The 41067-nt window shown below is 62.8% G+C and carries 37 protein-coding genes; 9 read left to right on the forward strand and 28 right to left on the reverse strand.

Going from position 1 to position 41067, the window contains the following annotated elements; all coding sequences use genetic code 11:
• Positions 1-51: 51 nt before the first annotated feature.
• Entirely contained in the window at positions 52-1395 is a 1344-nt protein-coding gene (fliI, locus tag Q1V51_RS05040) for a flagellar protein export ATPase FliI (protein WP_366522709.1), read from the reverse strand.
• Between the two features lie 319 nt (positions 1396-1714).
• Here fliI and Q1V51_RS05045 point away from each other — a divergent pair, with 319 nt between their 5' ends.
• On the forward strand, positions 1715-3154 hold the full coding sequence (locus Q1V51_RS05045; RefSeq protein WP_300553714.1) for a hypothetical protein: 1440 nt from the start codon (positions 1715-1717) through the stop codon (positions 3152-3154).
• A gap of 358 nt (positions 3155-3512) precedes the next feature.
• Positions 3513-4208, forward strand: a complete 696-nt coding sequence (gene ctrA / locus Q1V51_RS05050) for a response regulator transcription factor CtrA (protein WP_300553716.1) — start codon at positions 3513-3515, stop codon at positions 4206-4208.
• A gap of 183 nt (positions 4209-4391) precedes the next feature.
• Here the strand turns inward: ctrA and Q1V51_RS05055 are convergent, their stop codons facing one another.
• From Q1V51_RS05055 to chpT, 6 genes are all read right to left on the reverse strand, one after another.
• Positions 4392-5237 carry a protein-glutamate O-methyltransferase CheR gene (locus Q1V51_RS05055; RefSeq protein WP_300553718.1) on the reverse strand — a complete coding sequence of 282 codons (846 nt, stop codon included), beginning with the start codon at positions 5235-5237 and terminating at the stop codon, positions 4392-4394.
• Between the two features lies 1 nt (position 5238).
• Positions 5239-6414 (reverse strand): chemotaxis response regulator protein-glutamate methylesterase, encoded by a 1176-nt coding sequence (locus tag Q1V51_RS05060; protein ID WP_300553721.1) that lies wholly within the window; start codon positions 6412-6414, stop codon positions 5239-5241.
• A gap of 10 nt (positions 6415-6424) precedes the next feature.
• The gene (locus Q1V51_RS05065; protein WP_300553723.1) at positions 6425-6799 is read right to left on the reverse strand and encodes a response regulator; all 375 of its coding nucleotides are present in this window, start codon (positions 6797-6799) and stop codon (positions 6425-6427) included.
• 13 nt (positions 6800-6812) lie between these two features.
• Positions 6813-7286, reverse strand: coding sequence for a chemotaxis protein CheW (locus tag Q1V51_RS05070; protein ID WP_300553726.1), 474 nt, complete (start codon positions 7284-7286; stop codon positions 6813-6815).
• Positions 7283-10063: a chemotaxis protein CheA gene (locus Q1V51_RS05075; protein ID WP_300553728.1), complete on the reverse strand. Its 2781-nt coding sequence runs from the start codon at positions 10061-10063 to the stop codon at positions 7283-7285. The genes Q1V51_RS05070 and Q1V51_RS05075 overlap by 4 nt, the downstream gene beginning before the upstream one ends.
• Positions 10064-10201: 138 nt before the next feature.
• Positions 10202-10873 (reverse strand): histidine phosphotransferase ChpT, encoded by a 672-nt coding sequence (gene chpT / locus Q1V51_RS05080; protein ID WP_300553730.1) that lies wholly within the window; start codon positions 10871-10873, stop codon positions 10202-10204.
• 255 nt (positions 10874-11128) lie between these two features.
• On the opposite strand from chpT, the gene Q1V51_RS05085 reads away from it, so the two are divergent.
• A complete protein-coding gene (locus Q1V51_RS05085) occupies positions 11129-12658 on the forward strand; it encodes a peptidoglycan DD-metalloendopeptidase family protein (RefSeq protein WP_300553733.1) in 1530 nt (509 codons plus the stop codon).
• Between the two features lie 300 nt (positions 12659-12958).
• Entirely contained in the window at positions 12959-13393 is a 435-nt protein-coding gene (locus Q1V51_RS05090; RefSeq protein WP_300553736.1) for a glyoxalase superfamily protein, read from the forward strand.
• Positions 13394-13447: 54 nt separating this feature from the next.
• On the opposite strand, the gene clpB is transcribed toward Q1V51_RS05090, so the two are convergent.
• From clpB to Q1V51_RS05130, 8 genes are all read right to left on the reverse strand, one after another.
• A complete protein-coding gene (clpB, locus tag Q1V51_RS05095; protein WP_300553739.1) occupies positions 13448-16054 on the reverse strand; it encodes an ATP-dependent chaperone ClpB in 2607 nt (868 codons plus the stop codon).
• A gap of 213 nt (positions 16055-16267) precedes the next feature.
• Entirely contained in the window at positions 16268-16873 is a 606-nt protein-coding gene (locus tag Q1V51_RS05100; RefSeq protein ID WP_300553741.1) for a DUF4167 domain-containing protein, read from the reverse strand.
• Positions 16874-17097: 224 nt separating this feature from the next.
• On the reverse strand, positions 17098-18042 hold the full coding sequence (prmC, locus tag Q1V51_RS05105) for a peptide chain release factor N(5)-glutamine methyltransferase (protein WP_300553743.1): 945 nt from the start codon (positions 18040-18042) through the stop codon (positions 17098-17100).
• Between the two features lie 32 nt (positions 18043-18074).
• Complete coding sequence (gene prfA, locus Q1V51_RS05110; protein WP_300553746.1) at positions 18075-19145, reverse strand: peptide chain release factor 1; 1071 nt, start codon at positions 19143-19145, stop codon at positions 18075-18077.
• Positions 19146-19193: 48 nt separating this feature from the next.
• Positions 19194-19607: an MAPEG family protein gene (locus Q1V51_RS05115; RefSeq protein ID WP_300553749.1), complete on the reverse strand. Its 414-nt coding sequence runs from the start codon at positions 19605-19607 to the stop codon at positions 19194-19196.
• 94 nt (positions 19608-19701) lie between these two features.
• Complete coding sequence (locus Q1V51_RS05120; RefSeq protein WP_300553751.1) at positions 19702-20283, reverse strand: TIGR00730 family Rossman fold protein; 582 nt, start codon at positions 20281-20283, stop codon at positions 19702-19704.
• A gap of 11 nt (positions 20284-20294) precedes the next feature.
• The gene (locus Q1V51_RS05125) at positions 20295-21398 is read right to left on the reverse strand and encodes a beta-eliminating lyase-related protein (RefSeq protein ID WP_300553754.1); all 1104 of its coding nucleotides are present in this window, start codon (positions 21396-21398) and stop codon (positions 20295-20297) included.
• A complete protein-coding gene (locus Q1V51_RS05130) occupies positions 21395-21733 on the reverse strand; it encodes an ArsC/Spx/MgsR family protein (protein WP_300553757.1) in 339 nt (112 codons plus the stop codon). Before Q1V51_RS05130 ends, Q1V51_RS05125 begins: the two co-directional genes overlap by 4 nt.
• Positions 21734-21954: 221 nt before the next feature.
• On the opposite strand from Q1V51_RS05130, the gene Q1V51_RS05135 reads away from it, so the two are divergent.
• Genes Q1V51_RS05135 through Q1V51_RS05145 form a run of 3 tightly spaced genes read left to right on the forward strand, consistent with a single transcriptional unit; the run spans position 21955 to position 24623 of the window.
• Positions 21955-22869 carry a DUF459 domain-containing protein gene (locus Q1V51_RS05135; protein WP_300553762.1) on the forward strand — a complete coding sequence of 305 codons (915 nt, stop codon included), beginning with the start codon at positions 21955-21957 and terminating at the stop codon, positions 22867-22869.
• Between the two features lie 7 nt (positions 22870-22876).
• Positions 22877-24271: an MBOAT family protein gene (locus Q1V51_RS05140; RefSeq protein ID WP_300553765.1), complete on the forward strand. Its 1395-nt coding sequence runs from the start codon at positions 22877-22879 to the stop codon at positions 24269-24271.
• 10 nt (positions 24272-24281) lie between these two features.
• Positions 24282-24623 (forward strand): hypothetical protein, encoded by a 342-nt coding sequence (locus tag Q1V51_RS05145; RefSeq protein ID WP_300553767.1) that lies wholly within the window; start codon positions 24282-24284, stop codon positions 24621-24623.
• 59 nt (positions 24624-24682) lie between these two features.
• Here Q1V51_RS05145 and Q1V51_RS05150 read toward each other — a convergent pair whose 3' ends face one another.
• From Q1V51_RS05150 to Q1V51_RS05175, 6 genes are all read right to left on the reverse strand, one after another.
• Complete coding sequence (locus tag Q1V51_RS05150; protein ID WP_300553769.1) at positions 24683-28267, reverse strand: M1 family aminopeptidase; 3585 nt, start codon at positions 28265-28267, stop codon at positions 24683-24685.
• A 30-nt stretch (positions 28268-28297) separates the two neighbouring features.
• Positions 28298-29179 carry an ABC transporter ATP-binding protein gene (locus tag Q1V51_RS05155; protein ID WP_300553772.1) on the reverse strand — a complete coding sequence of 294 codons (882 nt, stop codon included), beginning with the start codon at positions 29177-29179 and terminating at the stop codon, positions 28298-28300.
• Positions 29180-29523: 344 nt separating this feature from the next.
• Positions 29524-30669 carry a flavodoxin-dependent (E)-4-hydroxy-3-methylbut-2-enyl-diphosphate synthase gene (ispG, locus tag Q1V51_RS05160; protein WP_300553775.1) on the reverse strand — a complete coding sequence of 382 codons (1146 nt, stop codon included), beginning with the start codon at positions 30667-30669 and terminating at the stop codon, positions 29524-29526.
• Positions 30670-30737: 68 nt separating this feature from the next.
• Complete coding sequence (locus tag Q1V51_RS05165) at positions 30738-31577, reverse strand: helix-turn-helix domain-containing protein (RefSeq protein WP_300553778.1); 840 nt, start codon at positions 31575-31577, stop codon at positions 30738-30740.
• Between the two features lie 90 nt (positions 31578-31667).
• Complete coding sequence (ptsP, locus tag Q1V51_RS05170) at positions 31668-33911, reverse strand: phosphoenolpyruvate--protein phosphotransferase (protein WP_300553781.1); 2244 nt, start codon at positions 33909-33911, stop codon at positions 31668-31670.
• Between the two features lie 56 nt (positions 33912-33967).
• The gene (locus tag Q1V51_RS05175) at positions 33968-35185 is read right to left on the reverse strand and encodes an aspartate kinase (RefSeq protein ID WP_366522708.1); all 1218 of its coding nucleotides are present in this window, start codon (positions 35183-35185) and stop codon (positions 33968-33970) included.
• A gap of 215 nt (positions 35186-35400) precedes the next feature.
• Between Q1V51_RS05175 and ubiG the strand changes: the two genes are divergently transcribed.
• Complete coding sequence (gene ubiG, locus Q1V51_RS05180; protein WP_300553785.1) at positions 35401-36162, forward strand: bifunctional 2-polyprenyl-6-hydroxyphenol methylase/3-demethylubiquinol 3-O-methyltransferase UbiG; 762 nt, start codon at positions 35401-35403, stop codon at positions 36160-36162.
• Here the strand turns inward: ubiG and Q1V51_RS05185 are convergent.
• The 4 genes from Q1V51_RS05185 to Q1V51_RS05200 are packed head-to-tail and all read right to left on the reverse strand — an operon-like array spanning position 36159 to position 38448.
• Positions 36159-36581, reverse strand: coding sequence for a DUF1178 family protein (locus Q1V51_RS05185; RefSeq protein ID WP_300553788.1), 423 nt, complete (start codon positions 36579-36581; stop codon positions 36159-36161). The genes ubiG and Q1V51_RS05185 overlap by 4 nt on opposite strands.
• Positions 36578-37429, reverse strand: a complete 852-nt coding sequence (locus Q1V51_RS05190; RefSeq protein ID WP_300553790.1) for a carbon-nitrogen hydrolase family protein — start codon at positions 37427-37429, stop codon at positions 36578-36580. Before Q1V51_RS05190 ends, Q1V51_RS05185 begins: the two co-directional genes overlap by 4 nt.
• Positions 37426-37683 carry a glutaredoxin 3 gene (grxC, locus tag Q1V51_RS05195; RefSeq protein ID WP_300553792.1) on the reverse strand — a complete coding sequence of 86 codons (258 nt, stop codon included), beginning with the start codon at positions 37681-37683 and terminating at the stop codon, positions 37426-37428. Before grxC ends, Q1V51_RS05190 begins: the two co-directional genes overlap by 4 nt.
• A gap of 18 nt (positions 37684-37701) precedes the next feature.
• Positions 37702-38448, reverse strand: a complete 747-nt coding sequence (locus Q1V51_RS05200) for a ComF family protein (RefSeq protein WP_300553794.1) — start codon at positions 38446-38448, stop codon at positions 37702-37704.
• Between the two features lie 82 nt (positions 38449-38530).
• Here Q1V51_RS05200 and Q1V51_RS05205 point away from each other — a divergent pair, with 82 nt between their 5' ends.
• Positions 38531-39409, forward strand: coding sequence for a methyltransferase domain-containing protein (locus Q1V51_RS05205; protein WP_300553797.1), 879 nt, complete (start codon positions 38531-38533; stop codon positions 39407-39409).
• Positions 39410-39412: 3 nt separating this feature from the next.
• Here the strand turns inward: Q1V51_RS05205 and Q1V51_RS05210 are convergent, their stop codons facing one another.
• From Q1V51_RS05210 to Q1V51_RS05220, 3 genes are read right to left on the reverse strand one after another with little or no spacing between them, the layout of a single operon-like run.
• On the reverse strand, positions 39413-39574 hold the full coding sequence (locus tag Q1V51_RS05210) for a Flp family type IVb pilin (RefSeq protein WP_300553800.1): 162 nt from the start codon (positions 39572-39574) through the stop codon (positions 39413-39415).
• Positions 39571-39987 carry an 8-oxo-dGTP diphosphatase MutT gene (gene mutT, locus Q1V51_RS05215; RefSeq protein WP_300553802.1) on the reverse strand — a complete coding sequence of 139 codons (417 nt, stop codon included), beginning with the start codon at positions 39985-39987 and terminating at the stop codon, positions 39571-39573. The genes Q1V51_RS05210 and mutT overlap by 4 nt, the downstream gene beginning before the upstream one ends.
• 50 nt (positions 39988-40037) lie before the next feature.
• A complete protein-coding gene (locus Q1V51_RS05220) occupies positions 40038-40937 on the reverse strand; it encodes a peptidylprolyl isomerase (protein WP_300553805.1) in 900 nt (299 codons plus the stop codon).
• Between the last annotated feature and the right edge of the window lie 130 nt (positions 40938-41067).

Here is a 41067-nt window from a genome sequence, read left to right on the forward strand (position 1 = left end):
GTTCTTCCACCTTGAACCGGGCCAGCCGGATCAAAGGTTCGTGCGAGCGTGTCATGACGCTACTCCTTCACCACCACCAAGTATCCCGGCCAGACTTGCGAATGTCGACGGAATGTCCGCCGCATCGTCTTTTGACTGGCCAAGGAACGCCTCCAACGGATCGTTGAGGGCGATTGCCCGGTCTACCGCCGGGTTCGATCCCTGGGTGTATGCCCCCAGCCGGATCAATTCCTCCATATCGGCATAAGCCGACAAAACCTTCCTCGCCTCTGCCACCAGTGGCCGCTCATCAGGTTCGAACACCTCCGGCGCCGTCCGGCTGACGGACTTCAAAACATCGATCGCCGGGTATCGTCCGCGTTCTGCAATCGCCCGGCTCATCACCACGTGACCGTCGAGAATACCGCGTACGGCGTCCGCGATCGGCTCGTTATGATCATCACCATCCACCAAAACAGTGAAAAGTCCGGTAATGGAGCCCTGTTTTCCGCCGTCCATGCGCTCAGGACCGGGCCCGGCGCGCTCAAGTAGCCGTGGCAATTCAGCAAATACGGACGGCGTATATCCGCGCGTGGTCGGCGGTTCGCCGGCCGCGAGGCCGATTTCGCGCTGAGCGAGGGCGAAACGAGTGACGGAATCCATCAGGCAGAGAACATCCATACCCTGATCGCGGAAATACTCTGACACCGACAGGGTCAGGTGCGCGGCCTGACGACGGGCCAGGGCCGGCGCATCGGACGTCTCGGTAATCACTACCGAACGCGCGCGGCCTTCCGGACCGAGAACATCCTCGACGAACTCGCGCGCCTCCCGGCCCCGCTCGCCGATCAGGCCGATGACGATGACATCGGCTTCACAGGCGCGCGCCAGCATCGACATCAAAACGGATTTACCAACACCGGAGCCGGCGAAAATACCCAAACGCTGGCCCCGCCGCATCGGCACGAAGGCATTGAGGACCCGCACGCCCATATCGAGGCGCGTACCCAAGCGTGCCCGGCCATGAGCACTCGGCGGATCGCCTTTCAGAGGATAGGGGTGAGCCCCATCCATCAGCGGCGGCCCGCTGTCGAGCGGCCGGCCGAAACCGTCCAGTACACGCCCAAGCCAGCTTCTGGAGGGGCGCACCCGCGCCGGTTCCGGCTGCAGCTTGACCTTGGCGCCCGGCCGGACGCCCTCGAGCGGCCCAAAGGGCATCATCAGCGCGGTTTCGCCGCGAAAGCCGACAATCTCGCATTCGGCCGGACCGCGGGGTGTATCGATCACGGCATGTGCGCCCAGCGACAACCCCGCCTTGGGGCCCTCGGCCTCGACCAGGAGACCATTGAGCGCTGTTACCCGGCCTTCCAGCACGCGGGCATCAGCACGTTCAATGCGATCGATGAGGGTTTGCATCATTGCCGTCAGGCACTCCTGGGAGGATCTTGGCGCGGTGCCCGGACCCGATTCTCAAACACTTTAGCGCAACGCGGTTGCTGGCGCGTAAACACCCGGCAATTGTTGCAGGGTGAAGTTTTTAAGACGCGAGCGGTTCACAAGAGCGATATCGACGCTATGTTCGGCTGCGAGCTGGAGGGGCGTTCAATCGCGCATGAAAGTTCATGCCCGCCGATTGAACCTGGCCGGGTCTGATCCGCCACATCCTCCCCAATGTATCACTCCGCGGTGCGCCCGACGACGCTGCACCGCTACAAAAGCTGACGGGAGACAGCCTATGCCGCCCGCCAAGTCCCGCACTCTCATTGCAGGTTCCAGGCCGAAGAAGAAAGCTGTCAGCCGGCAGCACAAAAGCAATCTTTACGGTCAGATCCGGGAAACAAAATTCCGCCGCTACATCCAGCATGACCTGGCGCAATACCAGGCTTATCTCGATGATGGAGGCGCTGCGATCTATTCCGCCGACGAGCTCAACGCGCTCGCCGATGCGGGTATCTCCGATCGTCTTCCGCCGCGCGCGACCGGCTATTATCTCGATCTCGCCAAGCGTTCTGAGGCCGTGCGCAATCTGATCAAGGCGCGTCCGGAAGAAACCGATGACCTGTCCGGCGAGAGCGATCCGTCCAACCAGCTCTCCTACAGCCCGATCCCGGGCCTCCTGCACAAATATGAGCTGGTCCTGCTTTACGTGGTGCGGACCTGTTCGGCCTGGTGCCGCTATTGCTACCGCTCCGACTTCCTGACCGGGAAAACGGAGAAGGACACCGCCTCGATCCATGAGATCGTCGACTACATCACCGGTCACAACAAAAAAGTCGAAACCGGCCTGACCTCACGACCGAAAATCCGCGAAGCGCTGCTGTCCGGCGGCGACCCGATGGTGCTGTCGAACCGCAATCTGTTCGATTATCTCAACGGTCTGGCCGAAGCCGGTCTTGACGTTATCCGCATCGGCACCAAGGAACTTGCCTTCTTCCCCGAACGCTTCGACGAAAACTTCTTCGCCATGCTGGACCTGTTCCACGAACTGCATCCGCAGGTCCTAGTCTCCTTCATGGTCCATTTCACCCATCCCGATGAAGTGCTGCTGCTGGATGAGGATGGCGGCTATTTCCATGACGAGCACGGCCGTCCGATGCGCAATCCGAAGGTGGCCAGGGCGGTCAGCCAGCTGCGCGCACGCTCTTTCGTCAATCTGGAGAACCAGACCCCGATCATCGACAGCGTCAATGACAGTGTCGAGGACCTGCGCCTGCTCCAGCGCGAGATGAAGCGCATCGGGATCAATAACCACTATTTCTTCCAGTGCCGCGAGATCGAAGGCCATCGCGCCTTTGCTGTTCCGGTCGAGGAAGCCTTTGCCCTGCACAGGGAGAGCCAGCACGCGCTCTCCGGCATCGAGCGCTCGCGCTTTGCCCTCTCAACCGAGGCCGGCAAGATGGAAGTCGTGGGGATGACGGATCCGCAACCGCAATTGCGCGGCCTCGCCGGACCGCTCGGCGAAGCCCTGGCGGACGGGCTGATCATATTCCGCCTGCACCGCACTCCCTACCAGGACCGGCAGGGCGATCTTGTCATTGCCCGGCGCAATCGGAACGCCTTGTGGATCAGCGGCTATGAAGACCGCATCCTGTTTGATGGCCGCAAGCAGGCCGCCAATGAGCAAATCGCTCCGCTTCTGGCCCTGATCGAACCCGAATTGGTGGCCGCCGAGTAACCATCAGCCTGTGGAAAACCGGCTATCAACGGCTCGCAACAGTTCCGTTCCGGGCCGTTTTGCTATGGAAACTGCACTTTTCCGGGGCTGATCCGACATACTTTATGCGCTTTATAATCTATAAGCGCGTCCCGATTTATCCCGAATGATCAATGACCTCCGGGCTAAACCCTGAATGGTTAACGCGGATTTCGAATCGGATGGTGTCAAGAAGGTCGGTCGGCCCTGCGATTCCGGCAGATGGTCAAGGCGCAGTTAACTTTCGTTAAGGGTTTCCGCATAGCGTCCGAATAAGGTTAATTCAGAACTGAGGCCGGGCGCAGCGAGTCGTCTGGTGATTTAAACCGGAGGCGAACCAATGCGGGTTCTTCTTATTGAAGATGATCGGGCCACGGCCCAGTCCATCGAGCTGATGCTGAAATCAGAAGGTTTCAACATCTACACCACGGACCTGGGTGAAGAAGGCGTCGATCTCGGCAAGCTGTACGATTACGATATCATCCTGCTCGACCTGAACCTGCCCGACATGCCGGGCTTCGACGTGCTCAAGACGCTGCGCGTTTCCAAGGTCGACACGCCGATCCTGATCCTCACGGGTAATGCGGACATCGACAACAAGGTGCGCGGCCTGGGCTGTGGCGCCGACGATTACATGACCAAGCCCTTCCACAAGGACGAGATGATCGCGCGCATCCACGCCATCGTTCGCCGCTCCAAGGGCCATTCCCAGTCTGTCATCCGCACCGGCGCCATCGCGGTCAATCTCGACGCCAAGACGGTCGAGGTCGAGAACCAGCGCGTGCACCTGACCGGCAAGGAATACCAGATGCTCGAGCTGCTCTCCCTGCGCAAGGGGACGACGCTCACCAAGGAAATGTTCCTCAACCACCTCTATGGTGGCATGGACGAGCCGGAACTGAAGATCATCGACGTCTTCATCTGTAAGCTCCGCAAGAAACTGGCCGCGGCCACCGATGGCGAACACCACATCGAGACGGTCTGGGGCCGTGGCTATGTGCTGCGCGACCCGGTAGAGGAAAAAGCCGCCTCCTAGAAACCGGCCTCATTTTCTGAAGAAAAGCCCGGGCTTCACGGCCCGGGCTTTTTCTTGTGCCTGATCACCTTCTTGTGGGTGACCACCGGTGAAACGGGCAAACGTGATCCGGCAGTGATAGATCGCCAAAGAAAAGCCCGCTGGCGAACCAGCGGGCCTTATCCTGTTGCGTTCGGGGCCGGCCTAGGCAGCGGCGCTGCGCTTGCCTGCAGCGCCGTCTGTGCGTCCGTAGAGACCACGACGGCCCTCAACCGGCTCAAAGTCCTTGGACAGACCGACAACCGTCTCAGCGGCGCCCATGATCAGATAGCCGTCACTCGGAGTCTGCTTGGCGAGGCGCGCAAGAACCTGCTTCTTTGTCTCGGCATCGAAATAGATCAGCACATTGCGACAGAAGACGACATCGAACGTGCCCATGGCATTGAAGCTTTCAAGCAGGTTCTGCTTCTGGAAAGTCACCATCTGGCGAATATTCGGCTTGATGCGCCACTGATCCCCGGTCTGCTCGAAATGGCGGACCAGGCGCTGAATGGCGAGACCGCGCTGAACCTCGAACTGCGAGTAAATCCCGGCCCTGGCCTTTTCCAATACCCGTGGCGCCATGTCGGTTGCCACAATCTCGACCTTGAGATTGCCCAGGCGAGCGCGCTCTTCATCGAGTAGCATGGCAAGGGAATACGGCTCCTGACCCGAGGAACATGCGGCACACCAGATACGGATCGAGCCATTGAGACCGCGGGCACGGGCCAGATTCGGCAGGATGTCCTGCTTGAACAGGTCGAACGGCGTGTTGTCGCGGAAGAAGAAGGTTTCGTGCGTTGCCAGGGCTTCCGTAATGCCCCAAAGCAGACGCTCGGAGCGATCGCGACGTACGGCGGCGATCAAAGCCTCGATGGAGGGATAACCTTCGGCCCGGGCAAGCGGAGCCAGACGGCTTTCCAGCAAATAGCCCTTGTCGGCCGACAGGACGAGGCCGGAGCGTTTGAACGCTTCCGCGGCGACGAAGGTAATGTCGTCTTGTTTGATCATTTTACATCCCACCTTTCATCCGCTGGGCGACAGCAGAGCCAATTTCCGCCAGCGGCAGTATTTCGTCAGCCAGGCCGGCCTCGGCGACTGCACCGGGCATTCCCCAGACAACACTTGTTTTTTCATCCTGGACGATCACGGTACCGCCCATATTGCGGAGGGTACGCGCGCCATCGCGCCCGTCATGCCCCATGCCCGTCAGGACAACGCCAAGCGCTGCGCCATTCGTGGCCTCGGCCACCGACTGAAACAGCGGATCGACGGCGGGACGGCAGAAATTGATCGGTGGCGACTGATCAAGCACAGCATAGAAACCGCCGGCATCCTTGCGCACCGTCATATGAAAATCGCCAGGGGCGATATACAGGGTGCCCGGAGCCAGACGCTCCTTGTCGGTCGCTTCCTTGCACTGAATCTTGCCCGCCTTGGTCAGGTGCTCACCCAGGATCTTGGTGAACAGCGCCGGCATGTGCTGCGCCAGCACCAGCGGCACACGCGCATCGCCAGGGATTTTCTCGATCACATCGCGCAGGGCCTGCGGACCACCCGTGGACGAGCCAATGGCAATAATCTCGGGCTTGCCCCGCATCCGGGCGACTGGGCCGCGCCCCGCCGGCGCTTGCGTCAGGGGACGACGCACAGCCGGTGCAGCCGGGGCGGCGGGCGTGGAGCTCGGACGCAGAGTGCGGGCCACTGGCGGAGCCGGCCGGATGTCCCGTGAAGACGGGACAGGCGGGATCGGCCGCGGCGCGAGCGCCTTGAGCTTGCCCAGAAGCGACTGACGAAATTCCTCGGCACCGGCCAGACGGCCAGCCTGCGGTTTCGGCGTGTAATCCGCTGCCCCCATCGACAGCGCACGGATGGTCACTTCACCGCCGCGACGCGTCAACGTGGAGGCCATAACGATCTTACAGCCCGGCACCGCCTTGAGCAGTAATGGCAAGGCCGCGAGACCGTCCATTTTCGGCATCTCGACATCGAGCACGATCAAATCGGGCTTGAGTTCCGTGGCCTTCGCCAGGCCCTGCTCGCCATCGACGGCAGAGCCCACAAGGGCAAGATCTTTGTCTTCCTCGACCCAGCGCGTCATGAGTCCGCGCGCTACGGCACTGTCATCAATGACAAGGACCCGGGCTATGGATTGGCTGGCCGCAGATGAAGAGGCGAGTCCTGACATGGTCGCCCCCTTACGAAGCCCGCAACAGACCTGTCTGTTGGAATTTCGATTCGATAATGTCGCCGTCGAACGGCTTCATCACATATTCGTCCGCACCGGCGCGGAGCGCTTCGGTGATGTGGGACATGTCATTCTCGGTCGTGCAAAACACAACGACCGGCCGATCGCCATTTTCCTCGCGCCGCAGCGCCTTGACGAAATCGAGCCCGTTCATGACCGGCATATTCCAGTCCAGCAGGACCGCGTCGGGCATCTGCTTGCGGCAGGCTTCCAGGGCCTCGGCCCCGTCTGCCGCCTCGACACAGCCGAATTCGAGCTCTTCGATAATCTTCCGCGCGACTTTTCGGATGACGCGGGAATCGTCAACAACCAAACAGGTTTTCATCCACTCAACTCCCCTAGGCCGCTTCGTGTCCTGCCGTGCTACCGATCACGGCGGAGACGTCCAGAACGGCCAATAGTTCCTTCTCCAGTCGGTGCACGCCGGTCACCATGGAACGCCAGTTGGCGTCGACATGTGCAGGAACCGGTTCCAGTTCTGCACGCGGGCGGCGAAGCACTTCACCGACACTGTCCACGATTAATCCAAAGATTTCGCTACCACGCTCGACACCAAGTGCCATTCCCGTCTCATCGGCAGAACGCTGCGGCAGTCCAAGGCGCGTCCGGGCGTCGATTGCGGTGACGATACGGCCGCGCAGGTTGAGAAGACCGGCCACTTCTGACGGAGAGCGCGGTACGGAGGTCACCGATTGCGGCGTGAAGACTTCACGGATCGCATTGACCGGGGCGCCGAACAACTGGTCGCCGATACGCACGGAGACGTATTCGTTGATTTCTTCGGTACCGAGCTCGGAACTATCGTTGCTCATGCCGCTTTCTCCTCTTGAGAAACTTCGTCGAGTGTTGCGATCAGGGCGCTGCGGTCAGACCGCGGCAATACGGCGGTGAGACCCTCAGCCTGCGTGTCTTCCGGCCAGTCGGTCACAGCAATGGTCGGCAGATCCGGCCAGTAGCCCTGGCTGCGAATACGGTCGAGCGCAGCCGGGTCACCAACCAGCGCATCAAATTGCTCTTCGGCTTCGGCGATACGCTGCACTTCGTGCACGCCGCCAGCCGGAGTGACGTCATAACCGGCTGCAGCCAGCAGAGGCGCGATCATGCGGCGGGTAAAGGCGTCGGCATCGACCAGCAGCAGGCGACGGCGGCGCTGCGACGTGCGGCGCTGGACATCACCGGCGCGCGATTGATCGAGATACCATGCGATATCAACGACATCGGTCGCCCTGCCCTTGATGATGGCGGAACCGATGACGCCCTGGCGATCGGAACCCATCTGCAGATCGACGCGCTCTTCGACCACATCGACAATCTCGTCGACCGCGAGGCCGATGGAGGTGTGGTTCTCCGAGAACACCAGGATCGGCTGACGTTGGCCTTCGGTGCACTGAACCTGTGCGCCCATCGGCACGATCGGCATGAGGCGGCCGCGATACTGAACCACATCGCGGTCGTTGGTACGCTCGATGGTCGCCGGGTCGAATTCTTCCAGGCGAGTAACCAGCGAGAGCGGAACCGCCTTGGGTTCCTCGCCGCCAGCGCGAACCAGAAGCAGGCGTTGGGTTTCTTGCACTTCGCTCACCGTCGCGGCTGCAGCCTCGGTGGTGGCTTCATCATCCATGGTGGAGATGATCTCACCGGCCAGGCCGTTCGGATCCAGGATCATGATCACCGAGCCATCGCCGAGGATGGTGGCGCCGGAATAGGCCTGCACGCCGCGCAGGCTTTCCGAGAGCGGCTTGACCACGATTTCCTCGGTGTCGAGGACATTGTCGACCACCAGGCCGACATTGCGGCCGCCGGCGTCGAGAACGACGACAAAGGCTGCGGTTTCCTCGGTATTGAGGCGATCGCCGACGCCGAGCACTTCGTGCAGGTCGACAATCGGCATGAGACGGTCACGCAGGCGCATGACACGGGCCTCGTTGAGGGTCTCAACGGAATGCTCGGACCCGGCACCGACGCGGACCAGCTCGCGAACCGCCAACTGCGGAATGGCGAAACGCTGATCCTGGCAACCGATGATCAGGGCCGACACGATGGCCAAAGTGAGCGGGATCTTGATCGAGAAATGCGTGCCGCGACCGGCCGTCGAGGACACGTCGACGACACCGCCGATCTGCTCGATATTGGTGCGCACCACATCCATGCCGACACCGCGGCCGGACAGGTTGGTGACTTTCGCTGCCGTCGAGAAGCCCGGAGCGAAGATGAAACGGTGGATCTGCTGCTCGGTCATGCGCGCGACTTCGTCGGACGTCGTCAAACCCTTTTCGATCGCCTTGTCGGCAATCCGCTTGGTGTCGAGTCCCTTACCGTCATCGGCAATCGAGATGATGATGTGACCGCCTTCATGATAGGCGGAGAGCTTGATCGTGCCCTTCTCCGGCTTGCCCGCCTTGACGCGGTCTTCCGGCATTTCCAGGCCGTGGTCGGCGGAGTTGCGCACCATGTGGGTGAGCGGATCCTTGATGAGCTCGAGGACCTGACGGTCAAGCTCGGTCTCATTGCCGTCCATCAAGAGTTCGATCTTCTTGCCGACCTCATTGGACACGTCACGGACGATCCGCGGCAGCTTGCGCCACGCATCACCGATCGGCTGCATCCGAGTCTTCATGACGCCGTCCTGCAGCTCGCCGGTCACAGCGGACAGGCGTTGCAGCGGACCCTTGATCTCGTCGTCTTCAATACCGCGAACGGTCTGCATCAACTGGTTACGGGTCAGCACCAGCTCGGAAACCGTGGTCATCAGCGCTTCAAGCACGTCGACGCCGACGCGAACCGTCTGCTGCACGCGCGGACCACCCTCACTGCCGGCAGTGGCATAATTGCCGGACAGCTCGGCCACAGCGGTCTGCAGCGCTTCCTCAGCGCTCATGTCTTCAGTGATAATGCTCGGTGGCGCCATGCCCGGGTCCGGCTCGGCGGACGCGAAGGCCGCTTCCAGCTCGGCGGTGGACACCTCGCCGGGACGGATCTCGCGGCCCAGCTCCGGATCGAAATCCCCGACGCCAAGCGGGGATGTCGCTTCCGGTTCCGGCGCGACCTCGGCTGCGGCCGGCTCGATGCCTTCCACTTCAGTATTCTGGAATGCGGCTTCCAGGTCTGCCAGAGACACCTCACCTGGGCGCAGCTCGCGGCCCAGATCAGCGTCAAAACCTTCAGGAACTTCCGGTTCAGCCGGCGCTTCCGGCTCGGTCGGTTCCTGGGCGACACCCATCGCGGCGTCTTCCAGGCGCTTGATCAGCGTCTTGTCGTCGCCTGCAGGCTCGACACCGGTATTTTCCAGCGCGGCGAGCAACACCTTGATCTGGTCGATCGACTCAAGAACCAGCGTCACCATCGGCGGTGTGACTTTCAGCTCACCGTCGCGGAACTTGCCCAGCAGGGTTTCACCCGCATGAGCGACCGCTTCCAGGCGCGGCAGGCCGAGGAAGCCACACGTGCCTTTTACGGTGTGCAGAAGGCGGAAGATGTTGTCGAGAATGGCCCGATCATCCGGATTATTCTCAAACCGCACCAGTTCGGAGTCGATGACGTCCAGGCTTTCCGCAGTCTCGGTCAGAAACTCGCTGATAAGATCGTCCATGGCAGGTCCCGTCATTATGGCGTGTGCACCCATTGGTGCTTAATCGGCCACGAACCTGACATGCGCTTGGTTAACGGACTGTTGGCTCAACGAAACCAAACACTCCGCTTTCAGTTATCAGATATGAAAGGGCTTGGATTAGCCAATCATACCGGCCGGAGCCTCGACCAGAGCCGCAAATTCAACGCGCTCCTCATCGACCCGGCCACTGACCCGGCCACCCGCTGTACGGGCGATCAGACCGGTATAAAACGGCTGGATAGACCGACCATCCAGACCATTTTCGGGAATGCCGCCGTCGAGGGCGACACCGGCCGCTTCTTCCAGACGCGCGCGCGGACCTTCAGAGACCACGCGGATGCGGGAATTGCCGCCATTATCGGTCGCCTCAATGGTCACCGTGCCACCGCGCGGCGCCGCATCAACGCCCATGATGGCGAGGTTGAGAAGCAGGCGTGCGGAGGTCTTCTCCAGCCCGGCCGCCTCGACCTTCCACACGATCTGCGGCTTGACCGCCGAGAACATCGCCTCGGTCAGGCGCTGCAATTCGCGCGTATCCAGCATGGCCGGCGCCGAACCGCCCGCACCAAAGGCGAGACGGGAAAACTCCAGCTTGGCCTGGGCCTGCCGTGCACTTTCGCGCACCAGCTCCATGGCGTCGTCATGCATGTCCGAGGAATCTTGATCATCGAGCACACTCAGCGCCGCACCGAGCGCGGACACCGGGCTGACGAGATCGTGGCACAGGCGCGCGCAAAGCAGAGCGGCGAGTTGGTCGGAGGCCAGTTCGGCGGGAAGTTCAGCTGTCATGGCGCTAGCGATACACGATTCTTGAACGCGAGAGCGCGTTTTGACACCTGCATAGGAAATTCCGGCGTGGAAAGGACTTGGCAACCGGATCAGCACAGGACATGATTCGGGACGGGTCGGGGGGCCGTCTTGCACCGTAACGCGCTGGCAATGCGAAACGGTGCGGTACTTGCTAGAGCCAGAGTGTCTGCTTTATGCGAGTGATTGCCGAAACAGACGTGTCCGAACGAGACTGACCGGAGTATCGACCAAGCGATGTCAGGATTTGATGTTACCCGAGCGGACAAGCACCGCGCCCGTGGCCTTGTCGCCTTTGCCAGCCTGAGCCTGTCAACGGCCCTGCTTTTTGCGCTCCTGTCGACCCAGAACAGTTCCAGTGAAGCCGCCAGCCTCGAGGTAGCCGAGCCCATCGTCGCGACCGCCGCACTGGGCGCGACCGGTGCTGCCGATATGGCCGAGACGGCGATCGAGACCACGCTGACCAGCACGTCACCGTCGGAACCGGAATTGGAGCGCTCCACCGCCCCGGCCGCCAGCACGCTGTTCAACCAGCATTTTGTCTATGCGCCCGTGACCGATATGTCGCGCCTCGATGCGGCCGCTTTCCGCGATTGCTCCAGCTGTGCCAGCATCGTCCAGGTGGAAGCCCGCGTGCCCCGCGGCGGAACGCTGGCCGGCGTACTGGACGATGCCGGCGTCGGCAATGTCGAGGCGGCCCGCGCCATCTCCGCCCTGGGCAATGTCTTCAACCTGCGGCAGCTGCGCGCCGGTCAACGCATTAATCTCTATCTTGAGACCCGCTCCGATGAGAGCCGCGAGGTCGCCCTGAACGGTCTCTCCTTCCGCCCCGATGTCGACCGTGCCATTACCGTCGCCCGCACCTTCGGCGACGGTTTCCGCGCCCGCGAGACGATTGCCGAGTTCGACGTCGAAATGGCCCGGGCCTCCGGTACGATTTCGACCTCTCTCTATGTCGACGCGCTCGACGCCGGCGCCACCGACCGCGTGGTGGTCGAGCTGGCCGGTGTCCTCGCCTATGCCATCGACTTCCAGCGTTCCATCCGTGAAGGCGATGAGTTCGATATCCTGTTCGAACGCCATATTGATGAAGACGGCAATACCGCCCGCACGGGCGACATTCTCTATGCCCGCTATGCCGGCCGCGGCGAGCCCAAGGAATTCTTCCGCTATGAAACGGAAGACGGGATTATCGGCTATTATTCCGGCGATGGCGCCAGCGCTCAGCGTCTTCTGATGCTGACCCCGATCAATGGCGCGCGCCTGTCCTCCCATTTCGGCCGCCGCCGCCACCCGATCCTGGGCTATACCCGCAATCATAACGGCACCGATTTCGCCGCCCCGACCGGCACACCGATCTTCGCCGCTGGTAATGGTGTGGTCCTGCGCGCCAACCGGTTCGGAAGTTTCGGCAATTATATCCGCCTGCGTCACCCCAATGGCTATGAGACGGCCTATGCCCACCTCAACGGCTTTGCCCGCGGCATCCGCTCGGGCACGCGTGTGACCCAGGGCCAGGTGATCGGCTATGTCGGCACCACCGGCCGCTCCACCGGCCCGCACCTGCATTATGAAGTCCACCATAATGGCAGCCCGGTGAACCCGATGACGCTGGACCTCCCGACCGGCCGCCAGCTCAATGCGGACGAGATCCCGCTGTTTGAAGCCGAACGCGACCGCATCCTGGCAATCCGTGACGGCGCCGTCGACGCCCGCTCCGGCGAAGCCCCGGTCATGGCGGACGCCTCAAACGGCGGCGCGCAATAGTCACCCGCGACATCTCACACAAAACCGGGCTCCCCCGCGGGCGGGGGAGCTGGGCTTGAGCCCACCAGGGGCTCAAGGTCTGAGGGGGGAAGCGCAACACAAAGCGCCCCATTGATCTTTCACGCCCCGATCCCTAAATAGACGCCCGGCCCCGGACTGCCTGCCGCTCGCACACCGAATAGGTGATGGTGAAAGCCCGGTGATACATCCTTCTCTCATCGCGACAGCGACATGCGGAGATGATGGCAAGGCGAGCCCCGTCACGAAGACCTGCATGCCCTGTAACGCATGAGGAAGACGATGTCTGAAACCCTATCCCTGCCTGATCGCGCCACGGCGAAAGCCCTGGCCAAACGCCTGCGCCAATCCCTGGTCGCGGAAGGCAATTTCGTCAGCCATGGCGAGGCGCTCGAGCTGACCGCGAAACAGTTCGGCTATCGCGACTGGAACACGCTCAGCGCCAAGCTGGACAATCCCGCCCCGCGCCCGCTCAATGTCGGCGCCCGCATCACCGGCCGATATCTCGGCCACGCCTTCACCGGCACATTGCTCGGCCTTCAGATGATGAAGGGTGAACGCCGCCAGGTCGTGATCGAGTTCGACCAGCCGATCGATGTGGTCGCCTCGGAACACTTCTCCTCCCACCGGCGCCGGGTTTCCGGCGTCTTGGAACGCAATGGCGCCAGCTGGGACAAGACCAGTGATGGCCAGCCCGTACTGGAGCTGGATTTGTAAGAGAAAGGGGCCGGTTTTCACCGGCCCCTTTTTGCTGCGCCTTGAAAGACGGGTTTAATTCACCACCACGCTCTCAGGCCGTTTCTCGCCCACGGCCATGCCATTGATGACCAGCACGCCGGCCTCGGCTGTGACGCGAATTTCGTCGCCATCCTTGATCGAGCCTTCCAGCAGCAGGCGGGCCAGCGGGTCCTGGACCTCCTTCTGGATCACGCGCTTCAGGGGGCGCGCACCATAGGCCGGGTCGAAGCCCTTGGTGGCGAGCCAGTCGCGGGCGGCCTGGTCGAGATCGATCGTCATGCGGCGACCTTCCAGCAGGCCGGCGAGGCGACCGAGCTGAATGTCGACGATGGCGCCCATATGCTCCGGCTTGAGCTTGGAGAAGAGGATGGTCTCGTCGATCCGGTTGAGGAATTCCGGACGGAAGTGACCGCGTACCACCGCCATCACCCCGTCGCGGGCCTCATTCACATCATCGACCAATTGCAGATGCTCGGATCCGAGATTTGAGGTCATGATGATGATCGTATTGCGGAAATCGACCGTGCGCCCCTGCCCATCCGTAAGACGGCCATCATCGAGCACTTGCAGGAGCACGTTGAAGACGTCGGCATGGGCTTTCTCGACCTCGTCGAGCAGCACGACCTGGTAGGGCCGGCGGCGCACCGCTTCGGTCAGCGCCCCGCCCTCCTCATAACCGACATAGCCCGGAGGCGCGCCGATCATGCGGGCAACGGAGTGTTTCTCCATATATTCCGACATATCCAGCCGGCTCACCGCCGTCTCGTCGTCGAACAGGAATTCCGCCAGCGCCTTGGTCAGCTCGGTCTTGCCGACACCGGTGGGCCCCAGGAAGAGGAAGGAGCCGATCGGGCGGTTGGGGTCTTTCAGACCGGCACGGGCCCGGCGAACCGCATCGGAAACGGCGACCAGAGCCTCGCTCTGCCCGACCACACGGCCACGCAGCGCGTCTTCCATGCGCAGGAGTTTTTCGCGTTCGCCCTCGAGCATTTTATCAACCGGAACCCCGGTCCAGCGCGAGACGACATGGGCGATCTGCTCATCGTCGACGACTTCCTGCACCATGGAGTCGGCGTCACCCTGGCTCTCGGCCTCGACGAGCTTGCGCTCCAGCTCCGGCAATTGGCCGTATTTCAGCTCGGAGGCCCGGGCGAGATCGCCGCGGCGTTCCGCGTCGAGCAATTCCTGACGCACCCGGTCGAGGCTTTCCTTGATCGTTGTGGCGGAGGCCAGCTTGTCCTTCTCGGCCCGCCAGGCGGCGGTCAGTTCGGCCGAACGGCTTTCCAGCTCCGCGATTTCCTTGCTGAGATTGTCCAGCCGCTCCTTCGAGGCGTCGTCGCTTTCCTTCTTCAACGCTTCCGCCTCGATCTTGAGCTGGATGGCGCGACGATCGATCTCGTCGAGCTCTTCCGGCTTGCTGTCGACCTGCATGCGCAGGCGCGAAGCAGCCTCGTCCATCAAATCGATGGCCTTGTCCGGCAGGAAACGATCGGTGATGTAGCGATTGGAAAGGTTGGCCGCCGAAACAATGGCGCTGTCGGCAATGCGCACGCCGTGGTGCACCTCATACTTTTCCTTCAGCCCGCGCAGGATGGAGACCGTGTCCTCAATGGTCGGTTCTTCCACCATGACCGGCTGAAAGCGGCGCGCCAGGGCGGCGTCTTTCTCGACATGCTTGCGATACTCGTCCAGCGTCGTGGCGCCCACACAGTGCAGCTCGCCACGCGCCAGGGCGGGTTTGAGCAAGTTGGAGGCATCCATGGCGCCATCGGTCTTGCCGGCGCCGACGAGGGTATGCATCTCGTCAATGAAGAGGACGATCTCGCCATTGGCGCTTTCCACCTCGCCGAGCACGGCCTTGAGGCGTTCCTCGAATTCACCGCGATATTTCGCACCGGCGATCAGCGCGCCCATATCGAGGGCGAGCAGGCGCTTGTCCTTGAGGCTTTCGGGGACATCACCATTGACGATGCGCAGGGCCAGGCCTTCGGCAATAGCGGTCTTGCCGACTCCCGGCTCACCGATCAGGACCGGGTTATTCTTGGTCCGGCGCGAGAGCACCTGGATGGCGCGGCGGATTTCCTCGTCGCGGCCGATGACCGGGTCGAGCTTGCCTTCGCGCGCAACCTCGGTGAGGTCGCGGGCATATTTCTTCAGCGCTTCATAGCTGTCTTCCGCCGATTGGCTGTCCGCGGTCCGGCCGGCGCGCAGATCATTGACGGCGGAGTTGAGCGCCTGCGGCGTTACGCCGGAGGCCTTGAGCGCGTCAAACGCCTTGTTGTCGGGGGTCAGGCTCAACGCCTGCAGCATGCGTTCCGCCGAGACGAATTGATCGCCGGCTTTCTTGGCGGCTTCTTCGGCGGCCTGGAATACGCGCGCGGTAGCGGGGGCGAGGTAGAGCTTGCCCTCACCACCCTCGACCTTTGGCAGGGCGGCGAGCGCCTGGTCGACAGCATCGCTGACCTGGCGGATACGCCCGCCCGCGGCCTGGATCAGATTGCTGGACAGGCCCGTCTCATCGTCGAGCAGGGCACGCAGTAGGTGTTCCGGGGCAAATTGCTGATGGCTCGACTTCAGCGCCAGCCCCTGGGCCGCCTGCACAATGGTGCGAGCACGGTCGGTATAGGTCTCAAAATCCATATCGATCTCCCATTAATGGCGAGACTTGAGCGACTGGCCGCCTTGAACAAGCACGGTGCGCCGCCTTCATGAGCCATGTAGGTGTGGCGAAGAGGCCACACAAGAGGTCGAGGAAAGCAAATTCCGCGACAATTTCGCACCATGCCTTGCAGGCATGAAAAAACCCGCATGGTGGCTACCACGCGGGTCTTTCAAATTACCTGCCAAACGGGCTCAGGCCGCTTCGCTTTCCGAATCGGAGCCTTCCGAAGGCGCATCATCACCACTCTCGGCAGATGCTTCAGCGGTACCCTCATCGCTGGACTGGCGCGTACGACGCGGGCGGCGTGTACGGCGACGCGGAGCGCCGTCTTCGCCATCACCGGCCTCGGCGTCGGTGGTTTCACCATCGGAAGAGGCTTCGCCCTCCGGTGTCACCACACCGAGCGGATCGGCGTTTTCCTCGGATGCATTATCGGCTTGCGGCGCGTCACCGCCACGGCGGCGGTTACGGCCACGGCCGCGGCCACGGTCTTCGCGCTGCGGCTGATCATTATCGCCATCCTCGCCCAGGGCTTCGGTATTCTCACCGCCGTCTTCGGCATCGAGATCACGCTTGGGCTGGTTGGCCTGGACGATGCGGTAATAATGCTCGGCGTGCTGATACAGGTTTTCTGCCCGCACCCGGTCCCCCGATGACGTCGCATCGCGCGCCAGGGTCAGGTATTTTTCGTAGATCTGAGAGGCATTGCCACGGATTTTCACCTCCGGGCCATTGCTTTCGTAAGAACGGTTTGCGGGATTACCCGGTTTGCGACCTCGACCGCGCTGACGCTTCATCTCGTCTTCCCTGTGTCCAGCCTGTGTCCAGCTTTCCCGGCTCGCGGACAATCTCCCGCGGCCTCGCTGCCAATGTGCAGATACTCATCTTTGCGCCCTGCGCACTGGAGGTGTGAATTGGCCGGATCAATCAGGTGGCCTATCCGGCCGCGCTCATCCCCAGAGTAGCGCGATCCACCTGATAGGCGGAACCTAGACCGAGACCCCCGGCTTTCCAAGTCCTTTTAGCCGTTTGTGCCCGCCACTGCGCCATAAACGACACGGTCATGCCCGGCCAGATCCCGTTTCACGCCGACATCGTCCAAACCCGCCTGTTCGAAGAGGGCCGTCACATCGGCGCCCTGGTCAAAGCCGATCTCCACCGCCACCAGTCCACAAGGCCGGACCACCCGGACCGCGTCGATCAAGAGGCTGCGGTAATCGCGCAAACCATCCTCACCGCCATCGAGCGCCTGGCGGGGCTCGAAGCGGCGCACTTCCGGCTCCAGACCGCGCCAGACATCGGTGCGGATATAGGGCGGGTTGGAGACCAGGATGTCGACGCTGTTTGCGGCCAGCGAAGCGCCCCAGCTGCCCTCGACAAAGCGGGCCCGGTCATCAAGCCCGCAGCGCCGAGCATTCTGCCGGGCGATCTCGAGCGCGGCCGGGCTGAGATCAACGCCAATCCCGGACCAGTCGCTCCGCTCGCTGAGCAAGGACAACAGTATCGCCCCCGAACCCGTGCCGAGATCGACCAGATCGGCCACCCCGGGCGCACACTTTTCCAACACCAACTCCACCAGAGTCTCGGTGTCGGCCCGCGGGGTCAGCACATCTTCGGTGACGAGGAGATCCAGCGTCCAGAAGGGCTGGCTGCCCAGTATTTGCGACACGGGGCGGCGTTCAAGACGCTGCCAGGCCAGGTCGGCAAGCCCGCTCATCTGCTGCCAGGAAAACAGCGCCGGATCGGCGACGGCATCAGCATAGCTGGACGGAGCCAGCACATGCGCCAGCAGAAAGCGCGCATCGCTCTCCGCCTCACCAATCCCTGCCACGCTCAGTCGCTGGATCAGATCCGCACGGATCTGCGGCAGGGACAGGGAGGCCCAGGCATCCCGTAAGGGCTTGGACGCACTGGCCTCAAACACCGTGCGGGCATCACTGACCATTTTGTCGAACGGGTCGGACATGGGGGCGGTATAGCGGAGCCGAGCGCCGCGCCCTAGCCCTCTTCCAGCGCCGCCAGGCGGGAGGCCTGGTCCTCGGCGATCAGGGCCTGGACCACCTCGTCGAGCTCGTCACCGGCAACGATGGCTTCCAGCTTGTAGAGGGTCAGATTGATGCGGTGATCGGAGACCCGGCCCTGGGGATAGTTATAGGTGCGGATACGCTCGGAACGGTCACCGGACCCGATCTGGCCCTTGCGTTCCGCTGCACGTTCAGCCGCCGCCGCTTCACGCTTCATGTCATAGAGCTTGGCGGCCAGCAATTCCTGCGCCTTGGCGCGGTTCTGGTGCTGGGACTTCTCAGCGCAGACGACCATGATCCCGGTCGGGATATGGGTCATGCGCACAGCCGATTCGGTCTTGTTGACGTGCTGGCCACCAGCGCCGGAGGCGCGCATCGTGTCGACGCGGACATCAGACATGTCCAGCCCGGCCTCGATCGCATCGGGCTTGGGCATGATGGCGACGGTGGCAGCGGAGGTATGGATGCGCCCCTGGCTTTCCGTCGCCGGAACGCGCTGCACCCGATGCACGCCACTTTCAAACTTCATGCGCCCGAACACGCCATTACCGGAGACCGAGGCGATGACTTCCTTATAGCCGCCATGCTCGCCTTCAGAGGCGCTGTCGAGCTCCCAGCTCCAGCCCTGCAGCTGGGCGTAGCGCTGGTACATCCGGTAGAGATCGCCCGCAAACAGGGCCGCCTCGTCGCCGCCCGTGCCGGCGCGGATCTCGATCAGGGCGTCAGCGCTGTCATCCTTGTCCTTGGGCAGGAGGAGGAGCGACATCTCGTGCTCAAGCTCGGGCAGACGCTCCTTGAGGGCGTAGAATTCGTCCTTGGCCATCTCGGCCATTTCCGCGTCATCGGAATTCATCATCTCCTCAAGGTCGAGGAGTTCCTGGCGCGCCGCCTTGAGCTCGGACGCCTTGTCGGCGACCGGCTTGAGCTCGGCGTGCTCCTTGGAGAGTTTGACAATCTCGTCCGCCTCGGCGGCAGCGCCGAGACGGGCTTCGACCTGGTCGAAACGGTCGATGACTTGTTCGAGGCGGGCTTCAGGTGCGTGCATATGCCTGACCTATCACCCGCCGCGAACCTTGAAAACGTCTGAGCGCTGCTAGCCCAGCGCCAGCGCCGATTTCACCGCCAGCGCGATCAATACGATCGAGGACAGGGCGAAAACGCCGAAGCGGGCCGGGATGAAGTTCCACAGGGCCTGGATCAGGCTGTGGATGATGCGCAGGGCGACATAACCCCAGGCCAGCTGGATGGCGAGACCATCGGCCTGACCGGCGAGGTGAATATAGAAGACCAGGGCGTAGAAGATCACCGGCTGTTCGTGCAGGTGATTGTAATTGTCGGCGATGCGCGTGACCTCGCGCGGCAGCACATCCATTTCCGACTTGGACTTCATCTTGGCGGCATTGATGCCCGCCTTCTGCATTGCCGGAATACGCGTCGCGTACATCCAAACATACATGATCATGGTCCAGATGATCAGCGCCAGAACCGGCGTCAAAATCGACGACATAGCGTCCTCCCCTTCTAATCGGCAGGAAAGCTAGGATGTTTCGGGGAGTTATGGCGAGGCTTTTCTATCCGCCCCGCCCGGTCGGCCAGGCCGATCAGGTCTGCTGGGTCTTGAGACGGACATCGGCCTCCGGCGCCTCATAGCGCTCGAATGCGCTCAGCAAGCCTTCCGCGGTGTCGGCAACCTGCAGCGCATTGTGATGGGAGCGTTGCAGGAAACCCTGCTCGGTCATTTCCTTGAGGAAGGCGACGAGGTGGGCGTAATAGCCGTCGACATCGAGCAGGCCGACCGGCTTTTCGTGCTGGCCGAGCTGGGCCCAGGTCCAGATCTCGAACAATTCCTCCATCGTGCCGATACCGCCCGGCAGGGCGATAAAGGCGTCGGAGAGCTTTTCCATCATGGCCTTGCGGGCGTGCATGGACTGGACAACGTGCAGATCGCTGAGCCCCATATGGGCAACTTCTTTGACGGCCATGAATTGCGGGATGACACCGATCACCTTGCCGCCGGCCGCGAGCGCCGCGTCGGCGACCTCACCCATCAGGCCGACCCGGCCGCCGCCATAGACCAGCGTCATGTCGCGCTCGGCCAGGAGCCGGCCGACATGGCGTGCCGCGTCAACAAAAGCCGGATTCTGGCCCGGATTGGATCCACAATAAACGCAGACAGATTTCACGTCGCTCTCCTTCAATCAGCCGGTTGGGAGTTAGCCCGGGCAATCGCATCCGCCAGGCTGCGGACTGCCGCAACAATCCTGTCCAGTTCCGCCGAGGCCACACGTTCCCCCACCGTAATCTCGAGCACGACCGGCCGCCCGCCCTCAAGGTCCCAGACGTTGTTGGCGAGCCAGACACCGTGCTCGCGTGCGACCGTATCGCGCGCGGCCATCGCCACCTTGTGTGTGCAGTCGAGACGCAGGTTGAGCAAATTGGTATGGGCCGGGCTGGGCTCGACGCTCAGGCCCTCAATCCCGGACAAGGCCTCGGCCAGCTCACTGGCCCGGGCAACAAAGCCGGGCATTTGCTCCAGGCGCTTGTCGATCAGGCGCAGAGCGTCCGGCAGTGCCGGCCAGGGTGCGACCAGCGCCCCGCCCATGCGCACACGCCAGATCCGGGCCTGGCGGATGAAGTCTTCCGACCCGGCTAGGACCGCTCCGATCGGGGCGCCGATATCCTTGTAGAGCGAGACATAAACCGAGGCGAAACCGCTGACGATCTCGGCATAGGACCGGTCTTCATAGAAGGGCCGGCAGGACCAGAGCCGCGCGCCATCCATATGCAGGGTCAGATCGAGCTCTGCAGCGCGATCCTTGAGCGCCTGCAGTGTCGCCCAATCCGGCAAGGCGCCGCCATCATGGCGCTGCGGCAGCTCGACAAACGCACACGCCGCGCCCGGCACAAGATCTTCGGCCCTAACCGGCTCGCCCCAGCGGCCGATGATTTCCGGATCGAGGGCATGCAAATGCTGGTGGGCGTTTTCCTCGTGCAATTCCAGGTGCGAGCTGGGGTGCAGCAGCACCCGGCGCGACCCCGATTTCTCGGCATGGATCCGGGCCGCTGCGCATTGCGCCATCACCCCGGTGGGAAACCAGGCCGCAGCCGGCATGCCGGTCAGTGCGGCGATCTTGCCCTCAAGACGCAGCGCCGCGGGGCCGTTGAGCGAGGGGTCCGCATCCAGCCCTTCCGCCTCCATATAATCGGCAACGGCCCGCAGGCGCTGCGACGGCGTATCAGGCTGATGATAGGGATAAGCCAGGTCGATCGTGCAGCTGCGGCGCAGGTCTGAACTCATGCGCTGACGGCCTCTAGCACCTTGTCCGACCAGCCGACATGGACCTCGCCTCCGGTGTCGATCACCGGACGTTTCACCAGGGTCGGGTTCTCCGCCAGCAGGCCGGCCGGATCGGTTTCAGCCCGCCCGCGCTGCGCGTCATCCAGAGAGCGCCAGGTCGTCGACCGGGTATTGATGAGCGCCTTGGAACCGGTCTTGTCGAGCCAGACCGGCACCACGCTAGCGAGATCGGCCTCGGCGCGGATATCGACGAAATCAAACGCCACCCCGGCGGCGTCGAGCGCCTTCATCGCCTTCTTGCAGCTATCGCAGTTTTTCAGCCCGAAGAGTTTCATCGCCCCTGCCCGTTTTTCCTGTGTCAGTTGGCTTGCAGAGATAGCGGGACTGGCCCGGTCGATGCAAGCGTGAGGCGCGTCAAAGAAGACACACGGCCAGCCTGGCAGAACCCTTGCCAAGCCAGCCGTATTGCAGGGCTGTTGATGATCGCTTTTACTCATCGGGTCTGGCAGACGCAGAAGACTGCGAGGTCTGGGGATTGAGGCTGGGGGAAGCCGATATGTGGGGTAGTGCGCACCGTTTAGCCGGCCTGGTGCCGGCGATCGCCGCCTGTGTGGCCGCAATGCTTCTGGGCAGTGCCGCATTGGCACAGGAAACGCCTTCAGAGCCGCGCCGGATCGGCGTATTTGGCGATTCTCTGGCCGACGGGCTCTGGATCGGGCTGCAACGCGGCTTGCGCCGGGATGCCCGCGCCGGCGAGATCGAACAGCTCAGCGAGGTCGCCACCGGGCTCGCCAATTACGTTTATCGCGACATTTCCGAAAAGACTCGCAGACAGCTGCAGCAAGGTCGCTATGACGTCGCCGTGGTGATGTTCGGATCGAATGATATCCAGGGCATTCGCACCGACCGCGGCGTTTTTCGCTTCCGCTCGGCGGGCTGGGAAGAGGTTTATCGCGAACGTGTCCGCGACGTGATCACCCAGCTGCAGGCGCATGGAGCCGAGGTCTACTGGACCGGGCTGCCGGTCATGCGTTCGACCGGCTATGACGCCAATACCGTCTATCTAAACGCCATTTTCCGCGAGGAAGCCGAGGCGCTGGGTGCGATCTTCGTCTCGACCCGGGAAGCCTCCTCGGACGAAAACGGCGAATATGCCGCCTACCTGCCCAACTCCCGCGGCGCCCCGCGCCTGATGCGCGATGATGACGGCATCCATTTCACCATGAATGGCTATGCCCGCATCGCAGCTCCGGTGGTCGAGGCGATCCAAGCCGGTTGGGATAATCCGCGCCCGCGGCCTGCACCGGTCATGGCCGAAGCCGTCATCGAGGCCGCCGAACCGGAACCGCAAGGCCTGCCGGCTGGCTGGCTCGACCTCTCGATCAATGGCCAGGCTTATGTCTGCCAGCCCGTGGGCCTCGACGGCCAGCCGCTTGGCGCGTCAGCGGCCTCCGGCGCGGCGGGGAATTGACCCGACCATGCTTTTCCCGACGCTGACCTTCGGTATTTTCTTTGTTCTGGTGCTCAGCTTTGCCTGGGCGCTGGACCGGGAAAACGGTCAGCGCAAGCTCCTGCTTCTGGCGGCGAGCTATATCTTCTACGGCTGGTGGGACTGGCGCTTCTGCGCCCTGTTGGCTTTCAGCTCGATCGCCAACTGGGCCTTCGGGCGCATCATCGGCGCCATGCCGGCCAGTCCGCTGCGGGCGCTGGTCATCGTGTTGGCGATTGCCGTCAATCTCGGCATTCTAGGCTTCTTCAAATACTATGGCTTCTTCATCGAGAATGTAGGCGAAGCCCTGGCCATGATCGGCTGGGAGCGCGACCTCTTCCTGATGCAGATCATCCTGCCCGTCGGAATCTCATTCTACACCTTCCAGGGCATCTCCTACATCATCGATATCAAGCGCGGCGAGGCCGACCATCGCGCCAGCCTGCTTGATGCCATGCTCTACATCTCCTTCTTCCCGCAACTGGTCGCCGGGCCGATCGTGCGGGCCAAGGACTTCCTGCCCCAGCTGACCCGGGCGCCGACGATTTCCCGAGCCGCGGTGTCTCTGGGCGTCCTTCTGATCCTCTGGGGGCTGTTCAAGAAGAGTGTCATCGCCAGCGAGATTGCCACCGGCATTGTCGACCCGGTCTTCTTCGCGCCGGGAGAGTATGGCGGCATTGACCGGCTGTTCGCTGTCTACGGCTATGCGGTACAGATCTACTGCGACTTCTCCGCTTATAGCGACATTGCCATCGGCTGTGCGGCGCTCCTGGGCTACCGCTTCAATCGCAATTTCGACCAGCCCTACCGAGCCCGATCCTTCCAGGATTTCTGGCGCCGCTGGCATATCTCGCTGTCGACCTGGCTGCGCGATTATCTCTACAAGCCGCTTGGCGGCAGCCGCGGCGGCGCTTTGGCGACCAACCGCAATCTGATGATCACCATGCTGCTCGGCGGGCTATGGCATGGGGCGGCCTGGACTTTCCTTGTCTGGGGTCTGATCCATGGCCTTGCCCTCGCCACTGAGCGCGCCCTCGGGCTGGCCAGGTCCGGACGCAGCGTGATCAGCCTGGTCATCACCTTCCATGTGGTTTGCCTGGCCTGGATCCTGTTCCGCTCGCCCGATTTCGCTACGGCCTGGACCTATCTCACAGCGACGGACACGCTGGGCGATCCGGTTCAGGTACTGACGCCCTTCCTCGCCGGGATGATCGTCCTCGGCCTGGGCTTGCACGCCTTGCCGCCGCGCGGGATTGAAAGCCTGGCCGGCGCGATGAGCCGGTTACGCTCGCCCGCGATCGCAGGCATGGGCGTGTTCGCCTTTATCCTGATCGATGCGCTGCGCCCGGCCGGCGTCGCGCCCTTTATCTATTTCCAATTTTAGGAGGCCGGTTATGCAGGACGATCCCCATCGCGACCGCCTCTATGAGGCCCCGGATGATGCCCGCGAACACCAGCGTAGCCGGCTCTGGCTGTCCAATGGCGTGGCGCTGTCGCTCTTGTTGGTGGCCGTGTTCAATCCGGTCTCGCTGGAGCGCTGGGCCGCCGCCAACCCGCCCAACTGGGCAGTGGAGACCGTACGCCTGACCGTCGGCGTGTGGAGCGAGCGCATGGGCCTCGCGAGGCTGGATGAACCACGCCTGTGGCTGGAGCAGCGGTGGAGTGACCTGAAGGCGCTGGACTGGGACGATGTCGAACCTGAGGAAGACGATCCACCCTCGACAGAGAGACAATAGAAAAAGGGAGCGGACCAAGGCCCGCTCCCGTCTTCGTTCAAGCCTTGCGAAGGGCGACCCTACTGGATCGTCACCCGCGAGAGATTGTCGTCGGAATTGCGGTCGACCAGCTTGTTATACGGGTCGATACCGACATATTCCGGCTCCTCGTCAACGGTGAACTCGAAACGCATCGTGGTCTCGTTAATCTGATGCTTGTCCATGTAGAGCACATGATCGGAGCCCTCGATCGCACCGTCCAGGTCGCGACTGAAGACGCCGATATCGATCAGATAGTCGATCTCTTCCTCGGTCTGCTGCCCCTCGCCATCGGCGGAGAACTTGCGCGCCTCGACATCGATCACGACATCCCAGCGACCGTCTTCGCGCTCGGACGCCGTGGCCTCGGTGACCTGCAGGTCAAACAGCACGATCCGCTCGAAGAAGTCGTGGATCATGGTTTCCCATTCCGGCCCTGCCTCCTCGCGCAACAGGCGCAGGAAGTCGAGCGTGGTGGCATAGGGCTCGGAGGAGAAGGCGCGCTCATCAATCAGGCGCCGCATGACGCGATTGACGGTCTCCTCGCCGAGATAGTCCTGCAACGCATACATGATCACCGAACCCTTGCGGTAGTGGATGTATTGCTGGTTTTCGACGCGATAAAGCGGCTGTTCCTCAATGGCTTCGGAACCGCGACCGCCGAGATAGCTGTCGAGTTCGTATTTGAGGAAGCGGCGCATGGCGTCCTCGCCATACTCCTCACGCATCACCATCAGGGCGGAGTATTGCGCGAAGGTCTCGATCAGCATGGTCGAGCCCTGCACATTGGCCCCCATCACCTGGTGCGCCCACCACTGGTGTGCGGCTTCGTGCGCGGTGACGTAATAGACATAATCGATATCGTCCGGATCACGCAAATCCCCAATAAAACCGATGCCCTCGGAATACGGGATCGTATTCGGGAAGGCCTGGGCAAAGGTCTGGTAGGCCGGGAATTCGAGGATGCGGAACTGGCGGTACTGGTAGGGGCTCAGATTGTCCGAGAAATAGGCCAGCGAATCCGCCGAGGCCTCCAGCATGCGCTCCACATTCCAGTGATGAGGCTCGTGATAGAAGACCTGGAGATTGACCCCGTCCACTTCACGTTCCGCCACGGTGTAGTCCGCCGACATCCACGAGTAGAAGTTCAGGATCGGGCGATCCATCACATACTCGAAATAGCGGCGGCCATCCTCTTCCCACTGGCGCTCGAGATAGCCCGGTGCAATCGCGATCTGATCGCTGCTGGTCGAGACGATTGAGCGGAAGGTGACGTAGTCGGATTGCGTGATCGGATTTTCGTAATGCCGGTGTTCGTCTTCCAGCGGGAAGGCCCGATCAACCGGCTCTAGCCCTTCCTGGCGCCGCTGCGAACGGTCGGTCAGGCGCCGGTTGGTATCAATCCCCATAGACGGCATGGACTGGAAGTTGTTGAAGAAGGTGCCGTTGTAATTGACCGTCACCACATTGCCGGAATTGCGGAAACCCGGATTGGCATTCTCGACCGAGAAGGCGAAATCAAGGCTCTCGCCCGGCGCAAGCGGCTGATCGAGCTCGAAGCTGTAGAGCAGGAAGCGCTCGTCCTCGCTCGCCAGCGTCGCGCCGGTGAGGTCCTGGGACAGGACCGTCGTGCCCTGGCCATAGGAGATCCAGACCGTCTCGATGGCGACATCGGTCTTGTTCTGGACCGTATACCGGCCCGTAGCCGTATAGCGGCGCTCATCGGGATAGATGTCGACCTCATAGGCGGTATCGGTGACGGTCGGCTGCGGCTCATCAACAAGATGCCAATAAGTCCGCTCATACTCCGCTGCGAGCGCACGCTGGTCGGGACCGGAGATATACTCGTTGCGGATATTGGTGTTGAGGAAGATCCAGCTTCCCGTCGCACCCGCACCGACCAGGGCCACGAGGGCCAGGCTGGCGGTTGCCGGGGTGAGGCCGACGAAGATACGGCGCAAACGCGACGTGATCGGTGTCAGCGCTCCGCGCGACCAGAGCTGATAGGCGAGGACCATCAGCAAGAGCGCCCAGAAAGACCAGTAGAGCGAGAACCAGACCGAGATACCGAGGAAATGGCCATATCCGTTCATGTCGGAATAAGGCGCACCCGGCGAGGAGCCATAAAGGTAGAGATTATGGTCCAGTCCCATCTGGCCGGCGACGAGGGAGAAGACGAAGAAGACCAGCATGGCGGCAATACCGAGCCAGCGGTTATTCATCAACACCTGCAGGAAGATCGCCAGAGCCGCGACCAGGGTCGTCGGGATGACCAGCTCCATCATGCCGCGGATGAAATACTGGTCGAACTCGAACACCGTATACCCCATAGCCAGCTGCGACAGCACAGCCGAGACGATAGCCACCAGGGACAGGGCGACGATGATCGCGATCATGGCGACGAATTTCGCCGTCACGAAGACCCAGCTCGGGGTCGGCGTGGCATCGGTGATCTCATGGAAGCCAAAGCGGCGCTCGCGCCAGATCAGCTCCGAGGCGTAGTAAATCACGATCACGATCGGGAAGATGGCATAGGCCCCGCCGATGATATTCATCATCACCCGCGTCACCGGATAATTGTCCGTCCCGTAAATCCCGTTACCGAGGAAGAACCCCGGAACCGTGTTGAACAAGGCCAGGGCGAGGAGGATGAAGAAGGCCAGGTTGAGCACCACGCCCTTCACCTCGAACCCGACACGCGCGAGGAATTGCTGGCGCGAGGTCGCGCCGGAGAAGCTCGGCTGCATGCGCGGCAGAGCCAAATCGGAGATCGCGCTCTTCGGGCCGCTGACCGCGGCCTGGGCCTTCTTCTTGCTCTTGCCGGACGAGCCGGTACGGAAGCGGAAGGTCAGCAGGTTGAGCGCCAGCAAGGCGAGACCGATACCGATCCAGAGGAAGCGGTTGGCCATATACAGGCCTTCAAACGGAATGACCTGGCTATTGTATTCAAACGTCGTCCAATAGCGCGTGACCTCGCCAATCGTGTTGAGCCCGAACGGGTCGATCAGCGCAAGGGTCTCGCGAAGCTCCGGCTCCGAACTGGCGATCAGGCTGCCCACCACATACAAGATCAGCAGCAAGACGAAGCCGATCATCACACCGGTCATGGAGCGGGTGAAATTGGCGACGGTGAAGAGCACCGACCCCACCACCCACATATTCACCAGGCCGAGCGTGGCGTAGAGATAGAGATACCAGCCCAGATTGGTTGGTCCGATCAATTCCTGATCGAGCCAGGGCATGAAGGAGCCAATGAGGAAGGCCAGCGGCACCGAGGCAAAGCACAGAACAGTGGCAATGAAGCCGCCGGTGAAACGACCCAGCAGGAATTCCCGTTCCTTGATCGGCCGCGAGAAGAATAATTCCTGGGTCTTGAAACTCTTGTCTCGGATCACCCCCGACGCGAGGAAGACCGCAGGCATGAAGCCGCCAATCAGGCTGAACAGCGCGATATTGATCATCAGCTGCAGCGGCGAATTGATATTGGCGGAGCTATTGCCCCCGACCGAGACGTTCTCAATGGCAACGCCTAGGAAGGTGAAGAGGAAGAAAATCGCAAAAACGGCAATGAATGTGGGTGAGGCTAGCTGGTAGCGAAGCTCGAACCCGGCGATCTTGGAAAACATGGGATCTGCCTTTCCTTTGGGGTTCGAGGGTTACGCCGCAGCGCGATAGCCGGCACGGATGGTGGCGAAGTAAACGTCTTCGAGATCCGGCGCCGTGGCTTCAAAACCGTCGCCCGGATCACCGTCCGCCAGGACATGGATACGGACCCGGCCCATGGTCAGGCGCTCGGAGATGATCTGATAGCGATCGCGCAGACCGGCGAGCTCGGACTTGTCGATGATCTTGCCCCAGACCTGGCCGTTGAGGCTGTCGATGAGGTCTTGCGGCGCGCCCTTGTTGACGATCTGACCCTTGTCCAGGATCGCCATGTTGGGGCACAGGTCCGACACATCTTCAACAATGTGGGTCGACAGGATCACCACAACATTCTCGCCGATCTCGGACAGGAGATTGTGGAAACGATTGCGCTCTTCCGGGTCGAGGCCAGCGGTCGGCTCATCGACGATGATCAGCTGCGGGTCACCCAGCAGGGCCTGGGCGATGCCGAAGCGCTGACGCATGCCGCCGGAATAGCTGGCAACGGCTTTCTTGGCGTGCTGGGCGAGATTGGTCTGTTCCAGCAAGGTCTCGACCACCTGTTTGCGCTCCTTGGCGTCGGACAAGCCCTTGAGAACCGCCAGGTGATCCAGCATGGCACGGGCAGACATGCGCGGATAGACGCCGAAATCCTGCGGCAGATAACCCAGCGTGGACCGCAGGGCCTGAGGATCTTTGAGAATATCGATATCGCCGAAGGTCAGCGTGCCCTGGTCGGGCGCCTGCAGCGTGGCGATGGTGCGCATCAGCGAGGACTTGCCCGCCCCGTTGGGCCCCAACAATCCGAACATCCCCTTCGGGATGGACAGGCTGACGCCGTCGAGCGCGCGCACCTGATTGCCGTAGGTCTTTGTCAGTCCGGAAAGTTCTAGCATGTGTCAATCGCAGCGCTTTGCCGCCGCGTCCCCGCAAATGTGTACCCGCCCCAATTCTCCTATGAAAATGGGACGGCTCGCAAATGAGCTTTTGTTCACGCAAGATTATAGGGGGAATAGCCTCCCGGTCGTCCCGGCTTGCGCCGGGGACGTGTATCCGCCTATTCCATGACCCTGGAAAGCATCAGGTCGAACTATTATTCTTACCCGCCTTGAGCGAAAAAAACGGCTTCTTCTTCGTCGCCAATGATTTGAATCGAGAGGCGATGCGCGCGCGGGAAACACCGGCAGAAGCCCCGACTTGCGGGGGCGGCCTGGTGCCGACAGCGGGCGAGGGCTCGAGCCTACTCAGCCGCGTCGACAGCCTCGCGCTCGGCCTTGAGCTCTTCCGCCCGCGCCTCGACCATGCCCACAATGTGCTCGACCATCTCCTCATTGGAGACATTGTGGTCGGGACGGCCGGAGACATACATCTTGCCGCGACCGGCACCTCCGCCGGTGAAGCCGAGATCGGTCATCAGGGCTTCTCCCGGGCCGTTGACGACGCAGCCGATGATCGACAGCGAGATCGGCTCGGAGATGTGTGCCAGGCGGTTTTCCAGCGTTTCCACCGTGCGGATGACGTCAAAGCCCTGCCGCGCACAGGACGGGCAGGCGATGATATTGACGCCGCGCGTGCGCAGGCCAAGAGATTTGAGGATGTCGAAGCCAACGCGGACTTCCTCTTCCGGCTCGGCCGAGAGTGAGACGCGTATCGTGTCGCCGATACCCGCCCACAGGAGCGAGCCGATACCGATGGACGATTTCACCGTGCCGATGCGCTGACCGCCGGCCTCGGTGACGCCGAGATGCAGGGGCGCTTCGGTCGCTTCGGAGAGCTGCTGGTAGGCTGCAACCGTGAGGAAGGCGTCGGAGGCTTTGACCGAAATCTTGTAATTGGTGAAGTCGAGCTCTTCGAGGATGCGGGCATGCTCCAGCGCGCTCTCGACCATGGCTTCCGGGCAGGGCTCGCCGTATTTTTCGAGGAGATGACGTTCCAGCGAACCGGCATTGACGCCGATGCGGATGGCGCAGCCATGATCGCGTGCGGCCTGGACGACCTCCTTCACCCGGTCCATCGAGCCGATATTGCCCGGGTTGATACGCAGGCAGGCAGCGCCCGCAACAGCGGCCTCGATCCCGCGCTGATAGTGGAAATGGATATCCGCGATCAGCGGTACCGAGGTTTCCTTGACGATGGTCTTGAAGGCGGCGGTGGAGTCTTCATCCGGACAGGACACCCGCACCAGATCGGCTCCGGCCTCTTCGCAGCGCTTGATCTGGTCGATCGTCGCCTTGGCATCCGCGGTCGGCGTATTGGTCATGGTCTGAACCGTGATAGGGGCATCGCCACCGACCGCAACGCCACCGACATTGATCGTGCGCGACTTGCGGCGCTCGATCATGCGCCAGGGGCGCACCGAACGGGGATCTTTGGACAGGTCAGACATCAGACGCTCCGGCTTGTTACGGCAGGATATAGCGTCTCTTGGGAAAGCTTGCGAGCCGGTGGGGCGATTTATTGCGGCTCGTCTGCAGTCTCGGCCTGAGCTAGTACAGCCAGGTCTTCAACCGCGATACCAGCCTCACCCAGGCTACGCAGCGGCTGACCGCTCTGCTCGACCTGGATCGCTCCGGCATTCTCCGCCGACACCGTCAGGCCCGGCTCGGATAGGGTGTAGGTCTCCCCCGCCATCAGCTCTCGCTCGAAGAGCACACGGCCAGAGGCATCGCGCACTTCCAGCCAGGTCGGAGAAATCGCCCGCAGGACTGCGGTTTCGCGGGTGGCGCCGAGCGGCAGATCATTCCAGATCTGATCAACGCCGGGCAGCGGACTGTCGACACGGAAATCGGCGCGCGCCCATTCCGGGGCTGCATCCGGCGGCGATGGCAGATTGCTCAGCCCGGGCGAACGGCTGGACTGATCAGCATACCACATGGCTACCGCCGCCACGCTGGCAAGGATCATCACAGCGCCGAAGACACCGCGCGGCAGCTTGATTTCCTTGCGAATCTTGGCAGCTGCACTGGGCTGGGCCCGGCCGGTCTCGGTGTCAACCTCGCGCTTGAACTGTTCAACAATGGCACCGCCATCGAGGCCGAGGGCCGAGGCGTAGGTGCGCAGATAACCGATAGCATAGGCCCGGGCCGGAAGGCCGCGCGGGTCCATGGTTTCAAGGGCTTCGAGATAATCACGCCGGATCCGGGTGCGTTCGGCCGCAGCATCGAGGGTCAGTCCGGCGCGGGCCCGGGCTTCGCGGAGTTTCTCACCCGCGCTCAGGGACAGCACATCCGCTGCGTCTTCTGAAAAGACTGCATCCACCGGCACAAAACCTGCGCTCGTTACGTGACTCGACATAAACACCTATCGCTCTTTGATTTCGGAGCGATCTCACCCTTAAAATACGCGATTGAGGGCAAGTTTCCCACACCGCTTAGCCTTATAAGATCAAATCTTAACCGTGTTATCAACAGCCTCCTTGGGCAATCCGGCGCTTTCGCCCGCCGCCGTTAAGGCTGGCCGCAGCGAATTGACCGGATCGTTCAGGTGACTAGCAAGCCAGGTGCCAAGCTTGCCGGCATCAAGGCCGGACACGATTTTTTTCAAGGGACCGATATTGGCGGCGGCCATGGACAGGCTGTCATAGCCCAAGGCAATGAGGACGGCCGCTTCCAGCGGCTTGGCCGCGATCTCGCCGCAGACCGAAACTGGCACATTCCTGGTCGCGCAGGCCTCGCGGATCTGCTTGAACAGTCCCAAAGCGGGAGGGCTGAGCACGTCATAGCGCTCCGCGACCCGAGCATTCTGGCGATCAGCGGCAAAGAAATACTGCATCAGATCATTGGCGCCGACGGCCACGAAATCGAGCGTGTCGAGCACCTCGCCAATGGCCCAGGCCATGGCCGGCGTCTCCAGCATCATGCCGACCTTGACCTCGACCGGCATGTCATGGCCGCGGCGCTTGGCATGGCGCAGCTCGCGATCGAGCATGTCGCGCGCGGCGCGCATCTCCCACGGCGCGGCGATCATCGGGAACATGACATGCAGCGGCTGGCCCGCAGAGGCCTGGATCAGGGCGCGCAACTGGTAGCGCAGCAGTCCGGGCCGGTCGAGCCCCATGCGGATGGCGCGCCAGCCCAGAGCCGGATTGGGTTCAACGGTCGACGGTGCAAAGGGCGCGACCTTGTCGCCACCCAGGTCGAGGGTGCGGAAGACCACCGGCTTGCCACCGGCCGCCTCGAGCACGGATTTGTACACCGTCGCCTGGGCATCGAGCCGCGGCAGGGTGTCTGCGACCATGAACTGGAACTCGGTCCGGAACAGGCCGACCCCGTCCGCCCCGGTTTCCTCCAGCTGGGTCATCTCGATCAAAAGGCCGGCATTCATCGACAGACGGATGCGCTTGCCATCCCGGGTCACGGACGGGCCGCGCAGCTCGGCATAGGCCAGCTTGCGGTCCGACAGCGCCTGCATGCGTTCTTTGTAGGTTTCGACCACATCTACGGTCGGGCGGATGTGCAGGAGACCAAACTCGCCATCGATGATCAGCGCATCGCCGTCCTCGGTCTTGTCGAGGGCGCCTTCAATACCGCCGACCAGGGGAATACCCAGCGCCTTGGCGACAATAGCGGCATGCGAGGACGCCGCCCCCTCTTCCAGCGCGATCCCCTTGAGCTTGGTCCGGTCCAGCTCCAGCAGTTCGGCCGGGCCGATATTGCGCGCGATGATGATGGCATCGTCGGGCAGGTGCGCGATGATCTCGCTCTGGGCGTCGTCGAGGTGACGCAGCAGCCGGTTGGCCAGGTCTTCCAGATCGTGAAGACGCTCACGGAAGAGCTGGTCATTGGACCGCATCAACCGGGCGCGGTTTTCATTCCGGACCCGCTCGACCGCAGCCTCGGCGGTCACACCCAGTTGCACCGCCTCGCGCAGTCGGTTCATCCAGCCGCGGTCATGAGCGAACATGCGATAGGCCTGCAACACGTCGCGTGTCGGACCGCCGAAGGGAATACGGCCGCCCTCGAGCATGTCGTCAATTCCGGCCCGCAAGGCGGCGATGGCCAGATCGAGACGTTCGATCTCGCGATCGGTATCCTCGGCAATCAGATGCTCGGACCCGACATGCGGCTCCAGCACGACCGCAACACCCGTGGCCAAGCCGCCGGAATAGGCACTGCCCTGGAAGCGCTCGGGCTTGGACTGGCGCAGCTCCAGCTCCGCCATTTCCTCCGCCTCGGCAATATCGCCGGACGCGACGATCTCTGCCAGGACCATGGCGACGGTCTGCAGGGTCTCGATTTCTTCGTCCGCGACAGCGCGCTCGGCCTCGGTCTGGGCCGTGAGGACGCCGACGAGGCGGCCGCCACGCAGGATGGGCACGCCGACGAAGGTATTGAACGGTTCCTCGCCGGTCTCCGGCTTGTAGGAGAAGTTTTCGTGGTCACGGGCATTGGCTGTCCACATCGGACGCACCGAGCTGGCGACAAAACCGACCAGACCCTCACCCGGACGCAGCCGGACCTGGTGCACCGCTTCCGGCTTCAACCCGTGCGTTGCGCACAGTTCCAGCGCCTGGCTCGGGCGTGCCAGATAGATCGAGCAGACATCCCAGCCCGCCTCTTCGGCGATCAGATCGGTGAGATGGTCGAGACGCTCCTGCGCGTTTTCCTGCGCCGCCATCAAGGCACGCATGCGGGAGAGCAGTCTGCGCGGATCTGCGCCCGCGGGCGGATTCGATTCCAGCATGGCTACACCTGATCCAATCCATAGGCCGAATGCAAGGCGCGAACGGCCCGCTCGACGGCATCATTCTCGATCAGGGCGGAAATCTTGATCTCCGACGTGGCCAGCACTTTCACCTCGATATCCGACGCGGCCAGCACACCGAACAGGGAGCGTGCGACATCGGCGCGCTGACGCAGGCCAGCCCCGACAACGGAGACTTTCGCCAGGCCGGTCTCAGAGCGGATCTCGGCCGCGGCGCCAAGCCCGTCCAGCGCCTCGAGCGCCCGCTGCAGGTCGCGATGCGCGACAGAGAATTCCAGATTGGCGGTTCCCGGCGTGCGGGCATGGGCCTGGACGATCATGTCGACACCGACCTCGGCCTTGGCCAAGGCCTCGAACACCGCGGGCGCAGCCTGCGCCGCATCAGCCTGTCCCAGCAGCGCAATACGCGCCTGTCCGCGGGCATAGGCGATACCGCTGACCAGACGCTTTTCCGCAATCGGGTCACCGGCCACCACGTCAGTCCCGGTCGCCTCGCCCGGCGGGGCAAAGCTGGACAGAACCCGCATCGGCACACCGCGGGCCTTGGCGAACTCGACCGAACGGGGCTGCAGGACCTTGGCGCCCTGGGCTGCCAGTTCGAGCATTTCATCATGGCTGACCGCGTCGAGGCGGCGCGCGGCCGGTTCGATCCGCGGGTCCGTCGTGTAGACGCCATCGACATCGGTATAGATATCGCAGCGCGCGCCCAGCGCGGCGGCCAGCGCCGCTGCTGACAGGTCGGTGCCACCGCGCCCCAGCGTCTGGATGCGCGCGCCGGCGTCGATGCCCTGATAGCCGGCCAGCACCGGCACGACGCCTTCGGTCAGCAAGGCTTCAAACACCGCGGTGCCCAGATCAGCGATCGATGCGGAACCGGAAGGCCCGGTCGTCACCACAGGGGCCTGCCAGCCCATGACCGATTGCGCCTTGAGGCCCTCCTCGCGCAGGGCCAGCGCCATCAGCGCCGCGGACACTTGTTCACCGGCCGCCAGGGCCACATCGGTCTCGACATCACCCAGCCCAGCGCCGAATTCTCCCGCCAGGCCGAGGATGCGATCCGTCTCGCCCGCCATCGCCGAGACAACAACAATGGGGTGTTCGCCGGCGTCCGCCGAGGCCCTGATCAGCTTGGCGGCATGGCGGATTCGCTCCGGCGAACCGACCGATGTACCCCCAAATTTCGCCACGACTCGCGTCATTGCGGCGGTCCCTCACTGCTGCGCCCTGACAAATGTCTGCGCTAGATGTCGCACCGACCTCGATTAGCAGCGCCAGCGAGGCCATATTGTGGCGCGAAACTGCTCTGTGCTGGGCCAAGTCCTACGCGGGCACCAAAAAGATCGCAACGCCCGAACGCAATCGCCAAAGCGTTCGCGCGACAAGAGAAGACCGACGAGAAGACTGGAGAGACGCCATGTCCAGCGCTGCTGCGCCCGAAACGATGAGCCGCCCGTCCATCGATCCGGAAGAAGTTGAAAAGTTTTCGCGTATAGCGGCGGAGTGGTGGGATCCGGAAAGCAAGTTCAAACCCCTGCACAAGTTCAATCCGATCCGCCTGGGTTTCATCCGCGACACCATCTGCGCCCATTTCAACCAGGCCGGCGAGCGCCCGTTTGAGGGCCTGCGCGTACTCGATATCGGTTGTGGCGGCGGTCTGGTCTCCGAACCCATGTCGCGTCTCGGCGCCTCGGTGACCGGGGTCGATGCGGCGGAAGCCAATATCAAGACCGCGACGGTGCATGCCCAGGAACAGGGCCTTGAGATCGATTACCGCCATGGCGTCGCCGAACAGCTGCTGGAAGAGAATGAGCCGCCCTTCGATGTCGTGCTCAATCTGGAAGTCATGGAGCATGTCGCCGATCCGCACAGCTTCCTCGTCGACTGCGCCCAGCTGGTCAAACCGGGCGGGCTGATGATCGGCGCCACCATCAACCGCACGCCCAAAGCCTTCGCCCTGGCCATTTTCGGCGCCGAATACGTGCTCGGCTGGCTGCCGCGCGGCACGCACCGCTTCTCCAAGCTGGTGAAACCGGGCGAACTGCGCGCCGCGCTCGTCGAGGGCGGGATGGATGTCCGCCCCCCGGTCGGCGTCAGCTACAACCCGCTCAGCGACCAGTGGCGCATGGGTTCCGACGCGTCGGTGAATTACATGATGGTGGCGGAAAAGGCGGGCTAGTTCGCCTTTTTCGGCGGGGTTGGCGCCAGCGCATCCGGCAGCGGCGTGACCGGCACGCCATCCTCCTGCAGCGACTGGCTCTCGGCCGCTGAGGTCTCGCCATAGATCAGGCGTTCGGGCTTTTCGCCTTCATGCATGGCCCGGGCTTCGCTGGCGAAATCCTCGCCGACATAATCGTAGTTTTCCCGGATATGCGAGCGGACCTTGGCCGCCATCGCGCGCATCTGCGCCTCCGGGCTCGCCTCTTTATTGCGCGAGGTGGACACGGCCGGGGCCATCAGGGCCTTGCGCACCTGCGTCGAGCCACAATGGGGGCATTCGACCAGGCCTCGCTGGACCTGTTCGTCATAACCGTCCGAGCTGGAGAACCAGGCCTCGAACGTGTGCTCCTCATCACATAACAACGCGTATTTGATCATGTCGTTTTCGTTGTCCCGTTCCGGGCAAAGGCCAGCGCGCGATCATGATCGAGCGCCGGCACACGACGCCGGGCCTCGTCCGATTTTCGCATATCCAGGCGCGCCGACAAAACCCCCGGCTCGTCATGGTCGAGCTGGGCGATGATCTCACCCCAGGGACCGACCACCATGGAGCGACCCCAGGTGCGGCGGCCATCCTCGTGCAGACCGCCCTGGGCCGGGGCGAGGATGAAACTGCCGGTCTCGATGGCCCGGGCGCGCAGCAGCACCTCCCAGTGGGCGCGGCCGGTCGGGCGGGTGAAAGCGGCGGGAACGGTCAGGACCTGCGCTCCGGCCTGGGCCAGGGCGCGGTAGAGATAGGCAAAGCGCAGATCATAACAGATCGACAGACCCAGCTTGACGCCGCCCGCCTCGGTGACGACCAGTTCTTCGCCGGCCTGGTAATTGGCGCTTTCCAGATAGGTCTCGCCCTGCCCCAGACCGACATCGAACATGTGGGCCTTGTCATAGGTGGCTTTCAGCGCGCCATCGGGACCGAAGAGGAAAGAGCGATTGGCGGCCTTGCGCTCACCGATACGGATTGCCAGCGAGCCGATCAGGAGATCGATATCCAGCTCATCCGCCAGGGCCGAGAAAAACCCGATCGCCGGATCCTCGTCCTGGGTCTGCATCACGGCAAAGGCCTTGTCCGCATCCTTTTGCACCAGATGCGTGGTCTCCGGCGTCGCGACCAGGCGCGCGCCATCGGCGGCGGCCTGACGGATCAGTACCGCCGCGTCGTCCAGATTGCGCTGCGGGTCGATACCCGAGCGCATCTGGATCAGGGCAATGTCGAGGCTTTCGCTCACGCCGCCAGCAGGGCGTCGAGCTTGCCGGCGCGTTCCAGCGCCATCATGTCGTCGCAGCCGCCAATGTGATCGTCATTGATGAAGATCTGCGGGAAGGTATTGCCGCCATTGGAGCGCTGGACCATTTCGGCGCGCTTCTCGCGATCGAAACCGGCGTCGATTTCATTGAAGTCGACCCCCTTTTTCTTCAAGAGCGAAACAGCGCGGGCGCAATAGCCGCACATCGGGCGGGTATAGATGGTGACTTGAGCCATGGGATTCTCCTTTGGCTCCTAAATAGTCACATCTTCCTCGCGTACAACACGACAGAGTGTCACGACATCGATACCGGCCGCCCGCGCGCGACGAAGCTGATGGACGCAGGCCGAGACCGTTGCGCCTGTGGTCAACACGTCATCGACCAGCACAACAGGCCGCCCCGCAATACGTTCGGGGTGTTCGACCCTGAAGGCCCCGGCCACATTGCGCTTGCGACCATCGGCGCTGCGCCCGGCTTGTGACGGTGTGGCGCGGACGCGTTTGAGGCTTCCGGTTTCAACACCCAGCCCGGTCTCGCGGCCGAGAGCGCGCGCCAGCAGGGCCGACTGGTTGTAGCGGCGTTGCGCCAGCCGGCGCCAATGCAGCGGAACCGGGACCAGCAGGCTGTCACGCCCGAGCAGATCAGCCGCAGCAACCGACATCCAGCGCGCGCAGGCGGCCAGCATGTCACGCCGGTCATTATTCTTCAGCGCCAGCACCAGGGGTTTGACCGCATCATTATACGCCAGCGGGGCCCGGGCCCGGTCATAACGCGGCGGCTTGGCGATACAGGGCGCACAGGTATCCAGCGCCCCGCTCATCGTACCGCCGGGATAGGGAAAGGGCCGGCCGCAGCGCTGACATTGCGGATCGGCGATAAAGTTCAGACGCCCCCAGGCTTCGGCTGCAAAACGCCCATGCCGGTCGACCCGGACGCGCGACACCGGACATTCCGGCGGCCACAACCAGTCCGCGGCCTGCTCGATCAGACCGGGTCGCACCAGCGCCCCTTCCTTCCGGGCTTCAAACCTTTATATCCGGGGTATGTTGTCCGATCTGCCGCCACAGCTTTTCGATCGCTCCTTGTTGCAACGCCGCCGCAATCGCGCCGCGGCCGGAATGCAGGACTATAATTTCCTCGCCAGACGGGCGTTTGAGGATTTATGCGACCGTGTAGCCAGCATTACCCGTGATTTCGATCACGCCGCGATCCTCGGCGGCGGTCCGGATGTGATGCGTGACCTGGCGCGTTCCCCGGCGGCCGAGAAGATCGGTTGGTGGACGCAGTCGGACCTGGCGGAGAATGTTGCCCACCAGCTTGGTCCGCGCGCCTGTGTGCTGGACGAGGAACGCCTGCCCTTTGCCGATCAGAGCCTCGATCTCATTCTTGCCCCGCTGGGCCTGCACTGGGCCAATGACCTGCCGGGCACGCTGGTGCAGATCCGCCAGGCCCTCAAACCGGACGGCTTCTTCGCCGGCGCCCTGTTCGGCGGCGCCACGCTGACGGAATTCCGCCAATGCCTTATGGCCGCAGAAAGCGAACTCACCGGCGGTGCCGCCGCGCGGATCTCTCCCTATGCGGGGACCTTCGACATGGCGGCCCTGCTGCAGCGCGCCGGCCTGGCCCTGCCGGTGGCCGATATCGACCGCGCCACGGTGCGTTATGACAACGCTTTCGCCTTGATGCGCGATCTGCGCGGCATGGGGGAGACCAGCGTATTGGCTGACCGACCGCGCAAACCGGCGACGCGCCGCCTGTTCATGCGCGCCGCGCAGATCTACGGCGAGCGCTTTGCCGACAGCGATGGCCGGATCCGCGCCACTTTCGAGATCGTGCATTTCGGAGGCTGGGCCCCGCATCCCGATCAGCCCAAGCCGAAACGACCGGGATCAGCCACGCACCGGCTCGCCGATGCCTTGGGCGTAGCGGAAATTTCCACGGGTGAAAAAGCGGGCAGCTAGGCCCTAGAACGGCGCCTGGGCGTCGGTAAACATGCCCAGTACGGCCGGGCCGATAATGGCCAGGGCGCCAATTCCGGCAATCGAGATAATGACCGCTATGATCGAGTATTCGATCGCCGTCGACCCGCGCGTGTCGGCCAGAAAGCTCTTGATAAACACGCTCATAATCGGTCCCTCAGCTCAGCCGCCAGCGGCAGGTCAGCGGCCGGCATGGCGTAGTCGCGCAGTCTTTCCTTGCGCACCCAAGTAATCTCCTGCCCCTCGGTCGGGGTCGGGAAACCATCCCAGGTCCGGCAGACGAAAAGCGGCATGACGATATGGAAGTCGTCATAGGGGTGAGAGACGAAGGCAAAGGGGTGCAGACAGCGTTCGCACGGCTCAACCATCAGCTCCTCCCTCAACTCGCGTATCACCGCCTGCTCCGGCGTCTCTCCCGGCTCGATCTTGCCGCCGGGAAACTCCCATAGCCCCGCCATCGGCTTGCCCGCCGGGCGGCGCGCCAGAAGAATGCGCCCATCCGCGTCGAGCAACGCACAGGCCGCCACATGGACGACCGGTTTGGTGCGGCTATCAGACATGATGCGGGATCTCCCTTAAAGCGGCGTGCACAAGCGTGGTTAAACGCAGCCTAACCTGGTTCTTCGCTTTGATTCTCGAGCGCTTCATCTTCAGCTTCGGGCGGCTGGAAGCGCTGCACCGCATCGCCGGCGCGAAGTTCGCGCAACAAGTCCTCCAGCTGCTCATAGCCGTGATACTGGCCGATGCGCGGGCGCAGTTCCTCGTATGAGGGCGGTGGCTGACGCCGCCGATCGACAACAAGCAGGACATGCCAGCCAAACTGGGTGCGGAACGGCTCCGAGACGGCGCCTTCCGGCGTGGCGAAGGCCACGGCGCCAAAGGCCGGCAGAACACCGTCACGGGTGAAATAACCCAGATCCCCGCCATCAAGCCGGGTGGCGTAATCCTGGGATATCCGAATCGCCAGCTCGCGGAAGTCCTCGCCAGCATCAAGCAGGGCCTTAGCCGCCAGGGCGGCCTCTTCGGTTTCGACCAGGATATGACGCGCGCGCACCTCCTCATCGAGCCGCAAAAGGCGGACCTGCTGCTCATAGATGGCGCGCAGCGTTTCTTCTGACGTGGCGTTTTCCAGAATTTCCGCGATCAGCACGGTTCCGATAATTCGCTCCTCGGCCGCAGCGAGGCGGCGGCGCGCTTCCTCGGACCGGTGCAAGCCGCGATTGCGCGCCTCCTGGGCCAGCAAGCGCTGATCGATAAGCTCGCCGAGAACCCGCATGAACTCTTCATCACCATAGACAGGGTCCGGAGCCTCACTGCCCGGACCGCGCTGGGCGATGGCCTCGCGCAGAACATCGTCATGGCGAATGGGAGAACCGTTGACCCGGGCCAGGACCGGGTTGTCCTCATCGGGCGAAAAGGCCGGCGCGCTGGCGACCTCGGGAAGGCCCTCGCGCGGCTGCGGGCCGCAAGCGGTGAGCGCGGCAATCAGACACAGCGCCGCAAAAGTCATCAGATTTCTTGTCAGCATTGGGCGATCGAGCTCTTTCCGCTTGCCGCTCAGCCGCGCGCCTTGATTGACACGCCTAGCCCCCATCCTTAAGTCAGCTCAAGGTTTCAAAGCAATGCCGGTGTCAGCTTTC

Source organism: Maricaulis sp. (assembly GCF_030149235.1).
Lineage (GTDB): Bacteria > Pseudomonadota > Alphaproteobacteria > Caulobacterales > Maricaulaceae > Maricaulis.

Bases quoted from the DNA above. Each gene is read 5' to 3' on its own strand.
- fliI (WP_366522709.1), bottom strand. From the start codon at position 1,395: ATGCAAACCCTCATCGATCGCATTGAACGTGCTGATGCCCGCGTGCTG.
- Q1V51_RS05045 (WP_300553714.1), top strand. From the start codon at position 1,715: ATGCCGCCCGCCAAGTCCCGCACTCTCATTGCAGGTTCCAGGCCGAAG.
- ctrA (WP_300553716.1), top strand. From the start codon at position 3,513: ATGCGGGTTCTTCTTATTGAAGATGATCGGGCCACGGCCCAGTCCATC.
- Q1V51_RS05055 (WP_300553718.1), bottom strand. From the start codon at position 5,237: ATGATCAAACAAGACGACATTACCTTCGTCGCCGCGGAAGCGTTCAAA.
- Q1V51_RS05060 (WP_300553721.1), bottom strand. From the start codon at position 6,414: ATGTCAGGACTCGCCTCTTCATCTGCGGCCAGCCAATCCATAGCCCGG.
- Q1V51_RS05065 (WP_300553723.1), bottom strand. From the start codon at position 6,799: ATGAAAACCTGTTTGGTTGTTGACGATTCCCGCGTCATCCGAAAAGTC.
- Q1V51_RS05070 (WP_300553726.1), bottom strand. From the start codon at position 7,286: ATGAGCAACGATAGTTCCGAGCTCGGTACCGAAGAAATCAACGAATAC.
- Q1V51_RS05075 (WP_300553728.1), bottom strand. From the start codon at position 10,063: ATGGACGATCTTATCAGCGAGTTTCTGACCGAGACTGCGGAAAGCCTG.
- chpT (WP_300553730.1), bottom strand. From the start codon at position 10,873: ATGACAGCTGAACTTCCCGCCGAACTGGCCTCCGACCAACTCGCCGCT.
- Q1V51_RS05085 (WP_300553733.1), top strand. From the start codon at position 11,129: ATGTCAGGATTTGATGTTACCCGAGCGGACAAGCACCGCGCCCGTGGC.
- Q1V51_RS05090 (WP_300553736.1), top strand. From the start codon at position 12,959: ATGTCTGAAACCCTATCCCTGCCTGATCGCGCCACGGCGAAAGCCCTG.
- clpB (WP_300553739.1), bottom strand. From the start codon at position 16,054: ATGGATTTTGAGACCTATACCGACCGTGCTCGCACCATTGTGCAGGCG.
- Q1V51_RS05100 (WP_300553741.1), bottom strand. From the start codon at position 16,873: ATGAAGCGTCAGCGCGGTCGAGGTCGCAAACCGGGTAATCCCGCAAAC.
- prmC (WP_300553743.1), bottom strand. From the start codon at position 18,042: ATGTCCGACCCGTTCGACAAAATGGTCAGTGATGCCCGCACGGTGTTT.
- prfA (WP_300553746.1), bottom strand. From the start codon at position 19,145: ATGCACGCACCTGAAGCCCGCCTCGAACAAGTCATCGACCGTTTCGAC.
- Q1V51_RS05115 (WP_300553749.1), bottom strand. From the start codon at position 19,607: ATGTCGTCGATTTTGACGCCGGTTCTGGCGCTGATCATCTGGACCATG.
- Q1V51_RS05125 (WP_300553754.1), bottom strand. From the start codon at position 21,398: ATGAGTTCAGACCTGCGCCGCAGCTGCACGATCGACCTGGCTTATCCC.
- Q1V51_RS05130 (WP_300553757.1), bottom strand. From the start codon at position 21,733: ATGAAACTCTTCGGGCTGAAAAACTGCGATAGCTGCAAGAAGGCGATG.
- Q1V51_RS05135 (WP_300553762.1), top strand. From the start codon at position 21,955: ATGTGGGGTAGTGCGCACCGTTTAGCCGGCCTGGTGCCGGCGATCGCC.
- Q1V51_RS05140 (WP_300553765.1), top strand. From the start codon at position 22,877: ATGCTTTTCCCGACGCTGACCTTCGGTATTTTCTTTGTTCTGGTGCTC.
- Q1V51_RS05145 (WP_300553767.1), top strand. From the start codon at position 24,282: ATGCAGGACGATCCCCATCGCGACCGCCTCTATGAGGCCCCGGATGAT.
- Q1V51_RS05150 (WP_300553769.1), bottom strand. From the start codon at position 28,267: ATGTTTTCCAAGATCGCCGGGTTCGAGCTTCGCTACCAGCTAGCCTCA.
- Q1V51_RS05155 (WP_300553772.1), bottom strand. From the start codon at position 29,179: ATGCTAGAACTTTCCGGACTGACAAAGACCTACGGCAATCAGGTGCGC.
- ispG (WP_300553775.1), bottom strand. From the start codon at position 30,669: ATGTCTGACCTGTCCAAAGATCCCCGTTCGGTGCGCCCCTGGCGCATG.
- Q1V51_RS05165 (WP_300553778.1), bottom strand. From the start codon at position 31,577: ATGTCGAGTCACGTAACGAGCGCAGGTTTTGTGCCGGTGGATGCAGTC.
- ptsP (WP_300553781.1), bottom strand. From the start codon at position 33,911: ATGCGTGCCTTGATGGCGGCGCAGGAAAACGCGCAGGAGCGTCTCGAC.
- Q1V51_RS05175 (WP_366522708.1), bottom strand. From the start codon at position 35,185: ATGACGCGAGTCGTGGCGAAATTTGGGGGTACATCGGTCGGTTCGCCG.
- ubiG (WP_300553785.1), top strand. From the start codon at position 35,401: ATGTCCAGCGCTGCTGCGCCCGAAACGATGAGCCGCCCGTCCATCGAT.
- Q1V51_RS05185 (WP_300553788.1), bottom strand. From the start codon at position 36,581: ATGATCAAATACGCGTTGTTATGTGATGAGGAGCACACGTTCGAGGCC.
- grxC (WP_300553792.1), bottom strand. From the start codon at position 37,683: ATGGCTCAAGTCACCATCTATACCCGCCCGATGTGCGGCTATTGCGCC.
- Q1V51_RS05210 (WP_300553800.1), bottom strand. From the start codon at position 39,574: ATGAGCGTGTTTATCAAGAGCTTTCTGGCCGACACGCGCGGGTCGACG.
- mutT (WP_300553802.1), bottom strand. From the start codon at position 39,987: ATGTCTGATAGCCGCACCAAACCGGTCGTCCATGTGGCGGCCTGTGCG.
- Q1V51_RS05220 (WP_300553805.1), bottom strand. From the start codon at position 40,937: ATGACTTTTGCGGCGCTGTGTCTGATTGCCGCGCTCACCGCTTGCGGC.